At 63.1% G+C, this 56,338-nt stretch carries 50 protein-coding genes and 2 pseudogenes (2 of these 52 cut by a window edge); 24 read left to right on the forward strand and 28 right to left on the reverse strand.

All coding sequences use genetic code 11. The features are described 5' to 3' along the window. The 3 genes from AC07OP_RS12475 to AC07OP_RS12485 form a co-directional block, all read left to right on the forward strand. A protein-coding gene (locus tag AC07OP_RS12475) for a sulfite exporter TauE/SafE family protein (RefSeq protein ID WP_495101753.1) crosses the window boundary here: on the forward strand, positions 1-148 show its 3' end. The gene continues 659 nt to the left of window position 1, outside the view; 148 of the gene's 807 nt are visible here — the last part of the coding sequence; its start codon lies off the left edge, out of view; the stop codon is at positions 146-148. Between the two features lie 140 nt (positions 149-288). After that, positions 289-1,434, forward strand: coding sequence for a nitric oxide-sensing protein NosP (gene nosP, locus AC07OP_RS12480; RefSeq protein ID WP_027606194.1), 1,146 nt, complete (start codon positions 289-291; stop codon positions 1,432-1,434). Further along, positions 1,376-3,319, forward strand: a complete 1,944-nt coding sequence (locus AC07OP_RS12485; RefSeq protein WP_065940189.1) for a PAS domain-containing hybrid sensor histidine kinase/response regulator — start codon at positions 1,376-1,378, stop codon at positions 3,317-3,319. Before nosP ends, AC07OP_RS12485 begins: the two co-directional genes overlap by 59 nt. A 281-nt stretch (positions 3,320-3,600) precedes the next feature. Here AC07OP_RS12485 and AC07OP_RS12490 read toward each other — a convergent pair whose 3' ends face one another. From AC07OP_RS12490 to AC07OP_RS12515, 6 genes are all read right to left on the reverse strand, one after another. Continuing rightward, positions 3,601-4,266: a response regulator transcription factor gene (locus AC07OP_RS12490; protein ID WP_032889994.1), complete on the reverse strand. Its 666-nt coding sequence runs from the start codon at positions 4,264-4,266 to the stop codon at positions 3,601-3,603. Positions 4,267-4,281: 15 nt separating this feature from the next. Further along, entirely contained in the window at positions 4,282-4,830 is a 549-nt protein-coding gene (locus AC07OP_RS12495; protein ID WP_495101752.1) for a PQQ-dependent catabolism-associated CXXCW motif protein, read from the reverse strand. A gap of 107 nt (positions 4,831-4,937) precedes the next feature. Further along, entirely contained in the window at positions 4,938-5,729 is a 792-nt protein-coding gene (locus AC07OP_RS12500; RefSeq protein WP_108574199.1) for an ABC transporter permease, read from the reverse strand. Next, a complete protein-coding gene (locus tag AC07OP_RS12505) occupies positions 5,726-6,466 on the reverse strand; it encodes an ABC transporter ATP-binding protein (RefSeq protein ID WP_495101751.1) in 741 nt (246 codons plus the stop codon). The genes AC07OP_RS12500 and AC07OP_RS12505 overlap by 4 nt, the downstream gene beginning before the upstream one ends. After that, entirely contained in the window at positions 6,463-7,422 is a 960-nt protein-coding gene (locus AC07OP_RS12510; protein WP_027606199.1) for a YVTN family beta-propeller repeat protein, read from the reverse strand. The genes AC07OP_RS12505 and AC07OP_RS12510 overlap by 4 nt, the downstream gene beginning before the upstream one ends. Before the next feature lie 30 nt (positions 7,423-7,452). Beyond that, positions 7,453-8,625, reverse strand: coding sequence for an ABC transporter substrate-binding protein (locus tag AC07OP_RS12515; RefSeq protein WP_065940184.1), 1,173 nt, complete (start codon positions 8,623-8,625; stop codon positions 7,453-7,455). A 168-nt stretch (positions 8,626-8,793) separates the two neighbouring features. Between AC07OP_RS12515 and AC07OP_RS12520 the strand changes: the two genes are divergently transcribed. Then, positions 8,794-10,056, forward strand: coding sequence for a sensor histidine kinase (locus AC07OP_RS12520; RefSeq protein ID WP_098479984.1), 1,263 nt, complete (start codon positions 8,794-8,796; stop codon positions 10,054-10,056). Then, a complete protein-coding gene (locus tag AC07OP_RS12525; RefSeq protein WP_065948415.1) occupies positions 10,053-10,679 on the forward strand; it encodes a response regulator transcription factor in 627 nt (208 codons plus the stop codon). The genes AC07OP_RS12520 and AC07OP_RS12525 overlap by 4 nt, the downstream gene beginning before the upstream one ends. 18 nt (positions 10,680-10,697) lie before the next feature. Here AC07OP_RS12525 and AC07OP_RS12530 read toward each other — a convergent pair whose 3' ends face one another. Together AC07OP_RS12530 and exaA are read right to left on the reverse strand one after the other, a co-directional pair. Then, positions 10,698-11,345 (reverse strand): pentapeptide repeat-containing protein, encoded by a 648-nt coding sequence (locus AC07OP_RS12530; RefSeq protein WP_115487065.1) that lies wholly within the window; start codon positions 11,343-11,345, stop codon positions 10,698-10,700. A gap of 260 nt (positions 11,346-11,605) precedes the next feature. Next, positions 11,606-13,498, reverse strand: a complete 1,893-nt coding sequence (gene exaA / locus AC07OP_RS12535) for a quinoprotein ethanol dehydrogenase (protein ID WP_495101750.1) — start codon at positions 13,496-13,498, stop codon at positions 11,606-11,608. A gap of 255 nt (positions 13,499-13,753) precedes the next feature. Between exaA and pedF the strand changes: the two genes are divergently transcribed. From pedF to AC07OP_RS12585, 10 genes are all read left to right on the forward strand, one after another. Further along, positions 13,754-14,215, forward strand: a complete 462-nt coding sequence (pedF, locus tag AC07OP_RS12540) for a cytochrome c-550 PedF (protein ID WP_027606205.1) — start codon at positions 13,754-13,756, stop codon at positions 14,213-14,215. 3 nt (positions 14,216-14,218) lie between these two features. Further along, positions 14,219-15,094 carry a substrate-binding periplasmic protein gene (locus tag AC07OP_RS12545; RefSeq protein WP_414887538.1) on the forward strand — a complete coding sequence of 292 codons (876 nt, stop codon included), beginning with the start codon at positions 14,219-14,221 and terminating at the stop codon, positions 15,092-15,094. Positions 15,095-15,103: 9 nt separating this feature from the next. Next, a complete protein-coding gene (locus tag AC07OP_RS12550) occupies positions 15,104-15,853 on the forward strand; it encodes a quinoprotein dehydrogenase-associated SoxYZ-like carrier (RefSeq protein WP_098479120.1) in 750 nt (249 codons plus the stop codon). 16 nt (positions 15,854-15,869) lie between these two features. Then, positions 15,870-16,802, forward strand: a complete 933-nt coding sequence (locus AC07OP_RS12555) for a quinoprotein relay system zinc metallohydrolase 1 (RefSeq protein ID WP_141155453.1) — start codon at positions 15,870-15,872, stop codon at positions 16,800-16,802. A 126-nt stretch (positions 16,803-16,928) separates the two neighbouring features. Continuing rightward, the gene (locus AC07OP_RS12560) at positions 16,929-18,704 is read left to right on the forward strand and encodes a PQQ-dependent methanol/ethanol family dehydrogenase (RefSeq protein ID WP_495101749.1); all 1,776 of its coding nucleotides are present in this window, start codon (positions 16,929-16,931) and stop codon (positions 18,702-18,704) included. A gap of 121 nt (positions 18,705-18,825) precedes the next feature. Then, on the forward strand, positions 18,826-20,346 hold the full coding sequence (exaC, locus tag AC07OP_RS12565; RefSeq protein ID WP_495101748.1) for an acetaldehyde dehydrogenase ExaC: 1,521 nt from the start codon (positions 18,826-18,828) through the stop codon (positions 20,344-20,346). A gap of 175 nt (positions 20,347-20,521) precedes the next feature. Continuing rightward, positions 20,522-20,593 carry a pyrroloquinoline quinone precursor peptide PqqA gene (pqqA, locus tag AC07OP_RS12570; RefSeq protein WP_010209364.1) on the forward strand — a complete coding sequence of 24 codons (72 nt, stop codon included), beginning with the start codon at positions 20,522-20,524 and terminating at the stop codon, positions 20,591-20,593. A gap of 127 nt (positions 20,594-20,720) precedes the next feature. Then, positions 20,721-21,884, forward strand: coding sequence for an alcohol dehydrogenase-like regulatory protein ErcA (gene ercA, locus AC07OP_RS12575; RefSeq protein WP_495101747.1), 1,164 nt, complete (start codon positions 20,721-20,723; stop codon positions 21,882-21,884). Then, positions 21,868-23,244, forward strand: coding sequence for an ATP-binding response regulator (locus tag AC07OP_RS12580; RefSeq protein ID WP_495101746.1), 1,377 nt, complete (start codon positions 21,868-21,870; stop codon positions 23,242-23,244). Before ercA ends, AC07OP_RS12580 begins: the two co-directional genes overlap by 17 nt. Before the next feature lie 71 nt (positions 23,245-23,315). Then, positions 23,316-24,794 (forward strand): DASS family sodium-coupled anion symporter, encoded by a 1,479-nt coding sequence (locus AC07OP_RS12585; RefSeq protein WP_495101745.1) that lies wholly within the window; start codon positions 23,316-23,318, stop codon positions 24,792-24,794. 202 nt (positions 24,795-24,996) lie between these two features. On the opposite strand, the gene AC07OP_RS12590 is transcribed toward AC07OP_RS12585, so the two are convergent. Continuing rightward, complete coding sequence (locus tag AC07OP_RS12590; protein WP_027606214.1) at positions 24,997-25,995, reverse strand: NADP-dependent oxidoreductase; 999 nt, start codon at positions 25,993-25,995, stop codon at positions 24,997-24,999. A gap of 29 nt (positions 25,996-26,024) precedes the next feature. Then, positions 26,025-26,813 carry an SDR family NAD(P)-dependent oxidoreductase gene (locus tag AC07OP_RS12595; RefSeq protein WP_495101744.1) on the reverse strand — a complete coding sequence of 263 codons (789 nt, stop codon included), beginning with the start codon at positions 26,811-26,813 and terminating at the stop codon, positions 26,025-26,027. A 178-nt stretch (positions 26,814-26,991) separates the two neighbouring features. Here AC07OP_RS12595 and AC07OP_RS12600 point away from each other — a divergent pair, with 178 nt between their 5' ends. The 4 genes and pseudogenes from AC07OP_RS12600 to AC07OP_RS12615 all read left to right on the forward strand — a co-directional run. Beyond that, complete coding sequence (locus AC07OP_RS12600) at positions 26,992-27,579, forward strand: TetR/AcrR family transcriptional regulator (protein ID WP_495101743.1); 588 nt, start codon at positions 26,992-26,994, stop codon at positions 27,577-27,579. Positions 27,580-27,695: 116 nt separating this feature from the next. Further along, positions 27,696-29,339 (forward strand): MFS transporter, encoded by a 1,644-nt coding sequence (locus AC07OP_RS12605; protein ID WP_141606772.1) that lies wholly within the window; start codon positions 27,696-27,698, stop codon positions 29,337-29,339. Continuing rightward, entirely contained in the window at positions 29,336-30,481 is a 1,146-nt protein-coding gene (locus AC07OP_RS12610; protein ID WP_495101742.1) for an HlyD family secretion protein, read from the forward strand. The genes AC07OP_RS12605 and AC07OP_RS12610 overlap by 4 nt, the downstream gene beginning before the upstream one ends. Before the next feature lie 2 nt (positions 30,482-30,483). Beyond that, a pseudogene (locus AC07OP_RS12615) lies at positions 30,484-30,597 on the forward strand (outer membrane lipoprotein carrier protein LolA); the annotation flags it as partial. On the opposite strand, the gene AC07OP_RS12620 reads toward AC07OP_RS12615, so the two are convergent. The 9 genes and pseudogenes from AC07OP_RS12620 to copC all read right to left on the reverse strand — a co-directional run bounded on the left by AC07OP_RS12620 (position 30,593) and on the right by copC (position 38,954). Continuing rightward, on the reverse strand, positions 30,593-31,450 hold the full coding sequence (locus AC07OP_RS12620) for an aldose 1-epimerase (RefSeq protein ID WP_495101741.1): 858 nt from the start codon (positions 31,448-31,450) through the stop codon (positions 30,593-30,595). The pseudogene AC07OP_RS12615 and the gene AC07OP_RS12620 sit on opposite strands and share 5 nt — an antisense overlap. After that, a complete protein-coding gene (locus AC07OP_RS12625) occupies positions 31,450-32,730 on the reverse strand; it encodes a TRAP transporter large permease (protein ID WP_027606219.1) in 1,281 nt (426 codons plus the stop codon). The genes AC07OP_RS12620 and AC07OP_RS12625 overlap by 1 nt, the downstream gene beginning before the upstream one ends. A 1-nt stretch (position 32,731) precedes the next feature. Further along, entirely contained in the window at positions 32,732-33,259 is a 528-nt protein-coding gene (locus tag AC07OP_RS12630; protein ID WP_115487080.1) for a TRAP transporter small permease, read from the reverse strand. Between the two features lie 66 nt (positions 33,260-33,325). Then, positions 33,326-34,288: a TRAP transporter substrate-binding protein gene (locus AC07OP_RS12635; RefSeq protein WP_053138521.1), complete on the reverse strand. Its 963-nt coding sequence runs from the start codon at positions 34,286-34,288 to the stop codon at positions 33,326-33,328. Between the two features lie 51 nt (positions 34,289-34,339). Continuing rightward, positions 34,340-35,215 (reverse strand): SMP-30/gluconolactonase/LRE family protein, encoded by an 876-nt coding sequence (locus AC07OP_RS12640; RefSeq protein WP_141155442.1) that lies wholly within the window; start codon positions 35,213-35,215, stop codon positions 34,340-34,342. 30 nt (positions 35,216-35,245) lie between these two features. Next, on the reverse strand, positions 35,246-36,064 hold the full coding sequence (locus AC07OP_RS12645; RefSeq protein ID WP_495101740.1) for an NAD-dependent epimerase/dehydratase family protein: 819 nt from the start codon (positions 36,062-36,064) through the stop codon (positions 35,246-35,248). 222 nt (positions 36,065-36,286) lie between these two features. Further along, positions 36,287-37,536, reverse strand: a pseudogene (locus AC07OP_RS12650) (OprD family porin). Positions 37,537-37,727: 191 nt separating this feature from the next. Then, positions 37,728-38,585: a copper homeostasis membrane protein CopD gene (gene copD / locus AC07OP_RS12655; RefSeq protein WP_495101739.1), complete on the reverse strand. Its 858-nt coding sequence runs from the start codon at positions 38,583-38,585 to the stop codon at positions 37,728-37,730. Between the two features lie 3 nt (positions 38,586-38,588). Beyond that, positions 38,589-38,954, reverse strand: coding sequence for a copper homeostasis periplasmic binding protein CopC (gene copC, locus AC07OP_RS12660; RefSeq protein ID WP_065940165.1), 366 nt, complete (start codon positions 38,952-38,954; stop codon positions 38,589-38,591). 115 nt (positions 38,955-39,069) lie between these two features. On the opposite strand from copC, the gene AC07OP_RS12665 reads away from it, so the two are divergent. After that, positions 39,070-39,690 (forward strand): TetR/AcrR family transcriptional regulator, encoded by a 621-nt coding sequence (locus AC07OP_RS12665; protein WP_027606227.1) that lies wholly within the window; start codon positions 39,070-39,072, stop codon positions 39,688-39,690. 59 nt (positions 39,691-39,749) lie between these two features. Here AC07OP_RS12665 and preA read toward each other — a convergent pair whose 3' ends face one another. From preA to hydA, 3 genes are all read right to left on the reverse strand, one after another. Beyond that, positions 39,750-41,024 carry an NAD-dependent dihydropyrimidine dehydrogenase subunit PreA gene (gene preA / locus AC07OP_RS12670; protein WP_065927011.1) on the reverse strand — a complete coding sequence of 425 codons (1,275 nt, stop codon included), beginning with the start codon at positions 41,022-41,024 and terminating at the stop codon, positions 39,750-39,752. Then, entirely contained in the window at positions 41,024-42,391 is a 1,368-nt protein-coding gene (locus tag AC07OP_RS12675) for an NAD(P)-dependent oxidoreductase (protein WP_495101738.1), read from the reverse strand. Before AC07OP_RS12675 ends, preA begins: the two co-directional genes overlap by 1 nt. 156 nt (positions 42,392-42,547) lie before the next feature. After that, complete coding sequence (gene hydA / locus AC07OP_RS12680; RefSeq protein WP_495101737.1) at positions 42,548-43,987, reverse strand: dihydropyrimidinase; 1,440 nt, start codon at positions 43,985-43,987, stop codon at positions 42,548-42,550. A 591-nt stretch (positions 43,988-44,578) separates the two neighbouring features. On the opposite strand from hydA, the gene AC07OP_RS12685 reads away from it, so the two are divergent. Both AC07OP_RS12685 and AC07OP_RS12690 read left to right on the forward strand, forming a co-directional pair. Continuing rightward, positions 44,579-46,060 (forward strand): NCS1 family nucleobase:cation symporter-1, encoded by a 1,482-nt coding sequence (locus AC07OP_RS12685; RefSeq protein WP_065940162.1) that lies wholly within the window; start codon positions 44,579-44,581, stop codon positions 46,058-46,060. Positions 46,061-46,085: 25 nt separating this feature from the next. After that, entirely contained in the window at positions 46,086-47,369 is a 1,284-nt protein-coding gene (locus AC07OP_RS12690; RefSeq protein WP_495101736.1) for a Zn-dependent hydrolase, read from the forward strand. A gap of 233 nt (positions 47,370-47,602) precedes the next feature. On the opposite strand, the gene AC07OP_RS12695 is transcribed toward AC07OP_RS12690, so the two are convergent. Genes AC07OP_RS12695 through AC07OP_RS12705 form a run of 3 tightly spaced genes read right to left on the reverse strand, consistent with a single transcriptional unit; the run spans position 47,603 to position 53,385 of the window. After that, entirely contained in the window at positions 47,603-49,021 is a 1,419-nt protein-coding gene (locus AC07OP_RS12695; protein WP_495101735.1) for an efflux transporter outer membrane subunit, read from the reverse strand. Continuing rightward, positions 49,005-50,174 (reverse strand): efflux RND transporter periplasmic adaptor subunit, encoded by a 1,170-nt coding sequence (locus tag AC07OP_RS12700; RefSeq protein WP_495101734.1) that lies wholly within the window; start codon positions 50,172-50,174, stop codon positions 49,005-49,007. The genes AC07OP_RS12695 and AC07OP_RS12700 overlap by 17 nt, the downstream gene beginning before the upstream one ends. Further along, positions 50,164-53,385, reverse strand: coding sequence for an efflux RND transporter permease subunit (locus AC07OP_RS12705; protein WP_495101733.1), 3,222 nt, complete (start codon positions 53,383-53,385; stop codon positions 50,164-50,166). The genes AC07OP_RS12700 and AC07OP_RS12705 overlap by 11 nt, the downstream gene beginning before the upstream one ends. A 207-nt stretch (positions 53,386-53,592) precedes the next feature. Between AC07OP_RS12705 and AC07OP_RS12710 the strand changes: the two genes are divergently transcribed. Beyond that, entirely contained in the window at positions 53,593-54,003 is a 411-nt protein-coding gene (locus tag AC07OP_RS12710) for a PA0061/PA0062 family lipoprotein (protein WP_065940155.1), read from the forward strand. On the opposite strand, the gene AC07OP_RS12715 is transcribed toward AC07OP_RS12710, so the two are convergent. Continuing rightward, entirely contained in the window at positions 54,000-54,161 is a 162-nt protein-coding gene (locus AC07OP_RS12715) for a hypothetical protein (RefSeq protein ID WP_166655314.1), read from the reverse strand. The genes AC07OP_RS12710 and AC07OP_RS12715 overlap by 4 nt on opposite strands. 211 nt (positions 54,162-54,372) lie before the next feature. Between AC07OP_RS12715 and AC07OP_RS12720 the strand changes: the two genes are divergently transcribed. After that, positions 54,373-55,035: a peptidase C39 family protein gene (locus AC07OP_RS12720; protein ID WP_065940154.1), complete on the forward strand. Its 663-nt coding sequence runs from the start codon at positions 54,373-54,375 to the stop codon at positions 55,033-55,035. Between the two features lie 43 nt (positions 55,036-55,078). On the opposite strand, the gene pbpG is transcribed toward AC07OP_RS12720, so the two are convergent. Next, positions 55,079-56,002: a D-alanyl-D-alanine endopeptidase gene (pbpG, locus tag AC07OP_RS12725; RefSeq protein ID WP_495101732.1), complete on the reverse strand. Its 924-nt coding sequence runs from the start codon at positions 56,000-56,002 to the stop codon at positions 55,079-55,081. 207 nt (positions 56,003-56,209) lie between these two features. Continuing rightward, positions 56,210-56,338, reverse strand: partial view of a bifunctional methylenetetrahydrofolate dehydrogenase/methenyltetrahydrofolate cyclohydrolase FolD gene (gene folD, locus AC07OP_RS12730; RefSeq protein WP_027606241.1) — the 3' portion only. 726 nt of this gene lie beyond the right edge of the window; the window shows 129 of its 855 coding nt (coding positions 727-855); its start codon lies beyond the right edge, outside the window; it ends in the stop codon at positions 56,210-56,212.

Genomic DNA, 56,338 nt, shown 5'->3' on the forward strand with positions numbered 1-56,338 from the left:
GGGCTGGGTGTTTATCGCAGCCAGTATCGTCGGCATGCTGATCGGCCGGCGCCTGTGTTCGGTGATCCCCGCCCGTACCTTGCAGGTGGGGTTTGCCAGCCTGTGTGTAGTGGTTGCAGCTGGAATGCTTGTGAACGCTTTGCTGTGAATTTGAAATGCAGTCCAACATTTGAATCTCCCTTGTTTTTGAGCGATTCATCCCATCGCATCCCCCCACCCAGTACCCAAGTAGCATAGGTCCCGTCCCCCGCCCTTCGTACACTCATGCTTCAGAGGGGGGAGGCAACGATGCACAACAGTGAAGGCGTAGTCAGTGCCATGTCCCAGGCCACCGATGCCGGGCAGGCCGCCGAGGAGTTGGCGCGGCAACTGTTGCATCCGTACCTGGGCTTCGTGCTGTTTTTCTGCTCGGCGTCCTACGACCTGCAGGCTCTGGGCCGCGCCCTGCAGGAGTGTTTCGGCAACGTGCGCGTGGTGGGCTGCACCAGCGCCGGCGAGATCACGCCCCAGGGCTATGGGCGCAATTGCATTACGGCGATGGGCTTCAACCATGCGCACTTTTCCATCGCCACGGAGCTGATCGACCAGGTGGAACACTTCAGCCTGATCGACGCCCAGCAGATGGTCGAACGTCTGGTCGGCGGTTGCCGCAGCAATACCCTGGCACCGATCAAGGGCAACACCTTCGCCCTGACCCTGCTCGATGGCCTGTCCAGCCGCGAAGAAGTGGTGCTCGCCGCCCTCAGCGCGGCGCTCGGCGACATTCCGCATTTCGGCGGTTCGGCCGGCGACGACAACTTCCTCACCCACACCCACGTGTACTTCAACGGCGCCTTCCACAGCGGCGCGGCGGTGGTGGTGCTGGTCAATACCTGGCTGGATTTCGAGGTGTTCACCACCCACCACATCCTGCCGCGCAGCGAAAAACTGGTAGTGACCGGCGCCGACAGCCCGTCGCGCCGGGTCTTCGAGCTTAACGCCGAACCCGCCGCCGAAGAGTACGCGCGGCATATCGGCGTGGCCGTGGCCGACCTCGATCACCGCGTCTTCGCCGCGCACCCGTTGGCGGTGCGCATCCACGACCAGTACTACGTGCGCGCGATCCAGCAAGTGCACGACGACCTCAGCCTGAGTTTCTACTGCGCGGTGGAAAACGGCATCGTCCTCACCGTGATGAAACCCGGACCGATCCTGCCAAACCTGCAAACCCTGTTCGACGGCCTGCAAGCGCGCCTTGGCGACCTGCTGTTGACCATCGGCTGCGACTGCTTCCTGCGCCGCCTGGAGTTGGAAGACAGCGACAATCTGGAACAGATCGGCGGCTTCCTGCGCGACCAGCGGGTGATGGGTTTCAACACCTACGGAGAACAGTTCAATGGCATGCATATCAACCAGACCTTCACCGGGGTCGCCATTGCCCGAGGCCGGCGCTGAACTGCTCGCCCAGGTTGCCCAGCTGCAACAGGACAACCACAAGCTGGCACGGATCAACGCGGCGCTGATCGAGCGCATCGAGTCCGGCATGGCCCAGGGCAATAACCCTTACACCACCTTCCAGCATTCGGTGGTGCTGGCCGAGCAGGTGCGCGAACGCACCGACGCGCTGAACCAGGCGATGGCCGAACTCAAGGCCAGCAACCACTTGCTGATCAACGCCCGGCTGCGGGCTGAAACCCTGCGCGGCGAACAGGCGGCGGCGCAAAAGGCCCAGGAAAGCGAACGCTGGATTCGCCTGATCACCGATAACGTCCCGGCCCTGATCGGCTACCTGAATGCCGACCTGGTCTATGAGTTCACCAACAAAGTCTATGAAGAATGGTATTGCTGGCCGCGCGGCATGATGCTCGGCCAGAGCCTGCGCGAAGTCCACAGCGAACAGCATTGCCAGCGCCTGGACGCCTACGTCGCCCGCGCCCTGGCCGGGGAGAGCGTGACCTTCGAGTTCGCCGAGACCAATATCAATAACCAGGAGCGCTACATGCTGCGCTCCTATGTGCCGAATATGCTGGCCAGCGGCGAAGTGGTGGGGATCTTCGTGCTGATCCGCGACATCACCGAACGCCGCCGCACCGCCGAAGCCCTGCACCAGGCCTATCAGCACCTTGAGCAGCGCGTGGCCCAGCGCACCTCGGAACTCACCGCCCTTAACGACCAGTTATTGCAGGAGATCGACGAGCGCCGGCGCATGGAGGCGCGCCTGCGCGAAGCCAAGCTCGAGGCCGAGCAGGCCAACCTGTCGAAAACCAAATTCCTCGCCGCCGTCAGCCATGACCTGCTGCAACCTTTGAACGCGGCGCGCCTGTTCACCAGCGCACTGTTGGAGCGGCCCAGCGAAACCCTGGTGCGCAACGTGAGCAATTCCCTGGAAGACGTGGAAAACCTGCTGGGCACTCTGGTGGATATTTCCAAGCTGGATGCCGGGGTGATCAAGGCCGACATCGCGCCGTTTGCCCTGAGCGAACTGCTGGATAACCTGGCCGCCGAGTACACCGAATTGGCCCGCAGCGAGGGCCTGGAATTGCATTTTGTCGGTTGTTCGGCGCTGGTGCGCAGCGATATTCAGTTGCTGGCGCGGATCCTGCGCAACCTGCTAAGCAATGCGCTTCGCTACACCTACAAGGGGCGGGTGGTACTGGGCTGTCGCCGCCAGCATCAGCGTTTGTCGATCCAGGTGTGGGACAGCGGCATGGGCATCGCCGAGGAGCGGTTGGAGGAGATTTTCCAGGAATTCAAACGCGGCGATGTGCAGCGGCCCGACCAGGACCGTGGGCTGGGCCTGGGGCTGGCGATCGTGGAAAAGATCGCCGGGATCCTGGGTCATCGCATCAGCGTCAGATCCTGGCCGGGCAAGGGCTCGATGTTCTCGGTGGAGGTGCCGTTGAGCGCCACCGCACCCAAGTCGCTGCCGCAGCTGGCCATGAGCGAGCCGATGCTCGAACGCCTGCAAGGCGCGCGGGTGTGGGTGCTGGATAACGACGCGGCGATCTGCGCGGGCATGCGCACCTTGCTCGAAGGCTGGGGCTGCCAGGTGATCACGGCGTTGTCGGAGCAGGACCTGGCACGGCAGGTGGACAACTACCATGCCGAAGCGGACTTGCTGATCGCCGACTACCACCTCGACGACGACCAGAACGGCGTCGACGCCGTCGCCCGCATCAATGGACGCCGCGGCCGCGCGATACCGGCGCTGATGATCACTGCCAACTACAGCAATGAACTCAAGCTGCAAATTCGCGAGTTGGGGCACACGCTGATGCACAAGCCGGTACGCCCCATGAAACTCAAGACCGCCATGAGCCACCTGCTCGGCCGGCCCTGAAAACGCAGAACCAGTGTGGGAGGGGGCAAGCCCTAATGCCAGTCAGTTAAGGCTTTTTGTAGGAGCGAGCTTGCTCGCGAAAAACTTACAGGCGTCGCGTTCATTCAGGAAGCACGCGTTATCGTTGACGTTTTTCGCGAGCAAGCTCGCTCCTACAGGAGGCGTACGCAGGCAGTAGGGCTTGCCCCGATGGCGGTGGTTCAGCCAAGAAGGTGTTGACTGGTCCACAGCCATCGGGAGCAAGCCCCCTCCCACATTTGATTTGTGTTGTGTCAGACGTGTCAGCGGCGCAGGTACGAGCCGAAATCGATATCCCCGGCACTGAGGATCGCCTGCACCCGGTTATGCACATTCAACTTGCGCAGGATCGCCGACACATGGGCCTTCACCGTGGTCTCGGCAATCTCCAGGGTGTAGGCGATCTGCTTGTTCGACTCACCCTTGGTCATGCGTTCCAGCACCAGCAACTGCTTGCGCGTCAGGGCTTGCAGCAGTTCGGGGGCGAAGCCGGGGTTTTCGTTGAGGCGTCGGTGGGTGCCGGGTTTCTGGGTGCGGATGATGTCCGGCGGCAGGTACACGTTGCCGTTGAGAATCTGTTGAATCGCCTCGGTCATTTGCAGGCGCGGCGAGGATTTGGTGATAAAGCCCACGGCGCCGTAGGTGATGGCTTGCAGCACGATCTGCTTGTCCTGTTCGGCCGAGACGATCACCACCGGAATGGTCGGCGCCTCGTTGCGCAGGTTGATCAGGCCATTGAGGCCATGCATGCCGGGCATGTTCAGGTCGAGCAGGATCAGGTCGAGGTCGTCGTGTTCCTGGGTCAATGCCAGGGCGCTGTCGAGGTCGGCGGTTTCCATCACTTCGCTGCCGGGGAAGCCGTCGCTGATGACGTTATGGATCGCTTCGCGAAACAGTGGGTGATCGTCGGCAATCAGGATTTTGTACATGGCCGTTCACCTTTCTTATTGTGAGGTTTGAAATGGCTCGGGTTGGGCGACCGTCACCGGCAGCTTCGCCGCTTCCCAGGCATCCAGGCCGTCGCGATACCAGTACACAGAGGTATAGCCGAGATTGGCGGCACGTTTTACCGCGTTCCAACTCAGCCAGCAATCGGCGCGGCAGTAGAAGACCAGCGGTCGCTTGAGGTCGCCGCCGCTGTAGGCATACAAGTGGCGCACGAAATAGCTTTGCCACTCCGGCGTCAGGTCGCCGTCGCCGGTGTTGGCCAGCCAGTGGCTGCCGGGCAGGTTGGCGTGGGGCTGGTCTTCGATGAAGCGGCCTTGCAGCCATTGGCGGCGGTACACATCGATCAGCACTGGCGCCGGGGTTTGATCGAGCAGGGTTTGCAGGGCCGCGGTATCGACAATCGTGGCGCCTGGCAGGTGGTCGGGCGTGGGGCTGCGGTACAGGCTGATGCGGTAGCCCTCGGCGGAAAACAGCGGGGTGTCGGCCTGGACGTGGGCGACGAACAGGCACAGCAGCGCCAATAGAGGCAGTCGGGCAGGCAGCATGGCAGGACAATCCTTATCGTTATGCGCGCATTACACGTGAGTCCCGAGCCCTTGGGAATGCGACGATAGACAGGAAAACCAGTACCAAAGTAGTAGTTTTGCCGCCTTCAGCCCTTTTTGCGCAACGCCGCATGCTGGGGATTGAAGGTCAGCACCGCCAACACTGCGAACAGCACGGTCAAACCCAGGCACACCGCCAGGGCCAGGCCGGCGAAGCGTTGGTACAGGGCAAAGCGCACCAGCTCCACGGCGTGGGTAAACGGGTTGACCGCGCACAGCCAGTACAGCCATTCACTGGAGTCGCGCATCTTCCACAACGGGTACAGCGCCGACGACAGGAAAAACAGCGGGAAGATCACGAAGTTCATCACCCCGGCAAAGTTCTCCAGCTGGCGAATCGCATTCGACAGCAGCAAGCCCAGGGCACTCAACATCAAGGCCACCAGCAGCAACGCCGGCAGGGCGACGACCAGCCCCATGGCCGGCGGTTGCACGCCGTACACCCAGGCGATCGCCAGGAACCCATACACCTGCAACAGCGAAATCAGCGCGGTGGCCAACAGCTTGCTGCACAGCAAAAACGTGCGCGGCAACGGGCTGGTCAGCAGCACGCGCATGCTGCCCATCTCGCGGTCGTAGACCATCGACAGCGAGCCCTGCATGCCGTTGAACAGCAGGATCATGCAGGCCAGCCCCGGGACGATGTAGACCTCGTAGGGGATATAGGTGTCGTAGGGTTCGATCACCGAGATGCCCAGCGCCGCACGGAACCCGGCGGCGAACACCAGCAGCCACAGTAACGGGCGCACCAGCGCGCTGAGAAACCGCGTGCGCTGCAACACAAAGCGCAGCCACTCGCGCAGGACGATGCCGCGCAGGCATTGCCAGTAAGCGTTCATGCCGCCGCTCCCGTCGTGGTGGGGCGCGTCAAGCGCGCGAACACGCTGCCCAGGTCGCCGCCTTGTTGCTCGATCAAGGAATCGACTTGCCCACTGGCCACCAGGCGGCCCTGATGCAGGATCATCAAGGCATCGTCGGCCTGTACTTCGTCGAGCAGGTGAGTGGTCCACAGCACGCTGATGCCGTGTTCGCAGCACAGGCTGCGCACGTGCTGGTTCAGGGCCAGGCGGCTGGCGGGGTCGAGGCCGACGCTGGCCTCATCCAACAGCAGCAGGCGCGGCTCATGCAGCAATGCGCGGGCGATTTCCACGCGGCGCCGATGTCCGCCGTTCAGTTCGCGGACTTTTTCCCGGCGCCGTTCGGTGAGGGCCTGGCGTGCCAGTTCGGCGGCGACGCGCAGGTCGGTCTGGCGCCGCGATAAACCATGCAACGCAGCGTGGTAACGCAGGTTCTGTTCCACGCTTAAATCCAGGTCCAGGGTGCTTTGCTGGAACACCACACCCAGTTGTGTAAGGGCCGCACGCGGCGCTTCACGCAGGGAATGACCGCCCACGCGAATGTCGCCGCTTTGCAGGTCATACAGCCGCGTGAGCAGGGCAATCAAGGTGGATTTGCCGGCGCCATTGGGCCCCAGCAACGCCGCAAAGCGCCCCGGCGCCAGGCTGAAACTCACCTCGCACAAGGCCTGCCGCGCGCCATAGGCAAAGCTCAGCTCGCGCACGTCCAAGGCGTTCATGGCGTAACCACCACGCCCCACGGATAACGCCCGACCTTCACCGACTTGATCACCTTGAGGCTGTCCACATCGATCACCGACACATCGCCGCTCACGCCGTTGGTGGCCAGCAACTGTTTCTCGTCCGGGGTAAATGCCATCTGCCACACGCGGCGGCCCACCAACAGGTAGTCGAGGACCTCGAAGGTCTTGGCGTCGATCACCGCCACATGGTTGGCCGGGCCGAGGGCGACAAAGCCGTACTTGCCGTCGGCGCTGAGCTTGATGCCGACCGGCTGGACTTTGTCCGGGTGCACGCCCTTGATCTTGAAGGTCAGGGTCTTGAGGATCGCGCGGCTGGCCACGTCGAGGATGGTCACGGTGCCGCCGATTTCCGCCGAGGCCCACAGCTGCGAGCCATCGTGGTTGAACTCGACGAAGCGCGGGCGCTGGTCCACCAGGGTGCTGTCGGCCAGGGTCTGGGTGCTGGTGTCGATCCAGTGCAGCATGTTGGTGGTTTCGCTGGTGTTCACCGCCCACTTGCCATCCGGGCTCACGGCCATGCCTTCGGGTTCGACGCCGACGTTGATCTGGCCGAGCACCTTGGAGGTCTCGGTGTCGATCACGGTGACCAGCGCGTCGTCTTCGTTGGACACGTACAGCCAGCGGTTATTGGGGTGCAGGGCGAACTGCTCGGGGTCTTTGCCGGAGGGCAGTTCCTTGATGATCCTGCGCGTGGCCACGTCCATCACCTGCACGCGGTCCGAGTCGCTGGCGCAGATGTACAGCAGCTTGTTGTCATGGGACAGCAGCAAGCCTCGCGGGCGCTGGCCGACCTTGAGGGTGTCGGTGACTTGCAGGGTCTGCATGTCGATCAGGCTCAGGCTGTTGTCTTTCTCGTTGGAGACCCAGGCGGTACTGGCCACGGCGTGCCCGGCGGCAAGCAGCAGGGCGCATGGGAGCAGGGTGCGGCGCATGGCGGATTCCTTATTATTGTGGGTAGGCGATCAAGGGAAGCGGCAGGTCACCTCGGGTTTGTCATAGCCCAGGCTGTCCATTTCGTTGGTGGGGTGCAGGAAACCGTCCTGGGGCGAGGTGCTGACCAGCGCGCGGGGCTGCACGATGGGAATCGGCTGGCGCAGTTGGCCGTTCCAGGGGCGGTAGCTGAGCTTGCGGCCCTTGAACCCGTCCAGGGGCAGTTGCTCGCTGATTTCCACTTGGCGGATCGCCATGGGCTCGACCTGGCGCAACTTGCTCACTGCACTGGCGACGCTGCGCACGGCCATCCAGGCGGCGAAGTCACGGTCGTTCATCCAGCGCCCGGCCAGGGCCTCGAAACGTTTCTGCAATTGGGCGGCGCCGTAGGTCTCGACGGTTTTGTGCCAGCCGGTGGGCGTCAGGCCCTGGGTGCCGGCGACGGGGCGCGGGTACCACGTCTGGTAGGGCACGTACTCGCCGAAGTCGCCGCGCTCGTCGGCCACCAGCACCACATCGTATTCGGCGGTCTGGGTGAACAGCGGCATATCCGCCTGGGCGCTGCGGCGTTGGTCGTTATCGAAGCGCCAGGCCTTTTCCGCCACCAGCTGCACGCCGAAGCGCTTGGCGGCACGACGCAGGGCGGCGGCGTAGGCCTGGTCATCCTCGGTGGGGCCGACGATCAGCAGTGCCTTCTGCCATTTGCGCACGACCAGGAACTGCGCCAGCGCATCGGCGAGCATCGCGCGGCTGGGCAGGGTATGCAGCACGTTGCCCAGGCAGTCGCTGCTGCGCAGGCGGTCATCCGGGCTGCCGGCGTTGAACAGCAGGCTGTCGGGCAACGCCGCGCTGAGTTGGCGCAGGCTGGCGGCGGGTGCGTTGATCACGAACAGGCGCAGGCCCTGGGCATGCTGGGCCTGGGCGGCGGCGAGCAGCGCGTCCGGAGTGTCCACCGTAGCGCTGGTCAGGCTGTAGCGCTGGTTGAGAAAGGCGCCGGTGCTGTTGCTATCGATGATCGCCAGTTCAGCACCACGCTGCCCGGCATCGGCAGGCTCGGGAATCACATTCGACAGCAGCGGGCCCGGATCGGGCCGATAACCCAGGTAGCCGATCTGCACCTGCAAGGGCGCTTCGGCGGCCTGGCCGGTGGCGGCCCAGGCGATCGCCAGCAGGCAGATCACGGCGTAGGGGGCGAGCTGGCGCATAGGGCACTCCATGACAGGTAGCGCCAGCATAGGAACCCTGAACGTCGCTGCAAATATGCAGAAAGTAGCGCTGGGGCAGTACCAAGGTAGTAGCCCCGGGTGCGCCGTGGGGTTTTAGCATGGAGCACCACGGGCTCTATCCACAGGAGTGACACCAGCATGCGCGTCTTGTCGGCCTTGTGGCGCATCAACCTATGGGTGTGCGGCTTCTTCATCCTGGTGACCTGCGCCTGCACCGCGCTGTTGCTGCACCAGGCCCTGGCCGATGTGGAGCGCGAGCTGCAATCGGCCGAAGCGGTGGTGCACTACCTGAGCGAAACCGCCGCGCGCGATCCGGCCAGCCTGCAACCCCACCTCACCGCGAGTTTGCGTCATGTGCGTGTGCACTGGCTGGCGAGCGGCGACACCGTGCAAGCGCCGGACGCGGACGGGCTGGACGCCTGGCTTGGGCGCCTGCTGTTTGCCGAGGCGCGGCGCAGTGCCCAGGTGCTGGACTTGCCGGACGGCCGGCGTGTGTCCATCGCTGTCGACCCACGGGATGAAATCGACGAGGTCTGGGACTCCCTGCAACAATTGTTGGGCCTGTGCGCACTGGCTCTGGCCCTGAGCCTGTTGACCATCCGCTGGGCGGTGCGCCGGGGCATGGGCGTGCTGGATGAATTGCTGCGCGCACTGCAACAGGTGTGCGCCGGCCAGCTCAATGTGCGCCTGCGCAGCCAAGGCGCGCCGGAAGCACGCCAACTGGCGCTGCACTTCAACCGCATGACCGACGCCCTGGAGCAGGCGCGCACCGATAACACCCGGCTTACCCAGACCCTGCTGGCGGTGCAGGAGCAGGAGCGCACCCACCTGGCCCAGACCCTGCACGATGACCTCGGCCAATACCTGGCCGGCATTCGCGCCCAGGCCTGCCTGTTGCGCCTGGCCACCGACCAGCCGCACCTGCTGGCGCCCACGGTGGCGCAACTCGAGGATCACTGCGAGCACTTGCAGCAAGGCTTCCGGGCACTGGTCCACGACCTTTATCCGGTGGCCCTGCAACACATGCCGATGGCCGAGGCGTTTGCGCTGCTGGTCACCCAGTGGCAGGCCAGCCATGGCATTCCCTGCCACCTGCAGGTCAGCACCGACCTGCCGCTGTTGCCCGGCGCCAGCAAGACTCATCTGTACCGCCTGCTCCAGGAAGCCCTGACCAACATCCTGCGGCATGCCGACGCCAGCCAGGTGCACGTGCGCCTGCAACATCGCGGTTCGCGCCTGCGCCTGTGGGTGCGTGATAACGGTCGCGGTGCAGACACGCCCCAGCGGCCCGGCGTGGGCCTGTATTCAATGGCCGAACGCGCCCGTTGCCTGGGCGGCGAATTGAAGATCATCAGCCAGCCCGGCGCCGGCTGGGCGTTGGCGTTGAACATGCCGTTGGAGGCCTCATGAATATTCTGTTGGTGGATGACCACGCGGTGGTACGCCAAGGCTATGCCAGCCTGTTGCGTGCGCTGCTGCCGGCCGTTGAAGTGCGCGAGGCGGCCAGTGGCGAAGAGGCGTTGAGCCGGGTCCAGGAAGCGCTGCCGCACCTGGTGATCATGGACTTCGGCCTGCCGGGCATCAGCGGCCTGGAAACCACCCGGCGCCTGCGCCAGCGCCTGCCGCACCTGCGCGTGCTGTTTTTCAGCATGCACGACGAGTTGCCCCTGGTGCGCCAGGCCCTGGAGGCGGGCGCCTCGGGCTACCTGACCAAAACCTCGGCACCCGAGGTGTTGATCGAAGCGGTGCGGCGCATCCTCGACGGTCACGCCTACATCGAACAGGCCCTGGCCACTGAACTGGCCTATACGCCCGGTGATCAACGTTTGCAGGGCATGACCCCGCGCGAGCTGGAAATCTTCCTGATGCTGGCCAGGGGCACGCCGACCCGAGCGATTGCCGACCAGCTGAATATCAGCAGCAAGACCGTGTCCAATCACCTGACCTTGCTCAAGAGCAAATTGCAGGTGAGTTCCCATGCCGAACTGGTGCACCTGGGGATCGACATGGGCGTGGTGCGGGTGGTTGGATAACAGCGTATGCGCGGGGGGCTAGCGATCCCAGGTGGTGGGGCAGTCGATGCAGCCTTCCATATTGGCATCCTGGAAGTTCGCGTAGTGCTGGCGGCTGCCGGTGAGGGTGGCCTGTTCCAGGTTGCTCTCGCCGAACTTGGCTTCCTGCAGGTTGGCATCGCTGAGGTCGGCCCCTTGCAGGTCGGCCTTGCTCAACCAGGTCATTTCCAGGTCGGCCGCACGCAGGTTGGCCTTGTGCATTTTTGCCCCGGACAACCGCGCAAATTGCAGGTAGGCCGCGCTGAGGTTGGCGTTTTCGAACTGCGCACCCTGGGCGAACAGGCCCCAACCCTGGATCGCCATCAGCGTGGCGCCGCTGAAGTCGGCCAGGCGCAGGTTGCTTTGTTGCAGGCTGGCGCGGGTCAGGTTGGCGCCTTGCAGCCGGGCTTTTTCCAGGTTGGCCAGGTCGAGGTTGGCATGGCGCAGATCCGCCTCGCGCAGGTCGGCGCCGGCCAGGTTCATCTTGCTCAAGTCCTGGTTGCGCAGGTTGGCGCCCTTAAGGTTGGCGCCGGGGCATTGGCTGTGTGCGGCGATGGTGCAGCCGTTGATGATCAGCGGCGCATCGTCGCCGTCGTCGGCGTGGGCCACGGGCAGGCAGAGCAGGAGTAACAAGGGCAGGTAGTTCATCGTACGACCTCTGGGGATCCTGTGGTGAGCGGGCTTGTTGTGGTGAGGGCCTTGCTGTGGTGAGTGGGCTTGTTGTGGTGAGCGGGCTTGCTGTGGTGAGCGGGCTTGCCCCGCGCTCGGCTGCGCAGCAGTCGTAAACCCTGAGCGCACGGAGGTGCTGGAGGAATGCCGGGGCCGCTTCGCAGCCCTGCGCGGGGCAAGCCCGCTCACCACAAGGGAAGCCGCTTGCTGCAAAAAGCGGCCCGGCATTCTCGCGGGGGTTATTTTTGCGCGGTCTTCTGATCCCAGCTCGGGATCTTGAACACCCAGAACGACCCGCCTTGTGCCACCGGCTTGGTCAGCTCGGCCATGTCGCCGCCCCACAATGGCACCGCGCCGCCGTAGCCGACGGTGACGCCGACATACTGCTCGCCATCCTGTTCCCAGGTGATCGGCGGCGAGACGATGCCGCTGCCGGTCTGGAACTTCCACAGCTCCTTGCCGGTTTTCGCGTCGAAGGCCTTGAAGAAACCGTCGCCTGTACCGGTAAACACCAGGTTGCCCTTGGTCGCCAATACGCCGGCCCACAGTGGCAAGGCTTCCTTGTGCTCCCACACCACCTTGCCGGTAGTCGGGTTCATTGCCCGCAGGGTGCCGACGTGGTCGTCATACATGCGCTTGATGCGAAAACCCATGCCCAGGTACGCCGAGCCTTTCTTGTAGTTGACCTCTTCGGTCCAGTATTCCTCTTTCCACTGGTTGCCTGGGATGTAGAACAGGCCGGTGTCCTGGCTGTAGGCCATAGGGTTCCAGTTCTTGCCCCCCAGGAACGGCGGCGAGACCTCCACCGGCTTGCCTTTGGTTTCACCCGGCAAGGGCTTGGCCGGACGCTGGCCTTCGTTCTCCACCGGACGCCCGGTCTTCAGGTCGATATGGCTCGCCCAGGTGATGTTGTCGACGAACGGGAAGGCGTTCTGCAGCTTGCCGTTGTTGCGGTCCACCACATAGAAAAAGCCGTTGCGGTCAGCGTGGCCGGTGGCCTTGACCACCTTGCCGTCCTTGTCCTTGTAGTCGAACAGCACCAGCTCGTTGTTGCCGGAGAAGTCCCAGGCGTCGTTGGGGGTGTGCTGGTAGAACCACTTCACTTCGCCGGTGCTCGGGTCGACGCCGACCTGGCCCGAGGTGTAGAGGCTGTCGAAATCGTGGGGGTTGCCGTCCTTGGCGGTGCGCGCCCAGGTGTTCCACGGGCCGGGGTTACCGGCGCCGACGATGATCGTGTTGGTCTCGGCATCGAAGCTCGCGCTCTGCCAAGGGGCGCCACCGCCGTGGCTCCAGGCCTCGACCTTGCCGGTTGCGGTGGTCGGGTCATCCGGCCACGAAGGCGCCTTGACGTCGCCGGTGGTGGTGCTGTCCTTGCTGTTGAGGCGGCCCATATGGCCTTCCACGAACGGGCGCATCCACACTTCTTCACCGGTGTCAGGGTCGCGGGCAAACAGCTGGCCGACCACGCCGAACTCATCGCCGGAGCTGCCGTGGATCAACAGCACCTTGCCGCTGACCTTGTCTTTGATCAGCACCGGGGCGCCGGTCATGGTGTAGCCGGCGGCGTGGTCGCCGAACTTCTTGTTCCACACCACTTTGCCGGTGTGCTTGTCGAGGGCGATCAGGCGCGCGTCGAGGGTGCCGAAGTAGATCTTGTCGCCGAAGATCGCCGCACCGCGGTTGACCACATCGCAGCATGGGCGAATGTTGTCGGGCAGGCGGTGGTTGTAGGTCCACAGGCGCTTGCCGGTCTTGGCGTCGAGGGCGAACACCCGGGAATAGGAGCCGGTGACGTAGACCACGCCGTCGCTGACGATGGCCTGGGATTCCTGGCCGCGTTGCTTCTCATCGCCAAAGGAATAGGACCAGGCTGGGGTGAGCTTGAACACGTTCTTGTCGTTGACCTGGGCCAGCGGGCTCCAGCGCTGGGCGTTGGTACCCATGCCGTATTGCAGCACGTCCTGGGTGGTCAGGTGGTCGTTGGCGATGTCTTCCCAGGTGACATTGTGCGTCGGCTTGGCGGGTTCGGCGGCCGCGAACGTTACGGCACTGAGGGACAGGCTGCCCACCAGCACGAAGGCTTGCACGGCAAGGCTTAAAGGTGAGCGGGCGGGTAGCGATCTTATTGTCATGGTTGCAGTTCCCAGTGGAGGTTTTGGCCTGCACAGGGTGGAACGCCGGGGCGCCGGGCGGATACGGAAAAACTCCCGCTGTGGCCGGGAAGACTTCCCGAGGCGCCGCTGTTTTAGGCGTGCCCCACAAGCCCTACTACCAAGGGAGGAGAGGGCGGCCACCAAAGCAGCATACGGCCCATGCCCCGGGGTTTCTAAGATGGTTGCCATAGCCTCTGCAATGAGGTTTTGCGTGCAATCCTGAGGGCAAAAATAATGACAACAAAACACAATGCCTTGCTCGTCGCCGGGCTGTTGGTCGGTGTGATCGCCGGGGGCTCCGCCTGGGCCCATGGCAACGTGGTCCCGCAAGCGGTGGAAACCAAAGGCCTGACCTCGATCAAGGACGCCGGCGTACCGGTCAACGAAGATGGCTGGGCGGCGGTCAATCCGTACCGCACCTCGCCTGAACACGACCGCGCCGTGGAAATCGGCTCGTCCGCCTACAACCAGAACTGCGCCGCCTGCCACGGCCTGGAAGCCAAGTCCGGCGGCATCGCCCCCGACCTGCGCATGCTCGATGTGGGCGAAGCCGGTGATGAGTGGTTCGTCGAGCGCGTGCGCCATGGCGCGGTGCGTGACGGTCGCGTGTACATGCCGAAAATGGCCGACTACCTGAGCCAGGAAGCCTTGTGGGCCGTGCGCACCTACCTGGACAGCGTGCACGTCGAGGAGTAAGCCATGCGCCTGTTCGCTTATGTGCTTGGCCTGGCCCTGCTGTGTTGCCAGCCGGCACAGGCGCAGGTGCGCAGCTATGACCAGATGATCGCCGCTGGCGAAATCAACGTGGCGGTGTACAAGGACTTTGCCCCTTACAGTTTCGAAGATGGCGCCACCGCGCGCGGGGTCGACGTGGAACTGGCCCAGGCCCTGGCCACGGCGCTGGGGGTACGGCTCACGTTGATCTGGGCGCCGGCCGGCGAGAAGCTCGACGACGACCTGCGCGACTACATCTGGCGCGGCAGCCCGCTGCACAACCAGCAACTGGCCGACCTGATGATGCGCGCGCCCTACGACCGCGATTACGCACAAAAGCGCAACGACCAGGGCGAACTGGAAAACGGCCATGTGGTGATGTTCGGGCCGTACCAGAACGAACAATGGCAGGTGGCCTACGATCGTCGGCGCCTGGACACGGTCGCCAGCGTGGCGGTGTTCGAGCAGCACCCGATTGGCGTCGAAGTCGACAGTGTGCCGTCGTTCTACCTCACCTCGGTGTTCAACGGCATGCTCGCCGCCAGGACCCATCACTACCCTGACGTACCCCAGGCCTTTGCGGCGATGAAAGCCGGTGAGGTCGATGCGGTGATGGCGATGCGCGGCGAAGTCGATTGGCAGGTGCATGAAGCCCACGACCCGCAACTGGCCCTGGCCGAAAACGCCTACCCGAACATGGGCAAGCAACGCTGGGAGATCGGCATGGCAGTGCACGAGAGCAATCGCCAGTTGGCCTACGCGGTGGAAGAGGCGCTGGAAGGCCTGATCCGCGACGGCGCGGTGCAAGCCATCTATGCCCGTTACGGCCTGCAGTACGAAGTGCCCGAGATGTATCAATAGGAGCAGGGGATGAACTGGCGACTGAGCTGCATCCTGGCCTGCTGGCTGCCGCTGGCGGCGCACGCCGTGGAGGTCGACCCGGTGCCGTCGGTGATGTGGGACTTCTATCACAAGCAGTTCCTGGCGCAGGCGCCGTTTGTGTTCGACGACCGAGTCAAGCTGCTCGCGCCGCCGTTCGCCGAAGATGCGCGCCAGGTGCCGCTGGAAATCGATGCTCGAGCCTTCAGCGGCCATGTGGTGAAGATCCTCGCCTGGGCCGAGCTCAACCCGTTGCCGAAAATCGTCGACTTCCAGCCCAAGGCCGGGGTGCTGCCGTGGCTGTCGCTGCGGATTCGTATCGAGCAGGCCACGCCGTTGCGGGCGGCGGTGCTCACCGATGACGGCCTGTGGCATGTGGGTTCGACCCTGATCGACGCGGCCGGTGGCGGCTGCACCGCGCCCAGCGTGGTACGCACCCAGCCGGGCTGGGAAGAGCACATCGGCGAAGTGCTCGGCGGCCGTTATCCGCGTGGCGAGTTCAGCCGCGTACGTGTGCAGGTGGCGCACCCGATGGACAACGGCATGGTCAGCGGCATCCCCGAGTTTTTTATCAACCATGCGCAACTGCGCGGCCAGGACGGCCAGGTGCTGGCTGATCTTGAGCTGTTCCCGGCGGTCAGCGAAAACCCCAACCTGGCCTTTGATATCGCCGCGCCGGGGCCCACCCGCCTGGTGCTGCGCGACAACAGCGGCAATGAGTTCGACGCGGCCATCCCCTGACCAGAAGGAGCGCGGCATGCGCTGGATTCTATTGTTATGCCTGGGCCTGAGCCTGCCCGCCCTGGCGGACCTCGACTACGCCCTCAAGCCCCGGCTGATCGCCGACGACACCTGGCTGCTCGAAGGCAGCACCGACAATTTTGCCAAGGCCAACGGCGGCAATATCGTCAACACCGCCTTTATCGTCACCGAGGCCGGCGTGGTGGTGATCGACACCGGACCGTCGCGGCGCTACGGCGAAGCCATGCGCGAGGCCATCGCCCGTGTCACCCCCAAGCCGGTGATCCAGGTGCTGATTACCCATCATCACCCTGACCATGCGCTGGGCAACCAGGCCTTCAAGGACGTGCCCATCGGCGCCCTGGCCGAGACCACGCGGCTGCTGCACGAGCAGGGCGACGGCATGGCGGAAAACCTCTACCGCATGGTCGGCGACTGGATGCGCGGCACCGAGGTGGTGTTGCCCACCCAGGTGCTGCAGCCCGGTGTGCTGAGCGTCGGCCGCCATGACCTGCGCCTGCTCGCGCTCAGCGGTCACACCGGCGCCGACCTGGCGATCTTCGACCAGAGCACCGGCGTGCTGTTTGCCGGCGACCTGGTGTTTTACCAGCGCGCGCTCACCACCCCCAACAGCCCGGGGCTGGCGGTGTGGCTGGCTGACCTCGGCACCCTGCAAGCCTTGCCCTGGACCCTGATCGTGCCCGGCCATGGCCCGGTGGCCAGCGACGCGCAACCCTTTACGCAGATGCGCGACTACCTGACCTGGCTCGATCAACTTTTGCATGACGGCGCCGCCCAGGGCAGCGACATGGCCGAGATGATCCGCAGCCCCATCCCCGCACGCTTCGCGGCGATCAGCCTGAGCCGCTATGAACTGATCCGCAGCGTCAGCCACCTGTACCCGCGGTACGAGCGCGAACAGATGCAACGCGTGGATTCGCCGCGCTGACCCGCTACTAAGGAACTAGCAAACTCGATACTGCGGTCAATTGTGACAACGGCCCCTGCGCCCAAGAATCTGCACCAGACCGGGAAAATTTCCCGGGTATAACAAAAAACCGCAGAGGTAGCCGTCATGACCCAACCCGCACGTCGCCAACCCTTCGCCTTGAGTGTGTTGCTCGGTGCCATCCTGTTATCCGGCCAGGCCATGGCCTCGGTCAGCGATGAGGACATCCTCCAGGACCCGAAAAACCCCGGGCAGATCGTCACCAACGGCCTGGGCGTGCAGGGCCAGCGCTACAGCCCCCTCGATAGCCTGAACGTCGACAACGTCAAGGACCTGCGCCCGGTCTGGGCGTTTTCCTTTGGCGGCGAGAAGCAGCGTGGGCAACAGGCGCAGCCGATGATCAAGGACGGGGTGATGTACCTCACCGGTTCCTACTCGCGGGTGTTCGCGGTGGATGCGCGCACCGGCAAGAAGCTCTGGCAGTACGATGCGCGTCTGCCCGATGACATCCGCCCGTGCTGTGACGTGATCAACCGTGGCGTGGCGCTGTACGGCGACCTGGTGTTCTTCGGCACCCTCGACGCCAAGCTGGTGGCGCTGAACAAAGACACCGGCAAAGTGGTGTGGAGCAAGCAGGTCGCCGACCACAAGGAAGGCTACTCGATCAGCGCCGCGCCCCTGGTGGTCAACGGCAAGCTGATCACCGGCGTGGCCGGTGGCGAATTCGGCGTGGTCGGCAAGATCCAGGCCTATGACCCGAAAAACGGCGAGCTGCTGTGGAGCCGCCCGACGGTCGAAGGCCATATGGGTTATGTCTACAAGGACGGCAAAGCCGTGGAAAACGGCATCTCCGGCGGCGAGGCGGGCAAGACCTGGCCGGGCGACCTGTGGAAAACCGGCGGCGCCGCACCGTGGCTGGGCGGCTACTACGACCCGGAAACCAACCTGCTGCTGTTCGGCACCGGCAACCCGGCGCCGTGGAACTCGCACCTGCGCCCCGGCGACAACCTCTACTCGTCCTCGCGCCTGGCGCTGAACCCGGACGACGGCACCATCAAGTGGCACTTCCAGAGCACGCCCCACGACGGCTGGGACTATGACGGCGTCAACGAGCTGATCTCCTTCAACTACACCGAAGGCGGCAAGGAAATCAAAGCGGCAGCCACCGCCGACCGCAACGGCTTCTTCTATGTACTCGACCGCACCAACGGCAAGTTCATCCGTGGCTTCCCGTTTGTCGACAAGATCACCTGGGCCAGCGGCCTGGATAAGGACGGTCGACCGATCTACAACGAAGCCAGCCGCCCAGGCGCGCCGGGCAGCGAAACCAAGGGCACCTCGGTGTTTGTCGCGCCGGCGTTCCTCGGTGCGAAGAACTGGATGCCGATGGCCTATAACCGCGACACCGGGCTGTTCTATGTGCCGTCCAACGAGTGGGGCATGGACATCTGGAACGAAGGCATCGCCTACAAGAAGGGCGCGGCGTTCCTTGGCGCCGGCTTCACCATCAAGCCGCTGAACGAAGACTACATCGGCGTACTGCGCGCCATCGACCCGAAGACCGGCAAGGAAGTCTGGCGCCACAAGAACTTCGCGCCGCTGTGGGGCGGGGTGCTGACCACCAAGGGCAACCTGGTGTTCACCGGCACGCCGGAAGGCTTCCTGCAGGCGTTCAACGCCAAGACCGGCGAGAAGGTCTGGGAATTCCAGACCGGCTCCGGCGTGCTCGGCTCGCCTGTGACCTGGGAAATGGACGGCGAACAGTACGTCTCGGTGCTCTCCGGCTGGGGCGGCGCCGTGCCGTTGTGGGGCGGTGAAGTGGCCAAGCGCATCAAGGACTTCAACCAGGGCGGCATGCTCTGGACCTTCAAGCTGCCCAAAGAGCTGGTCGCCAAGCACTGAAACTACGACCAAATGACAAGTGCCCCCCTGCCAACGGCGCATTCGCCCGCCAGCGGGGGCTCTTTACTATCGGGTCATCGCCTGTTGACCGACAGGCCCGGACCCAGACAGAGGCTTTAACATGATCTACGCACAACCTGGCACCCCTGGCGCCATCGTCAGCTTCAAGCAGCGCTACGGCAATTACATCGGCGGCGAGTTCGTCGCCCCGCTCAGTGGTGAGTACTTCACCAACACCTCGCCGGTGACCGGTGAAGTGATCGCCGAATTCCCGCGCTCCAACGCCGCCGATATCGACAAGGCCCTTGACGCTGCCCATGCCGCCGCCGACGCCTGGGGCAAGACTTCGCCCCAGGATCGCTCCCTGGTGCTGCTGAAAATCGCCGACCGTATCGAGCAGCACCTCGACGTGCTGGCCGTGACCGAAAGCTGGGACAACGGCAAGGCCGTGCGCGAAACCCTCAACGCCGACGTGCCCCTGGCCGCCGACCACTTCCGCTACTTCGCCGGCTGCATCCGCGCCCAGGAAGGCGGCGCCGCCGAGATCAACGAACACACCGCGGCCTATCACTTCCATGAGCCATTGGGCGTGGTCGGGCAGATCATTCCGTGGAACTTCCCGCTGCTGATGGCCGCCTGGAAACTCGCCCCGGCCCTGGCCGCCGGTAACTGCATCGTGCTCAAGCCGGCCGAGCAGACGCCGCTGTCGATCATGGTGTTTGCCGAGTTGATCAATGACCTGCTGCCACCGGGCGTGCTGAATATCGTCCAGGGCTTTGGCCGCGAAGCCGGGGAGGCGCTGGCCACCAGCAAGCGCATTGCCAAGATTGCCTTTACCGGCTCGACCCCCATCGGCGCGCACATCATGCATGCGGCCGCCGAGAACCTCATTCCCTCCACCGTGGAACTGGGCGGCAAGTCGCCGAACATCTTCTTCGAAGACATCATGCAGGCTGAGCCTGCGTTCATCGAAAAAGCCGCCGAAGGCCTGGTGCTGGCGTTCTTCAACCAGGGCGAAGTGTGCACCTGCCCGTCGCGGGCGCTGGTGCAGGAGTCGATCTACGACGACTTCATGAAAGTGGTGATGAAGAAGATCGTCAAGATCAAGCGCGGCAACCCGCTGGACACCGAGACCATGGTCGGCGCCCAGGCGTCCGAGCAGCAATACGACAAGATCCTCTCCTACCTCAAGATCGCCCAGGAAGAGGGCGCCGAGCTGCTCACCGGCGGCGCGGCCGAGCGCCTGGAGGGCGACCTGTCAAGCGGTTACTACATCCAGCCGACCCTGCTCAAGGGCCACAACAAGATGCGCGTGTTCCAGGAAGAAATCTTCGGCCCGGTGGTGGGGATCACCACCTTCAAGGACGAAGCCGAAGCCCTGGCGATTGCCAACGACAGCGAATTCGGTCTCGGCGCCGGGCTGTGGACCCGCGACATCAACCGCGCCTACCGCATGGGCCGGGCGATCAAGGCCGGCCGCGTATGGACCAACTGTTATCACCTGTACCCGGCGCATGCGGCGTTTGGCGGCTACAAGAAGTCGGGCGTGGGGCGTGAGAACCACAAGATGATGCTCGATCACTACCAGCAGACCAAGAATTTGCTGGTGAGCTACGACATCAATCCGTTGGGTTTCTTCTGATTCCAACTTGAAATGCAATCAAGTGTGGGAGCAAGCCCCCTCCCACATTTTGCTCCCTGTACATTCGCGACTAATGCAGTGCGGCATTTACTTCGAAAGTAGCATTCGCACCCCCATCCCCCCATGCATTAATGCCTTCACCGGAATCTTCCGGCACAACAAGAGGACTCTCCCCATGTGGACCAAACCCGCCTTCACCGACCTGCGTATCGGCTTCGAAGTGACCATGTACTTCGCCAGCCGCTGATCCATCTCCGGCCAGCCTCGCGCTGGCCGGTGTCCTATTGGGAATGACCCTTTGGTCTGATTGCAAACGCCTGGGAATGGGTTAGTGTGGAGCGCATCTCCCCAAAATAATAACAACAGGCTTTCCAATGAGCCCCAATCTGAGCCTCCTGCGTAAATTCGTCTCGCCTGAAATCATCTTCGGTGCCGGCTGTCGGCACAACGTCGGTAACTACGCCAAGACCTTTGGTGCGCGCAAGGTGCTGGTGGTCAGCGACCCCGGTGTGATCGCCGCCGGATGGGTCGCCGATGTGGAAGCCAGCCTGCAGGCCATCGGCATCGGCTACTGCCTGTACAGCGCCGTGTCGCCCAACCCGCGCGTCGAGGAAGTGATGCTCGGTGCCGAGGTGTACCGGGAAAACCATTGCGACGTGATCGTGGCCATCGGCGGCGGCAGCCCCATGGACTGCGGCAAGGCCATCGGCATTGTGGTCGCCCATGGGCGCTGCATCCTCGAGTTCGAAGGCGTGGACACCATCCGCGTGCCGAGCCCGCCGCTGATCCTGATCCCCACCACCGCCGGCACCTCGGCGGATGTCTCGCAGTTCGTGATCATTTCCAACCAGCAGGAACGCATGAAGTTCTCCATCGTCAGCAAGGCGGTGGTGCCGGATGTGTCGCTGATCGACCCGGAAACCACGGCGAGCATGGACCCGTTCCTGTCCGCCTGTACCGGCATCGACGCGCTGGTGCATGCGATCGAGGCATTCGTGTCCACCGGCCACGGCCCGCTGACCGACCCCCATGCGCTGGAAGCCATGCGCCTGATCAACGGCAACCTGGTGCAGATGATCGCCAACCCCGGCGATATTGCCCTGCGCGAGAAGATCATGCTCGGCAGCATGCAGGCGGGGTTGGCGTTCTCCAATGCGATCCTCGGCGCGGTGCATGCCATGTCCCACAGCCTCGGCGGGTTTCTCGACCTGCCCCACGGCTTGTGCAACGCGGTGCTGGTGGAACACGTGGTGGCGTTCAACTACAACTCGGCGCCGGAGCGCTTCAAGGTGATTGCCGAGACCTTTGGCATTGACTGCCGGGGGCTCAACCATCGGCAGATTCGCGGGCGGCTGGTGGAGCATCTGATTGCGCTGAAGCACGCCATCGGCTTCCATGAAACCCTCGGCCTGCATGGCGTGCGCGTGGCGGACATTCCGTTCCTGTCCCAGCATGCGATGCACGACCCGTGCATCCTCACCAACCCGCGCGAGTCCAGCCAGCGTGATGTCGAGGTGGTGTATGGCGAAGCGCTCTGACGACCAGCAACAGGCCCTCGCCGGTCTGTTGGGCCTGGGTAATCACTCGGCGCGCAAGAGCCACTACCCGGAACTCACCGCGCGTCTCGACGAGCTGGAGGCCGAGCGCAACCGCTATATCCGTCTCAACGATGAGCTGGAGCAGCGCGTGGCGGCGCGCACCGATGAACTGCTGGAAGCCAACCGCAACCTGCAACAGCAGATCGCCCAGCGCGAGCAGGTCGAGCAGGAACTGCGCGATGCCCGCGATGCCGCCGAGGCCGCCAACCGCAGCAAGGACAAATACCTCGCCGCCGCCAGCCATGACCTGTTGCAGCCACTCAACGCCGCGCGACTGCTGGTCTCCACCCTGCGCGAGCGCAACCTGCCCAGCGTCGAACAGGTGCTGGTGGAACGTACGCACCAGGCCCTGGAAGGCGCCGAGGATTTGCTCACCGACCTGCTGGATATTTCGCGGCTCGACCAGGCGGCGGTCAAGCCCGATGTGGCGCTGTATCGCCTGGATGAGCTGTTTGCGCCGCTGGTCTCGGAGTTCCAGTCGGTGGCGCTGGCGGCCGGGCTGAACCTGCGCGCGCGTACCGGACATTACGCGATTCGCACCGACCTGCGCCTGGTGACGCGGATCCTGCGCAACTTCCTCAGCAACGCCTGTCGCTACACCGACGAGGGCTGCATCCTGCTCGGCGCGCGCCGCCGTGGCGATCGCCTGCGCCTGGAAGTGTGGGACACCGGGCGCGGCATCGCGGCCGACCGCCTCGACGCGATCTTCCTTGAATTCAACCAGCTCGACGTCGGCCGTGCCTCGGACCGCAAAGGCGTAGGGCTGGGCCTGGCGATTGTCGAGCGCATCGCCGAGATCCTCGGCTACCCGGTGGCAGTCCGTTCGTGGCCGGGGCGCGGCTCGATGTTCAGTATCGAGGTGCCTATCAGCGAAGAGATGCCCCTGGCGATCAGCCAACTGCCGTCGCAACCGAGCACGGGCAACCCGCTGCCGGGAAGGCGCCTGCTGGTGATCGACAACGAGGTGAGCATCCTCGACAGCATGCGTGCGCTGCTGGCGCAGTGGGGCTGCGAGGTGATTACCGCCACCGACCAGGCCGGGGCGTTGCTGGCGTTGCAGGGCAGGGCGCCGGAGCTGATCCTGGCCGACTACCACCTCGACCATGGGGTGGTGGGCTGTGCGGTGGTCAAGCACCTGCGCGAGCATTTCGCGCAGAACATCCCCGCCGTGATCATCACCGCCGACCGTACCGACCAGTGCCGCCGCGCGCTGCGCCGCCTGGACGCGCCGTTGCTGAACAAACCGCTCAAGCCCGGCAAGTTGCGGGCGGTGTTGAGCCAGTTATTGACCTCGGGTTGATACCCGTCAACACCTGTTGCGGCGCTTTGCCCCATGCTGCCTCCCTGATTCAGAGCCCGACGGAGCCCGCCATGAACGCCCCCGCAACAACCGCAGCCTCTTTCAAGTTGCCCCTGGGCCTGGTGATCGGCGTACTGGTGATGGTCGGCGTGCTGCTGTTGCCGCTGCCCGCCGACCTGCCGGTGGCCGGGCAGCGCATGCTGGCGATCCTCGCGTTTGCCGTGGTGGTGTGGATCACCGAGGCGGTGTCCTATGAAGCCAGCGCGATCATGATCACCTCGCTCATGGCGTTTTTGCTCGGCACCGCGCCGTCGCTGCAAGACCCCACGCACCTGATCGGCTCCAGCCCGGCCATCAGCATGGCGCTTACCGGCTTTTCCAACCCGGCACTGGCCCTGGTGGCGGGCGCGTTGTTCATTGCGGCGGCCATGACCCACACCGGCCTGGACCGGCGTATCGCCCTGGTGACCCTGACCCGCGTCGGCACCAGCACCCGCGGCATTCTGCTCGGGGCGATTGCGGTCACAATCCTGCTCAGCCTCGTCGTCCCCAGCGCCACTGCACGCAGCGCCTGTGTGGTGCCGATCATGATGGGCGTGGTCGCCGCATTTGGCGTGGACAAGCGCTCCAACATCGCCGCCGGCCTGATGATCGTGGTGGCCCAGGGCACCAGCATCTGGAACGTCGGCATCCAGACCGCCGCCGCGCAAAACCTGCTGACCGTGGGCTTCATGGACAAGATGCTCGGCCAGCGCGTGTCGTGGATCGACTGGCTGATCGCCGGCGCGCCGTGGGCGGTGATCATGTCGGCGGTGTTGCTGTTCCTGGTGATCAAGCTGCTGCCGCCGGAAACCGACAGCATCCCCGGTGGCAAGGAGGCCGTGACCCAGTCCCTGGTGGACATCGGCCCGATGACCGGCCCGCAGAAACGCTTGCTGACGGTGTCGGTGCTGCTGCTGTTGGCGTGGGCCACGGAAGGGCGCCTGCACCCGTTTGACACCACCTCGACCACCTACGCCGGGTTGGTGTTCCTGCTGCTGCCGGGCATCGGGGTGATGACCTGGAAAGATGTGCAATCGCGCATTCCGTGGGGCACGGTGATCGTGTTTGGCGTGGGCATCAGCCTCGGTACCGCATTGCTGACCACCCAGGCCGGGCAATGGCTGGGGTCCCAGGTGGTGGCGCACACCGGCCTGGATCAGGTCGGGCCGCTGGGGGTATTTGCGATCCTGGGGGCGTTTCTGATTGTGATCCACCTGGGCTTTGCCAGCGCCACGGCACTGACTTCGGCGTTGTTGCCGATATTGATTGCGGTGCTGCAGACCTTGCCGGGGGAGTTCAACCGCTTGGGCATGACCATGCTGTTGGGGTTTGTGATGAGCTACGGGTTTATCCTGCCGATCAATGCGCCGCAGAACATGGTGTGCCTGGGGACCGGGACGTTTACGGCGCGGCAGTTTGCCAAGGTGGGGATCCTGGTGACGTTGATCGGGTATGGGTTGATGTTGGTGTTTGCGGCGACCTACTGGAGCTGGCTCGGTTGGATCTGATGTGAAATGCGCTTGTGGATGCCCATGAGATCCACTGTGGATGTGGTGAGCGGGCTTGTCCCGCGCTGGGCTGCTCGGCAGCCCCAAAACCAGCCACTGCGCAATATCGGGTACACCCCATTCGTCCTTCATTGGGGGCGCTTCGCACCCCAACGCGGGACAAGTCTGCATCGCCATCAGCTTGAGCGTTGGGTGGGCTTAGTCATAGGACCTTGATCACCACCTTGCCCTTGGCTCTGCCCCGTTCGACGTAGCTCAAGGCCTCAGCCGTTGCCTCGAGAGGGAAGGTTCGGTCGATCACCGGTGTGATGGTGCCGGACTCGACGAGCGCGGTGATTTTCTGCAATTGCGCACCGCTCGCGCGCATGAACACGAACCCATAGTCGACGCCCTGCCTGCGGGCTTTTCTGCGTATGCCGCTGCTTAACAGGCGCATGATCCAACCGAGTCCCCAGGACAGCTTTTGCTCGCGTGCGAACTCGGCGGTCGGTGGTCCCGAGATGGAGATGAGTTGCCCACCCGGCTTGAGAATGCGCAGGGATTTTTCCAGTTCGGCGGGGCCGAGGCTGTTCAAGACGACGTCGTAGTCACGCAACAGGTTTTCGACGTTTTGCTGCGTGTAGTCGATGACCACGTCTGCTCCCAACGCCTTGACCCACTCCACGTTGGCGGTGCTGGTCGTGGTGGCAACGAAAGCCCCCAGGTGTTTTGCCAGCTGGATGGCAATGCTGCCGACACCACCGGAGCCCGCCTGGATAAAGACTTTTTGCCCCTTCTTCACGCGGGCTGTTTCAACCAGCACCTGCCAGGCGGTCAGTGCCACCAGGGGCAGGGCGGCGGCTTGTTCCATGCTGGTGTTGTTGGGCTTCAGTGCGAGGGCACTTTCCTCAATCGCGATCAGCTCGGCAAAGCCACCGATGCGCGCGTCGGGCGGGCGCGCGTAGACCTCGTCACCGGGCTTGAAGGTGCGCACGCCTGACCCTACGCGAACGACGACGCCGGCCAGGTCGTTGCCCATGATCAGCGGGAATGTGTAGGGCAGGATCAGTTTGAATTCACCCTTGCTGATCTTCGAATCCAGCTGGTTGACGCTGCTGGCATGTACCTTGACCAGTACGTCGTGGATGCCCGGTTCCGGGTCCGGGACCTCGGCAAGGCGTCCTTGATGCTTGCCGTAACGGTCGATCAGGAAGGCTTTCATCGTTCAGTTCCCATGGCTATACGTGACAATCACGCCTTGGCTTGATAGCGCTCGGCGACGACCGACTGGCGAATCTCTGACAGCAAACCCTGGCGGGCGGCTTGCAGGGCATCCCAGCGGGCGGCGTCTTGCAAGGGCGGAATGGTCACCGGCTCGCGACGATCAAAACCGACCAGCGCAGCATCGACCAACTCGTCCACGCTCATGATTTCGCTCAGGGTATTGATGTCGATGCCTGCGCGATCCCAGATTTCCGTGCGGGTGGCGGCTGGAAGAACGGCTTGCACGTAGACGCCTTTGGGCGAGAGTTCGAGGCTCAGCCCTTGGGATAGAAACAGCACGAACGCCTTGGTTGCACCGTAGACGCTCATGCCGAATTCCGGTGCCAGCCCCACCACCGAGCCAATGTTGATAATCGCGCCGTTACCGGCATGTACCAGGCGTGGCGCGATGGCGCTGGCGAGTCGTACCAGGGCGGTGGTGTTGAGCGCGACCAGGTTGGTAACGCTGTCGATGGATTGCTCGATGAAGCTGCCGGAGAGGGCGGCGCCCGCGTTGTTCACCAGGATGCCGATACTGGCGTCATCACGCAGGCGTGCTTCGACGCGGGCCAGGTCACCGGTCTGAGTCAGGTCGGCCTGGATCACGTCAATGGACACCGCGTGTTTCTCATGCAGCTGCGAGGCCAGTGCGTCCAGTCGGCCTTTATCGCGGGCAACCAGCACCAGGTTGTGCCCACGTTGGGCAAAACGCTCGGCGTAGGTCGCGCCAATGCCTGTGGAGGCGCCAGTGATCAGTACGGTTTCGGGAGTGCTCATAAATGGATGCTCTTGAGTGTTCAGGATGATCAGGTACGGCGATCGGCGCCACACAGCCGCAGGGATAGGTGCGGGTGGTTTTATGATGTCGATCATAATCAAAGCTGTCAATGGTTTTGATTATGACCGACATCAGAGTATGATCAGGTCATTGTTCAGGAGTCGTAAGGGCCGCGAAATGAAGATCACCAAGACGCAATCACTCGCCAACCGAGCTCATATTGTGGAGACGGCGTCAGAGCTGTTTCGTGAGCGTGGCTATGACGGTGTGGGTGTGGCAGAGCTTATGGCTACCGCGGGTTTTACCCAGGGAGGCTTCTACAAACACTTTGGCTCCAAGGCCGATCTGATGGCCGAAGCGGCCGAAAACAGCCTGGCCAAATCCCTGTCGAGTACCTGCGATCTCGACGTGCCGGGATTTGTCGACCTGTACGTGTCCAGGGATCACCGCGACGGCAGGGCAGCGGGGTGTACCCTGGCAGCCCTGTGCGGTGACGCCGCCCGCCAGCCCGGTGATCTGAAGGCGACCTTTGCCAGTGGCGTTGAAAATACGCTTGCAGCCCTTGGGGACAAGTACGCGCAGGCGGTGGATGTCACCAGGCAAGAGGCACGCGCGAAGATGATCGACCTGCTGGCCCATGCAATCGGTGCGGTCATGCTGTCGCGGGCGTGTCCGGATGACTCGCCGCTCGCGGATGAAATACTGGAAACCTGCCGCGCCGAGATCATCGCAGCATTGCCCTCGACTAAAGAAAGCGCCGTATGACTGATTGAATAGGCGCTGACCGACGCGCCCAAGATGGCAAGATGAACCCCGCTCAGGTTTACTACTCTGAGTAGTGGTTTTACCGACGTCACCCGTCGGCTCATCTAGGTCATCGAATGGACAAATACACCCCCCGCCCCTGGGAACCCCACGAGCGCCCGAGCCTGCCGGGCTCGCCGTCGACGCCGTTGCATCCGACGCACAAGCGCTGGCTGTTCGCGATGGTCGGCGTGCTGGTGGCAATCACCGGTGGCCTGGGCAACGCTCTGGTCATCGCCAACCTGCAATACCTGCAAGGCGCCCTCGGTGCGACCACCGCGGAAATGGCCTGGCTGCCCGCCGCTTATGTGATGACCAACGTGTGCATGAACCTGCTGCTGGTGAAGTTTCGCCAGCAATTCGGCCTGCGCGCGTTTACCGAGGTGTTCCTGGTGCTGTACGCGCTGGTGACCTTCGGCCACTTGTTCGTCAACGACCTCAACTCGGCCATCGCCGTACGGGCGGCCCATGGCATGGTGGGTGCGGCGCTGAGTTCGTTGGGCTTGTACTACATGATCCAGGCGTTCCCGGCCAAGTGGCGGTTGAAATCCCTGGTGCTGGGGCTGGGTACGGCGCAGTTGGCGTTGCCCCTGGCGCGGCTGTTCTCCGAGGACCTGCTGCAGATCGCCGAATGGCGCGGGCTTTACCTGTTCGAACTGGGCCTGGCGCTGATCTGCCTGGGTTGTGTATTCCTGCTCAAACTGCCCCCCGGCGACCGCTTCAAGACCTTTGAAAAACTCGACTTCGTCACCTTCGCCATTCTCGCCAGCGGTGTCGCGCTGCTGTGTGCGGTGCTGTCCCTGGGGCGTATCGACTGGTGGCTGGAAGCGCCGTGGATCGGCGTGGCCTCGGCCTGTTCCCTGGTGCTGATCATGGCCGGCCTGGCCATCGAGCATAACCGCGCCAACCCGATGCTGATGACCCGCTGGCTGGGCAGCGGCACCATGATCCGCCTGGCGTTGGCGGTGATCCTGATTCGCATGGTGCTGTCGGAGCAGTCCACCGGTGCGGTGGGGTTCATGCAGATGCTGAACATGAGCTACCAGCAGATGCATACGCTGTACGTGGTGATGCTGGCCGGCGCGATCAGCGGGCTGGCGGTCAGTGCGCTGACGATCAACCCGGCGCACCTGCTGATGCCGCTGGTGATTTCCCTGGCGCTGATGGCCACCGGCTCGGTGATGGACAGTTTCTCCAGCAACCTCACGCGTCCGCAGAACCTGTACATCAGTCAGTTCCTGCTAGGCTTCGGTGGCACCTTCTTCCTGGGGCCGACCATGGTGCTGGGGACCAAAAACGTGCTGGCCAACCCGCGTAACCTGGTGAGCTTTTCGGTGATGTTCGGGATCTGCCAGAACCTCGGCGGCCTGATCGGCGCGGCTTTGCTCGGGACCTTCCAGATCGTGCGCGAGAAGTATCATTCCAGCATGATTGTCGAGCATCTGACCTTGCTTGACCCGCGTGTGGCCGCGCGGGTGCAGAGCGGCGGCTCGGCCTATGGCGGTATCGTCGCCGACCCGGAACTGCGGAACCTCATGGGCATCCGCAGCCTGGCCACGGCGGCGACCCGCGAGGCCAATGTCATGGCCTACAACGATGTGTTCATGCTGATCGCGATTGTCGCGATCCTGACCATGATCTGGATCTTTATCCGCAGTCTGTGGCTGATGAGCACCACTAAAACAGCCACTCCCGTTCAACCCAGCGGCGCTACTTCATGACCGAACCGACCACCACGACCACCAACGCCATCGCCGCCACCCCGGAAGGCACCACGCCGCCCGGCGCCACGGTCACCGAGCCGCGCTCATTGCGCGTGCGCATTCTCTCGTCCCTGGGCTTTGCCGCGATTGCCATCGTCGGCGTGCTGATCGTGCTGTATGCCTGGCAATTGCCGCCGTTCAGCAGCGCGGTGGAAACCACCGAGAACGCCCTGGTGCGCGGCCAGGTGACCATCATCGGCCCGCAGCTCAGCGGCTATGTGTTCGAGGTGCCGGTGCAGGACTTCCAGTACGTCAAGGCCGGCGACCTGCTGGTGCGCCTGGATGACCGCATCTACAAGCAGCGCCTCGACCAGGCCCTGGCGCAACTGGCGGTGCAGAAGGCCGCGCTGGCCAATGTGGTGCAGCAACGCAACAGTGCCGAAGCCACCATCAAGCTGCGCCAGGCCGCCCTGGTGGACAGCCAGGCCCAGGCGCGCAAAAGCACCGCCGACCTGCGCCGCAACGAAGCGCTGATCAGCGACGGTTCGGTGTCCCGGCGCGAGCTGGACGTGACCCGCGCCGCCAATGCCCAGACCATCGCCGCCGTGGCCCAGGCCCAGGCCAGCCTGGAAATCGCGCGGCAGGATTTGCAGACGGTGATCGTCAATCGCGGCTCCCTGGAAGCGGCGGTGGCCAGTGCCGAGGCGGCGGTGGAGCTGGCGCGGATCGACCTGTCCAACACCCGCATTACCGCGCCCCGTGACGGGCAGCTGGGGCAGATTGGTGTGCGCCTGGGGGCCTACGTCAACTCCGGCGCGCAGTTGATGGCGCTGGTGCCGAAGCAGCTGTGGGTGATCGCCAACATGAAGGAAACCCAGATGGACAATGTGCAGGTCGGCCAGCCGGTGACCTTCACCGTGGATGCGCTGAACCACCGCAGGTTTCACGGCACGGTGCAGCATATCTCCCCGGCCACGGGTTCGGAGTTCAGCCTGCTGCAGGCGGACAACGCGACGGGCAACTTTGTGAAGATTGCCCAGCGCGTGCCGGTCAGGATTACCGTGGACCCGGATCAGGCTGAGAGCGAGCGGTTGCGGCCGGGGTTGTCGGTGGTGGTGAGTATCGATACCGCCGGCCGCCTCAAAAACTCCCCACCTTGAGCATGGCGCTGATCCCCGTAGGAGCGAGCTTGCTCGCGAAGATCGTCAACGATAACGCGGGGCGCCTGATGCCCCGCGTTGCCCTGAGGTTCTTCGCGAGCAAGCTCGCTCCTACAGGGGGGTGTATTTCAGGTTGAAATTGAGTTGGACCGACTGATTCTGTTCCAGCAGTTTCAGCCCCGGCCGTCCCGCCAGGTGATGAGCATTCACCGGATGGCTCACCGGCTCGATGCAAAAGAACCCCAGCCCCGGCGGGCAGTACAGCAGGAAGTAATCGGCCCCGCTGGCCTGGCATTCCAGCGCATAGCCCAGGTCCGGCTGTTCGATCCGGCAATAGCCGTCCCACTGGCAAAAACCGTTGTCCACCAAGCCTTCGGGCAGGAGCTTCAATGCCTGGAAGTCCCACTCGCCCGGCACCGGCGCCAACCCCGTCGGCAGCTTGGATGCGTCACTCATCCACACCTGTGCGGCCCTGGCCTGCAACCGGGTACCCGGCCGGCGCGGAAAGTACGGATGCAAGCCCAGGCCATGCCATGCGGCTGTTTCGGCCAGATGGGTCACCCGCAGTTCAATACTCAACGCTCCTTCGCTCAAGCGAATCCGCTGCTCGGCGCGATAGGCAAACGGCGTCTCGCACAGCACCTCCAGCACCACTTCATCCGCCGTGTGGCTGACCACCTGCCACGCCTGTTGCCAGGCCGAGCCATGGATCGGCAGCGGATCGGTGAGGCTGTTGGGCGTGAGCGCGAGCCAGCCGTCGGGGTTGTCGAAACCGCCGTGGGCAATACGGTTGGACCAGGGCACCAATGGATAGCACCCCAGCTTGCCCGGCAAACCGGTATGGATCGCCTGCTCATCGTTATGGCGCAACAACGGCTGGCCGGTGGCGCGCACCGTCCAGTTGACGAGGCTGCCGCCCACGGCCGGATTCACGGTGAGGTGGGTCAGGTTATCTTCGAGTTCAATCATCACAGCACCACGCTCGGCAGCCACAACGACAGCGCCGGAATGTACGTCACCGCCATCAGCACCAGGAACAGCACGGCATAAAACGGCAGCAGCGCCTTCACGGTCTTCTCGATACTCACCTTGCCCACCGCCGCCCCCACGAACAGCACCGCACCCACCGGCGGGGTGATCAGGCCGATGCCGAGGTTGACCAGCATGATCATGCCGAAGTGCACCGGGTCGACGCCGATACCCAGCACCACCGGCAGCAGGATCGGCGTGAGAATCAGGATCAGCGGTGCCATGTCCATCACCGTGCCGAGCAACAGCAGCATGGCGTTGATGCACATCAGGATCACGTAGCGGTTGTCCGACAGGGTCAGGAACAGCGTGGTGATCTTCGCCGGGATCTGCATCAGGGTCATGATGTAGCCGAAGCTGGCCGCGAAGGCGATCAGGATCATCACGATGGAAATGGTGCGCACCGTGCGGTGCATCAGCTTGGGCAGCTCGCTCCATTTGTAGTCGCGGTAGATGAACATGGTCACGAAGAACGCCCACAGCACGGCAATCGCGGCGGACTCGGTGGCGGTGAAGATGCCCGACAGGATGCCGCCGAGGATGATCACCATGGCCATCAGGCCCCAGAGCGCGTCGGCGCAGATTTTCAGCGCCTGCTTGAGCGGGATCACTTCGCCCTTGGGGTAGTTGCGTTTTTTCGCGAAGATCAGGCACAGCACCATCAGGCACGCGCTCATCAGCAAGCCGGGTACCACGCCGGCCATGAACAGCGAGGCGATGGACACCGTGCCGCCTGCCGCCAGGGAGTAGAGCACCGAGTTATGGCTGGGCGGGGTCAGCAGCGCCTGCACCGAACCGCTGACGGTGACGGCGGTGGCAAATTCCCGTGGGTAGCCACGGCGCTCCATTTCCGGGATCAGCACCGAGCCCACCGAGGCGGTGTCGGCCACCGACGAGCCGGAGATGGCGCCAAAAAACGTCGAGGCCATGATGTTCACCAGCGACAGGCCACCGCGCACAAACCCCACCAGCACTCCGGCAAACGCCACCAGCCGGCGCGACATGCCGCCCTCGGCCATGATCGCCCCCGCCAGCACGAAGAACGGAATCGCCATCAGCGAAAACTTGTTCACCCCGCCTGCCACCTGAATCATCAGGGCCTGGAACGGGATGTCGATCCACCATGCGCCAATCAGCGCCGACAGCCCCAGGGCGTAGGCCACCGGCATGCCGATCAGGATCAAGGCGATAAAGCTGCCCAGCAGAATCAATGCGTCCATATCAGGCAGCCCCTTCGCTTTCTTCCACCAGGTCGAAGCGCACCACGCGTCGGTTGCTCTGGTCTCCGAGCAGGAGTTTTTCCACCACGAAGATCAGGGTCAGCAGCCCGCCAATCGGGATCGGCATATAGGTGATGCCCACGCGCAGGGTCGGGATGGCGCTCATGAACTGGTTCCAGGTGGACAGGCACAGCTTGGTGCCCCAGATCGCCATGAACAGGCAGATGGTGCCCATCAACAGTTGCGAAAGGATGCCGACGAGGCGGCGCTGGGCGGGCGGCAGGCGGTCCGTGACCATGGCCACCGACATATGCGCACCGGCGCGGTAGCTGGCGGCGGCACCGATAAAGGTAAACACCAGCATCAGCAGGATGGCGGTGGGCTCCGGCCAGCTGGAGCCGGTGCCGAGGACGTAGCGGGCGAAGATGCCCCAGGGAATGATCAGCGCGACGCCGAGAACCGAAAGGCCGGCGACCCAGATGCAGGTCATGTAGATGCGGTCGTTGATGCGCAGCAGTAGATTCTTCATGGCGTTCACCGTAACCGGGCGCGTCGGTGCAGACCGCGCCGGGCCTTTTGCGAGAGGCAGGGGAGGTTATTGAACGGCGTCGATGCGCGCGATGATGTCGGCGTAAGGCGCGCCGTACTTGGCGCGAACCGCTGCGGTGGCGTCATAGAAGGGCTTTTTGTCGACGGTGATGAACTCGACGCCGGCCTTTTTGAGTTTTTCCTCACTGCTGGCGGACTTGGCATCCCACAGCGCGCGCTCATCAGCCTGGGCGGCCTTGGCGGCGTTTTTGACCATGACCTGTTGCGCTGGGGTGAGCTTGTTCCAGGTGATTTTCGACATCACGATGGGCTCGGGCAGGATCAGGTGCTCGGTGAGGGTGTAGTACTTGGCGTTCTGGAAATGATTGTGTTCCAGCAGGGTCGGCGGGTTGTTCTCCGCGCCGTCGATCACCCCCGTCTGCAAGGCGCTGAAGATCTCGCCGGTGTCCATGGCAATGCCGTTGGCGCCCATCGCGTTGAATGCATCGATGAACAGCGGGTTGCCTTGCACGCGGATCTTCATGCCCTTGAGGTCTTCGATCTTGCGCACCGGCTTCTTGGTGTAGAGGTTGCGTGTGCCGCCGTCCATCCAGGCCAGGGCCACCAGGCCGAACTCGGAGTCGGTGATCTTGGCGAGGATTTCATCGCCGATCTCGCCATCGATGACCTTGCGCATGTGTGCCTGGTCGCGGAACACGAACGGCAGGTTGAACACGTTCACGTCCGGCACCACCGGCCCGACGATGCCGAGGCTGACGCGGGTCATTTGCACGGCGCCGACCTGGGCCTGTTCGACCACTTCCTTCTCGGAGCCCAGCACGCCGCCGGGGAAATACTTGAAGGTCAGTTCGCCGTTGCTTTCCTTGGTCAGGGCCTTGCCCATGTTTTCTTCGGCGACGACGGTAGGGTAGCCGGCGGGGTGGATGTCGGCGAATTTGATTTCCAGCGCATGGGCGGCGCTGCTGAGGGTAAAGACTGCGGCGGCGAGCAAGGTGCGTTTGAAGTCCATGGGAGGTCACTCCTGTGTTGTTATTGTTGTATTCAAGGCACAGCGATGCAGCTAGAGGATGAAACGGGGCTCCGGCAATCCGGTGACGCCGGGGTTGAGGGCGAACACGCCACCGGACACTGACTGGGCACTCTGGTCGTCACGGATCGAGGTGACGAACAGGGTGTCCAGGCGGCTGCCGCCGAAGGCGCACATAGTGGGTTTTTTCACCGGCACGCTCAGGGAGCGGTCCAGGCGTCCGTCGGGGGTGAAGCGGTGGATCAGGCCGGCGTCGTTGGCGCAGATCCAGTAGCAGCCATCGGCGTCCACGGCGGCGCCGTCGGGGCGGCCGAGGAAGTTGTGCATGTCGACGAACACGCGACGGTTGGACGGCGTGCCGGTGTCGATGTCGTAGTCGAAGGCCCAGATCTGCTGGACCAGCGGGTGCGAATCCGAGGCATACATCGTGCGACCATCGGGGCTGAAGGCCAGGCCGTTGAGGGTGATAAAACCGTCCAGCTGGGCGTGGGGGGCCGAACCCGATGCATAGCGATAGAGGATGCCTTCGGCCGCATTCGCGCCCATGTTCAGCACCATGCTGCCGGCCCAGAAACGCCCCTGGCGATCGCAACGGCCGTCGTTCAGGCGCATGTCCGGACGTGGGTGCTCGACGCCGGCCAACGGCGCGGTATCGAGGCTGCCGTCGTTGTGCGGCGTGAGTTGGAAGAAGCCGGTTTCCATCCCGGCGACCCAGTTGCCCGCCGTGGTGCGGGCAATGCAGGCGAGCATCTGCGGGGCTTTCCAGGCGGCAACGTGGCCGCTGGCGGCGCTCCATTTTTGCAGGCCGCCGTTGGGGATATCCACCCAGTACAGGGCGTTTTCCTCGGGCACCCACACCGGGCATTCGCCCACGGCATTGCGGGCGTCGACAATCAATTCAGCAGTCATGGCCACTCATTCCCTTGGGTTGGTGTGAACTCAGTCACCGAACGGCCCGGCGGCGCAGAACGCCCCACCCTGATAGACCTTGGCCGGGTCATCGGCGGCCACCGGTGGCTGGGCTTCGACCTGGGCACGGAAGACTTCGGAGCTGTCTTTCGGGGCGTAGCCCAGGTGCGCGGCGTAGCGGTTGTCCCACCAGGTGTCGAGGTTATCCGACATGCCGTAGACCACGGTGTGACCGACATTCGGCGTATACAGCGCGCGTTCGAGCAGTTGGGTCAGGTCGTCGAAGCTCAGCCAGGTGTGCATCATCCGGCGGTTCTGCGGCTCGGGGAACGAGGAGCCGATACGGATGCTCACGGTCTCGATGCCGTAGCGGTCGAAGTAGAAACTCGCCATGTCTTCACCGTAGGACTTGGACAGGCCGTAGTAGCTGTCGGGACGGCGTGGGGAGCGGGCGTCGAGTTGTTCGCCCTGCTTGTGGAAGCCGATCACATGGTTGGAGCTGGCGAAGACCACGCGCTTGACCCCATGGCGGCGCGCGGCTTCGTAGATATGGAAGGTACCGCTGATATTGGCGCCGAGGATTTCTTCAAACGGACGCTCCACCGATACACCGCCGAAGTGCAGGATGGCGTCGACGCCTTCCACCAGGTGGTGCACCGCTTGTTTGTCGGCGAGGTCGCAGGGCTGGACTTCTTCCAAGGCATCCACCGGCGGGGCCATGCTGGCGATGTCCGACAGGCGCAGCACCTGGGTGTAGGGACGCAGGCGTTCGCGCAGGACTTTGCCGAGGCCACCGGCGGCACCGGTGAGCAGCAGGCGGTTGAAGGGAGCGGGGGTGGTCGTGGTCATGGGGATTCCAAATTTTTGTTGTAGGTTGTCGTATGACTATGCCGAAGTATTGTTAGGGATCCCCCAGGTTGTCAACGTTCTTGCGGACAGAGTGCGGAGCAAAATGTGGGAGAGGGCTTGCCCTCGATGAGGGCATGCCAGTGAATGCATCTGTTACTGACCCACCGCCATCGGGAGCAAGCCCCTCCCACAGGGGATTTTCTGGGGCTGGGAGACTAGGTTCTACAGCAGGGAGAGTGGATAGCTGATAAAGATCCGGTTTTCGTCGAACTCGTTGTTGCTGAAATCCCGACGCATGGTGGAATTCCGCCACTTAACGTTGAGGTTCTTCAACGCACCGCTCTGCACGGTGTAGGCCAGTTCCGATTCGCGCCCCCATTCCTTGCCATCGGTGATCGCCCCGGTATGTACGTTACTGCCGCTGATATAGCGGTTCATCAGGGTCAGCCCCGGCACGCCGAGTACCACGAAGTTGAAGTCATGCCGCACCTGCCAGGATTTTTCCTTGGCGTTGTCGTAGCTGGCGTTGTAGCTGTCGTTGGCCAGGGTGCCGCCACTGGTGCCGTTGACACGCATCCACACGCTGTCGCCGGTGAGTTTTTGCAGGCCCACGTAGAAGGTGTTGCCGCCGTATTTGGCCGAGAGCAGGGCGAACGTGGTTTTGTTGTCGAGGTCGCCGGCCAGGGCGCTGCCGTCTTCCTTGCCGTTGAAGAAACCGAGGTTTGCCCCCAGGGTCCAGTCGCCTACGGGCTGGCTGTGGGTCAGGTTGAAGTACTGCTGCTGGTAGATATCGGTCAACTCGGCGTACCACACACCGACCTGGGTGCGCTTGTCGTTGAAGGTGTATTCGCCGCCGCCGAAGTTGAAGCGATCGGAGGTGAACGCCGCTTTGCCGTTCATGAACATGTCTTCCATGCTCGCGTCGTTGCGCGGGCTGTTGCCGCGAAACTGGCCGCCGTAGAGGGTCAGGCCGGCGATTTCGCTGGACGTCACCTGGCCGCCGCGAAAGGTCTGGGGCAGCGAGCGGCCATCGTCGGAGCGCAGGATCGGCAGCACCGGCATCCATTCGCCGACCTTCAATTCGGTCTTCGACAGCCTGGTTTTCAGCGCCACGCCCAGGCGCCCGAAGTTGTCGGCGGGGCGTCCGTCATCGTGGATCGGCAACAGTTGGGTACCGCCGGTGCCTTTGCCGCCATCGAGCTTCTGGGAATACAGCCCCAGCACATCGATGCCGAACCCCACGGTGCCCTGGGTGAAGCCGGACTTGGCGTCGAAAATAAAACTCTGCGTCCACTCTTCGGCCTTGCCCTGGGGATTGCTCGGGTTGGTGAAGTTGCGGTTGAAGTAGGCGTTGCGCAGGTTGAGCGTGGCCTTGGCGTCGTCGACGAAACCGTCGGCGTGGGCGAGAGGGGCAGGGTAAACAGGCCGATAACACTGAGACGCGCGGACGAATTGCGGGCGAATGGACTCACAGTGACGCTCCCTTTCATTTGTTGTTTTTATTATTTGTTATACGTCGTCGTACAACATTGGAGCGGATATTTGCGGGGTTTTCGTGGGGTGTCAAGCAGAAGTTATACGATGACTAGGTGAGGGTTGATCCAGAGCGCACAGGGTCAATGTGGGAGGGGCGGTGCAACGATTCGACTTGCCCCTTCCACATTCAGCCCGCCAGGACCATCGGCGGCAAAGTGCCAAGGAGTGAAACGGCCGCGACTGCACAAACACCGAGCAGCCATTCCAGCATCACGCTGGCCTTCAAGCTGCCCAACCGCTGTTCGCCGCTATCCAGGCGCAACCGGTTCAACAATGCCAGGGCCAACATGCCCAGCACCAGCATCACCTTGATCAACAGAATCAGGGCAAAACCACTGAACAACGGCGTGGGCCACAGCTGCCCGGTAAGTACGCGCACATTGATCAGGCCGGTCACCAGCAGGCCGCTGACCAGGCCATAACCCACGCCGCTGAAACGACGCAGGACAGGCGCCAGCTCAACACGGTGTGACTGCCTGAGGATCAATACCAGCAGCAGTAACCCACCCAGCCATGCGCCGACGCATATCAGGTGCACCACCTGGTTGAGGATCAACAACTGCCCGCTCAGCCCATCGAGCATGGCGCCATGGCCGACCGGGGCGAGGGTCATCAGCAGCAGTGTGAGCAATGGTAGGCGCGGGGTTTTCCACGGGGTTATCAGGGCGATGACCAGCAAGCCATTGACGATCAGGTGCCAGGTCCACACCTGGCCAAAAAAGGTCTTGCCCAACACCAACTGCACGGTCGACAGTTCCAGTGCCGCCGGCCATGAACCGGCCATGCTGGCGGTAATCAACCCCAGCCAGATCAGCCCCGACGCGAGGGCCGTCCATGCCAGCCCACGGGTGATGCGCAGCAATTGCCGGTCCAGCACCGGCTGCGGTTCAGCGCCGAGGAGCCAGGGCCTGAATACACTGGCCCCGAACATCAACAGCACGACGATGAAATGCACGAACCGGCACAGCACCAGCAGCGTTGCCATGGGTTATTGGCCGACCTTGAAGCTGTATTCACCGTTGCTCTTGTGGGTGTCCACCGACACCGCATTCCACACCACCTTGTAGGTGCCCGCCGCAAGTGGGGCGGCCGGTGTCACCACCAGGGTTTTCTTGTCGGCGTCCGGGGTTTCCAGGCCTTTGATAGCGATTTCGGTGCCGTCCTTGCTCAAGGAGACTTTGGTGAAGGTGGCTTCGACGCCTTCGCTGAAGGTCAGGCGCAGGTCTTTGGGCGCGGTGACGCTGCTGTCTGCCGCAGGCGTGGCGCTTTTGAGATGAGCATGGGCAAATGCTGCGGAGGCACCCAGCAGGGAGGCGAGCAGGGCGACAGTGGTCAGGGTTTTCTTGATCAACATGGTGCAATACCCATCAATGGTTAGGAGCGGGCAGTGTACGAAGTTTCGACTGCGCCTGTCGCCCCGATCTAGAGCGGTGGTAGTCTTTGGGGCATGTCTTTGTCAGGGAGCCCTTATGGGCAATCACAAGAGCGGAATTCGTCGGGTCAACGTCGAGAAAATCCTGCTGGCGGCGGAGAAAATCTTCGCCGAAAAGGGCTACGGCAGCACCGCCATGGCCGATATCGCCGAAGAAGTGCAACTGCCGCGCTCCAACCTGCATTACTACTTCACCACCAAGAGCGAGCTGTACAGCGCGGTGCTGTTCGACCTGCTGGAAGTGTGGAAGCAGGACGCCCTCAGCTTCGAGACCTTCGATGACCCCCGGGTGGTGCTCAGCAGTTACATCCGCGCCAAGATGCAACGCTCGCGCACGCGGCCCTATGGTTCCAAGGTCTGGGCCAACGAGATCATCCACGGCGCGCCGACACTCGGTGAGGCCCTGGATGAGAGCCTGTACGACTGGGCCAAGATGAAGGAAGCGAAAATTCGCCAGTGGGTGGAAGACAAGCGCATCCTGCCGGTGGAGCCGTCGAGCCTGCTGTACATGATCTGGGCGTCGACCCAGCACTATGCCGATTTTGATCACCAGGTGAAGATTTTGAATGATCACCAGCCGTTGTCGGATATGCAGTTCGAGAAGGCGATCCAGACGGTGACCAGTGTGATTTTGCGCGGGATTGGGTTGGAGCCTTGAGTGTTGTGGTGGGCTGAGGGCCGCTATCGGGGGCAAACCCCCGATAGCGGCCTGCAGGCCTACACCGCTTCCCGGTACGGATTCCTCGGATCCTGCGTCCAATTCAAAAACGGCTTGCCCGTGTCGATCGGCACCATCTCGATGCAATCCGCCACCGGGCAGGTGATCTGGCACAGGTTGCAGCCCACGCACTCGTCATCGATCACTTCGTATTTATGCGTGCCGTCCGCCTGTTTCAGACTGGCGATGGCCTGGTGCGAGGTGTCCTCACAGGCAATATGGCAACGCCCGCAGCCAATGCACGCCGCCTGGTCGATCCTGGCGATCACCTGGTAGTTGATGTCCAGGTACTTCCAGTCCGTGGTGTTGCCCACCGCACGCCCGGAAAATTCTTGCAGGCTGGTGTAGCCCTGGCTGTCCATCCACCGCGACAGCCCATCCTTCATCTCTTCCACGATGCGAAAACCATGCAGCATCGCCGCCGTGCACACCTGCACCGCGCCGCAACCGAGGGCGACGAATTCCGCGGCGTCGCGCCAGTTGCCGATGCCGCCGATCCCGCAGATCGGCAAGCCCTGGGTCTGCGGGTCGCGGGCGATTTCGGCAACCATGTTCAGGGCAATCGGCTTGACCGCCGAACCGCAGTATCCGCCGTGGGTGCTCTGGGTGCCGACCATCGGCAGGGCGACCATGCGTTCCAGGTCCACGCTGGTGATGGAGTTGATGGTGTTGATCAGCGACACCGCGTCCGCACCGCCGCGATACGCCGCCCGCGCCGCCACGCGGATGTCGGTGATATTCGGCGTGAGCTTGACGATCACCGGCAGCGAGCAATAGGTCTTGCACCAGCGCGTCACCTGTTCCACGTACTCCGGAACCTGGCCCACCGCCGCGCCCATGCCGCGTTCGGGCATGCCGTGGGGGCAGCCGAAGTTCAGCTCGATACCGTCGCAGCCGGTGGCTTCCACCAGGGGCAGGATGTTTTTCCAGGACTCCTCCACGCAGGGCACCATCAGCGACACGATCAGCGCGCGGTCGGGCCAATCCTTTTTGACCTGGGTGATTTCCCGCAGGTTGATCTCCAGGGAACGGTCGGTGATCAATTCGATATTGTTGATGCCCAGCACTTCACGGTTGGCGCCGTAGTGCGCCGAGTAGCGCGATGACACATTTACCGCTGCCGGGTCTTCACCCAGGGTCTTCCATACCACGCCGCCCCAGCCCGCTTCAAACGCACGCACCACGTTGTAGGCCTTGTCGGTGGGCGGCGCGGAGGCCAGCCAGAACGGGTTGGGGGCCTTGATACCGGCAAACACAATCGAGAGATCGGCCATTACGCAGCCTCCACATTCAGCATGAGTTGGGCGTGCATGGCTTCGGCGGCCAGCTTGCCGTGTTGCACCGCCTGCACGGTGAGGTCCTGGCCGAGGCTGACGCAGTCACCACCGGCGTAGACCCCAGGGACGCTGGTGCGCAGCTGTTCGTCGACGAAGATACGCTCGCCGACGCGATGCAGCTGTTGCGCCAGGGGATCGTGCAAGGCGTCGTTGTCGAAGCCCTGGCCGATGGCCTTGAAGATGGCATCGGCGGCCAGTTCGAAGGTTTCTCCGGTGGATTGCAGGCGGCCGTTTTCCAGGCGGGTGCGGGCGAAGCGCATGCCGCGTACGTGGCCCTGGTCGTCGAGCAGGACTGCTTCGGGTTGGGCCCAGGTCAGCAGGCGCACCTGATTGGCCTTGGCGATGTCCTGCTCATGCTGGGTGGCGCCCATGTCGGCCAGGCCACGGCGGTAGACGAGGTTCACATCACGGGCACCGAGCCGGGCCATTTGCACAGCCATGTCGATGGCGGTATTGCCGGCGCCGAGCACGATGCAGCGGTCGGCCAGGGGCAGTTGGCTCAGGTCATCGGCCTGGCGCAGTTCGCGGATATAGTCGGTGGCGGCGAGCAGGCCGGGTGCGTCCTCATGGGGTAAGCCGAGTTGCTTGCTGGCCGCCAGGCCCAGGCCGAGGAACACCGAATCGAATTGCTGGTGCAGTTCGCTCAGGGTGAGGTTGTCGCCCAGGCGCTGGCCATGGCGGATTTCGATGCCGCCGATCTGCAGGAGGAAATCCAGTTCCTTCTGGGCGAAGTCGTCGACCAGCTTGTACTTGGCGATCCCGTATTCATTCAGGCCACCGGCCTTTTCCCGCGCTTCGAAGATCACCACGTCGTGCCCGTGCAGTGCGGCACGATGGGCGCAGGCCAGCCCTGCGGGACCTGCGCCGACCACGGCGATGCGTTTGCCGGTGGGGGCGGCACGCTGGAACGGGTGTTCGCTGAAGTGGGCGTTATCGATGGCGTAGCGTTGCAACAGACCGATCAGCACCGGCGCGCATTCTTCGGCGTTGTTACGCACGCAGGCTTGCTGGCAGAGGATCTCCGTCGGGCAGACCCGCGCGCAGCTGCCGCCAAGGATGTTGGCCGAGAGGATTTTCTGCGCGGCGCCCTGGACGTTGTCGGTGTGGATATTGCGGATGAACGACGGGATGTCGATTTCGCTGGGGCATGCGTTCACGCAAGGGGCGTCGTAGCAATACAGGCAGCGCGAGGCTTCCAGTTGGGCCTGGCGCGCGTTGAGCGGCGGCGCCAGGTCGGTGAAATGGCTGGCGAGGGTGGCGCCGTCTTCATGGGGATGGGGGAGGTGGGTCAGGGTCTGGATCACGGTGTGGGCCTCACGGTTTTTTTGGATTGCCTCTAAGTGGGCATTTTTGTTGCCTGTACTGGCCTCATCGGGGGCAAGCCCCCTCCCACATTCGACCGAGTTGTATCTGAATGAATGCGGTCAAGTGTGGGAGGGGGCTTGCCCCCGATAGCGGTCTCAGCGCTTCACAGCAACCGGCCTGGAATGCTCCGCCCGCTTGCTCAACTGCTCGAACACCGACGGATACGCCGGCCGTTCCACATAGCGCCCGGCGCCACGTTCGGCGCGCAGGTCGCCATCGGCCCAGACCAGCTTGCCCTGGCTGATGGTGTGGCTCGGCACGCCGCGCACGGTCTTGCCTTCGAAGATGTTGAAGTCCACCTTCTGATGGTGAGTCTTGGCGGAAATGGTCCGCGTGCCTTCGGGATCCCACAGCACCAGGTCGGCATCCGCACCCACGCGGATCGCGCCTTTGCGCGGGTAGAGGTTGAAGATCTTCGCGGTGTTGGTGGAGGTCAGCGCGACGAATTCCTGCATCGACAGGCGTCCGCTGTTGACCCCTTCGTGCCACAGCAGCGCCATGCGGTCTTCGATACCGGCGGTGCCGTTGGGGATCTTGCTGAAGTCGTCACGCCCGACGGCTTTTTGCTCGGCGCAGAAGCAGCAGTGGTCGGTGGCGGTGGTGTGCAGGTTGCCGGATTGCAGGCCATGCCACAGCGCTTCCTGATTCCCGCGCGGGCGGAACGGCGGGCTCATCACATAGCCGGCGGCGGTTTGCCAGTCGGGGTGCTGGTAGACGCTGTCGTCCAGCAGCAGGTGGCCGGCGAGCACTTCGCCGTAGACCGCCTGGCCCTTGCCCCGGGCGTAGGTGATTTCATCCAGCGCTTCCCGGGTGGACACGTGCACCAGGTACAGCGGCGTGCCGATGGTCTCGGCGATACGGATAGCGCGGCTGGCCGCTTCGCCTTCCACCTGGGACGGGCGCGACAGCGGGTGCGCTTCCGGCCCGGTGATGCCCTGGGCCATCAGCTTGCGTTGCAGGTGGTACACCAGCTCGCCGTTTTCCGCATGCACGGTGGGTACGGCGCCGAGTTCCAGGCAGCGTTCGAAGCTGGCCACCAGGGTGTCGTCGGCCGCCATGATCGCGTTCTTGTAGGCCATGAAATGCTTGAAGCTGTTGATGCCGTGGTGGCTGACCAGCTCGGCCATTTCCTCGCGCACCTGCTCGCTCCACCAGGTGATCGCCACGTGGAAGCCGTAGTCGGCCGCGGATTTTTCCGCCCAGCCCCGCCACTGATGGAACGCTTCCATCAACGATTGCTGCGGGTTGGGAATCACGAAGTCGATAATCGACGTGGTGCCTCCGGCCAGACCCGCCGCCGTGCCGCTGAAAAAATCTTCACTGGCCACCGTGCCCATGAAGGGCAGTTGCATATGGGTATGGGGGTCGATGCCGCCGGGCATCAAATATTGGCCGCTGCCGTCGAGTTGTTCAGTGCCGGCGGGGATATCCAGGTCCGTGCCAATGGCGCGAATCAGACCGCCTGCGCATAAAACATCGGCGCGGTAACTTTCATCATGGGTAATAACGGTGGCGCCACGGATCAACAGCGACATGTCGAGTTCCTCACAGGCTTGACCGGCTTGTGCCAGTTCTAAGTGTTGTATGGCTACGCGCCGATGGTCGGTTAATTCCTGTCATCGGTGACAGGAATAGAAACTAGCCCGAGTTTTTCGATTGGGCAAGAAGATTTTTTATAAACTTATGTTGAATTTAAATTGTTGATTTATAAGGTAAAAAATACAAAATCACCAAAATGCAGCGGCCTCTCACCATTTTGACGCACTTGACAGGTTCCCAATATGAGCAACATTTCTTATTGCAAATCAGACGCTTGAGAGATGCCTCTTGACGGGGTCGGTAAATAAAAATAATTGTGGTGCACCAGATTGAGTCCTGACAGTTCGGATAACTTGCGCGTTATTTAGCCTGAGTCACGCGGCAAGTACCGTAGGCACAATCGGAAAGCTGATTAACATCAGCCAGTTATATAAGCGGTGCGGGTTCAAGGGCAGTTGTCGGCACGGTTATTGAGTGCAGTGATGGCTGGCCGGGCCCGTGATGTCATGTTGTTTACGAGGTACTCCGGCCACCCTGCATTCAGCGCGGGGTGAGCAACAATAATTCGAAAAAACCGTGGAGCGGCCATGCAACAGAACAGATCGCAAGTCATTGAGCGCAACGGCCTGTACGAACTCGACGCCGGTCCGGACGTCCTCGACAGCCCCCGCTACAACCACGACATGGCACCGACCAAGGTGCACGAACGCACCTGGAACAAGTGGCACATCACCGCGCTGTGGGTCGGCATGTCGATCTGCGTGCCCACCTACACCCTGGGCGGTGTGCTCACCGCGTATTTCGGCCTGTCGGTGGGTGAGGCACTGATGGCGATCTTGCTGGCCAATATCGTGGTGCTGATCCCGCTGACCCTCAACGCCTTCCCCGGCACCAAGTACGGCATTCCGTTTCCGGTGTTGCTGCGTTCGTCCTTCGGCATCCTCGGTTCCAACGTGCCGTGTTTGATTCGGGCATTGGTGGCCTGCGGCTGGTTCGGGATCCAGACCATGTTCGGCGGGCTGGCGATCCATCTGTTCCTGGGCTCGATTTTCGAGGGATGGAAGTCCCTTGGCGGCACCGGTGAGGTGATCGGCTTCATGATTTTCTGGTGCCTGAATCTGTGGGTGGTGCTGCGTGGCGCCGAGTCGATCAAGCGCCTGGAAACACTGTCGGCGCCGTTGCTGGTGGCGGTGGGCATCGGCCTGCTGGTATGGGCGATGCCCAACGTGTCGATCAGCGAGTTGATGGCAATCCCGCCCAAGCGTCCCGAAGGCGCGAGCCTGACCGGTTACTTCATGGCCGGCCTTACCGCGATGGTGGGGTTCTGGGCCACCTTGTCGCTGAATATTCCCGACTTCAGCCGCTACGCCAAAAGCCAGAAGGACCAGATCCTCGGGCAGATTTTCGGTCTGCCGCTGACCATGTTCCTGTTCGCCGCCCTCGGCGTGATCATGACCGCCGCCTCGGTGAAACTGGTGGGCGTCAGCGTATCCGACCCGGTGACCCTGATCGGCCATATCCAGAGCCCAGTGTGGGTGGCCGTGGCCATGGCGCTGATCATCGTCGCCACGTTGTCCACCAACACCGCCGCGAACATCGTCTCGCCCACCAACGACTTCCAGAACATCGCGCCCAAGCTGATCAACCGCACCACGGCGGTGATCCTCACCGGGTTGGTGGGCTTGGCGTTGATGGGCCACGAACTGCTGAAAAAACTCGGCTTGATCGTCTCGGATGTGAGCCTGGAAACCGTGTACTCCAACTGGTTGCTGGGCTATTCGAGCCTGTTGGGGCCGATTGCCGGGATCATGGTGGTGGACTACTTCATCACCCGCAAACAACAACTGGACCTGGCCGGCCTGTACCGCGACGACGTGTACCCGGCGTGGAACTGGAGCGGTTTTATCGCCTTCGGTGTGCCGGTGGTGCTGACCTTGCTGTCCCTGGGCAGTGATGCGTTCAGCTGGTTCTACAGCTACGGCTGGTTTACCGGTTCGGCGTTGGGCGGGTTGTTGTATTACGGCCTGAATGCCAGGCGTGGAGCCAGCCCGGTGGTTGTCAATTCATAAGAAATACACGCCTGAGGAGATCCCCATGAACGCTGCCCTTGACGTTCTGCAATCGACCCACCAGCACATCAACCGCGACCGCTTGTGGCAGTCGCTGATGGACCTGGCCAAACTCGGCGCCACCCCCAAGGGCGGCGTGTGCCGCCTGGCGCTCACCGACCTCGACCGCAAGGCCCGCGACCTGTTTGTGCAGTGGTGCGAAGACGCCGGTTGCACCGTGACCGTCGACGGCATCGGCAATATCTTCGCGCGCCGCCCTGGGCGTAATCCCGACCTGCCGCCGGTGATGACCGGCAGCCATATCGACACCCAGCCCACAGGTGGCAAGTTCGATGGCTGCTTTGGCGTGCTGGCGGGAGTGGAGGTGCTGCGTACGCTCAATGACCTCAAGATCGAAACCGAGGCGCCCTTGGAAGTGGTGGTGTGGACCAACGAGGAAGGCTCGCGCTTCCCGCCGTGCATGATGGGCTCGGGTGTGTTTGCCAGGAAATTCACCCTGGCGGATACCCTGGCCAAGGTCGATGCGGACGGGGTCAGCGTGGGGGAAGCGCTGAATGCGATTGGCTACGCGGGAACCCGTCCTGAGAGTGGGCACAAGGTCGGTGCGTATTTCGAGGCGCATATCGAACAAGGGCCGATTCTGGAGGATGAGAAAAAGACCATCGGCGTGGTACTCGGCGCCCTCGGGCAGAAGTGGTTCGACCTGAAACTGCGCGGTGTCGAGGCCCACGCGGGGCCGACGCCGATGCACCTGCGCAAGGACGCCCTGGTAGGCGCAGCGGCGGTGGTGGCGGCGGTCAATGCGGCGGCCTTGGGGCACCAGCCCCATGCGTGTGGGACCGTCGGTTGCCTGCAGGCGTATCCCGGTTCACGCAACGTGATTCCGGGCGAAGTGCGCATGACCCTGGACTTCCGGCACTTGGAACCGGCACGGTTGGGTTCGATGATTGCCCAGGTGCGCCAGGTGATTGACGAGACCTGTGCCAGGCATGGGCTGAGTTTTGAAATGGAACCCACGGCTGACTTCCCGCCGCTGTACTTCGACAAAGGCTGTGTGGACGCCGTGCGCGATGCGGCCAATGGGCTGGGCTTGTCGAACATGGACATCGTCAGCGGGGCAGGGCACGACGCGATTTTCGTCGCCGAGTTGGGGCCGGCGGGGATGATCTTTGTGCCGTGTGAAGGGGGCATCAGCCACAACGAAATCGAGAACGCTGCCCCGGATGACCTGGCGGCGGGGTGTGCGGTGTTGTTGCGGGCCATGGTGGCTGCATCGGTAGCCATCGCCAGCGGCAAACTCGCCGCCTGAAATGCGGAAAAAATGTAGGAGGGGGCTTGCTCCCGATAGCGGTGTATCAGTTACAGATAAGCTGACTGACCTACCGCAATCGGGGGCAAGCCCCCTCCCACATTGGCTCAGCGGCGCTTATACATTATGTGTCTGACGCAGGATCAGTGTGGGAGGGGGCTTGCCCCCGATTGCGGTGGCTCAGCTACGGATAAACTGGCTGTTCCACCGCTATCACTGTGCCTGGGATGATGTCAGGCGCCAGGTTGCCAGCCGCCGCCGAGTGCGGTCACGAGTCCTACACTGGCCTGCAACTGCCGCGTCTGCACCGCCTGCAATGTCCGCTGCGCCTGCAACGCCGCCGTCTGCGCGGTCACCACATCCAGGTAACTGACCGCCCCCGCCTGATAGCTGTTCATCGCCAATGATTGCGTATGCTGCGCCGCATCCGCTGCCGCCTGTTCATCCTGCGCCTCCTGTTGCAAATCCCGTAGTTGCGCCAAGTTATCTTCCACCTCACGCACGGCCTTCAGCACCTGGCTGCGGTACTGCGCCGACGCCTCTTCAAACTCGGCCTTGGCCTGGCGTTCATTGGCGCTCAAGCGGCCACCGTCGAAGATCGGCAGGTTCACCAACGGGCCCAGTGCCCAATACCGATTGCCCGCCGACAGCAGATTGCCGACGCCCTGTGTCTGCCCGCCAATCAACCCGGTCAAGCTGAAGTCCGGATACCACGCCGCCTTGGCTACGCCGATATTCGCGTTGGCTGCAAACACACGGCGCTCTGCCGCCGCAATATCCGGGCGACGTTGCAGCAGGTGGCTTGGCAGCTGCGACGGAACCCCCGGCAGGGCGATCAGTTGCTGGCCGGGGGGCAAGGTAAAGTCGCTGGCTGCCACGCCCACCAACTCACCGATGGCGTGCTCGGTGAGGTTGCGTTGGCCGCGCACTTCATCCAATTGCGCCCTGGCCTGCGCCAGTTGATTTTGCGCACGGGTCAGGTCCAGCTCCGAGGCTATCTGGCCCTCGTAGCGGCTGCGGGTCAATTGCAATGCCTGGCTGAAATCATCCAGCGAGCGAGTGAGAATCCGGCTCTGTGCATCCAGCCCATTGAGCTGCACGTACAAGGTCGCCAACTGACGCTGCAAACTCAGGCGTGCCACCGCCAGGTCATCCCCGGACGCTTGCGCCTGGGCATCGCCGGCCGCGACCTGGTTGCGGATTTTGCCCCACAGGTCCAGGTCATAGCTCAAGGAAAACCCCGCGATGTTGCTGTTGTACACCGACGGTTGCGTATCCCCCCGCAACGGTCGCGAATCCGATTGCCGCTGGCGCAGCGGTTGCGCGCTGGCGCTGATCTGCGGGAACAGGCCTGCGTGCAGTTGGCTGGCATACGCCTGGGAAGCATCGAAGTGCGCCAGCGCCGCCGCCAGGTCCGGGTTGGCCTTGAGCAGCTGCTGTTGCAGGTCATTCAGGCGCGAATCGTTGTAGAGCTTCCACCATTCGGGCGCCAGTTGGTCGGACGGCTGCGCGCTGTGCCAGGGCCCATCGCTGGTCTGTTCGCGGTAGTGGGCCGGCAGGTCGATCGCTGGCACCTTGTAGGTCGGCGCCATCGAGCAACCCTGCAAGACCAGCAGCGTCAATGCAGCGAGCGGTTTAAGCCTTATGCGCATGTGCACCTCCGGAGGCATCGGCGAGTTGCACGGGATCACCTTCGCGCAGGGCATCGGGCGGGTTGTCGACGATGCGGTCGGCGGGTTTCAAGCCCTGGTCGATCACCAGGCGTTCGCCCAGGTCGAGGCCGATATGGATGGGCTGCAGGTGCACATGGTTCTGCCTGTCCAACACCGCCACCTGGGTGCCCTGGGCGCGGAAGATCAGGGCGCTGGCCGGGATGCTCACGCCATGGGTATCGGCCGGAATCGGCAGGGTGGCCTCGGCATAATCACCGGGCAGCAGTTCGCCGTCGGGGTTGTCGGCGACGAACTGGGCGAGCAGGGTGCCGGAGCGGCGGTCGATGGCGGTGGAGTCACCGATCAGGCGCGCCTTGAAATGCTTGCCGGGGTGCTCGGGCACGGTCAGCTCGGCTTCAAGGCCCGGATGGATGACCGCTGCGTAGTTCTGCGGCACCGGTACGTAGAGGCGCAATTGATGGGTGTCGGCAATGTTGAACAGTTCCGGATCGCTGTCGGTGTCGGCCTTGATCAGCTGGCCGATATCGGTGTTGCGCGCGGTGATGGTGCCGGCGAACGGGGCGCGAAGGGTCTTGTAGTTTTCCAGCGCCGACAGCCGGGCGTAGTCGGCAGCGGCGGCCTCGGCGTTGGCCTTGGCGGCAGCGGCATTGGAGGTTTTTTCATCGGCCTCCTGGCGCGAGACCGAATGGCTGGCCAGCAGGTTTTGCCAGCGCGTGGCGGTGGTTTCGGCCAGGCGTGCGTTGGCCTGTTCCTGCACCAGGCGTGCATGGGTCTGCGCCAGCTGTTGATCCAGGTCGGGGCTGTCGATTTCCGCGAGGACTTGCCCGGCCTTGACCCGGCTGCCGATATCGACTTTCCAATCCTTCAGGTAACCGCTGACCCGGGCGTGGATCGGCGCCTTGCTCCAGGCTTCCAGGTGCGCCGGCAGGCGCAAGGTATCGCCGGCCACATTCTGCCGGGGCTGGAACACCATCACGTGCGGGATGGCGGCGGTCTCGGTCCAGGCCGTGACCGATTGTTCGTGCAGCGTGCGGGCATGCAGGCCGTTGGCGACCAACAGGGCGGCCAGGGTCAGGCCGCCGACACCCATGAGCATCAGACGCTTGCGCGAGGGTTTGTGATCAGACGACATGTGGGGTTTCTCCTGCAACTGCGCGAGTAGGGTGACGACCGTGGACCAGGCTGAAGACCACGGGAACAAACAACAATGTGGCGAGGGTCGCGAAGATCAAACCGCCGATGACGGCGCGCCCGAGCGGGGCGTTCTGCTCCTCGGAAATTGCCAGGGGCAACATGCCGATGATCATCGCCAGGGCGGTCATGCACACCGGGCGGAAGCGCGTGTAACCGGCCTCCATGGCGGCTTTCAACGCATCACCATGTTCGGCCAGGCGCTCACGGCAGAAGCTCACCACCAGGATCGAGTTGGCCGTGGCCACGCCCATGCACAGGATGGCGCCGGTGAGCGCCGGCACCGACAAGGAGGTGCCGCTGAGGAACAGCATCCACACGATGCCTGCGAGCGCCGCCGGCAACGCGGTGATGATGACGAACGGGTCGGCCCACGACTGGAAGTTGATCACGATCAGCAGGTAGATCAGCACCACCGCACCCAGCAGGCCAAGGCTCAAGCCGCTGAAGGCTTCATGCAGCGCATCGATCTGCCCGTGCAGGCTGATCGTCGCGCCTTTGGGGCGCAGATGCGCGGTGTCATCCAGCACCTTTTGCACGTCGCGGGCTACGCCGCCGAGATCGCGGCCCTGCACGTTGGCGTACAGGTCCAGGGTCGGTTCGATGTTGTAGTGGGTCACCACCGCCGGGCTTTGCACGCGGGAGATGGTGGCCACGCCGCCGAGGATCTGTGACTGCCCATCGGCGCCGGTGACGGGCAGCGCTTCCAGTGACGGCAGGCTGTCGAGGCGGTATTGCGGGGTGGCGGCGACAATGGAATAGGACACGCCGTTGGCCGGGTTGAGCCAGAAGGTCGGCGCGGTCTGCGAACTGCCGGCCAGCGACGCCACCATGCTGTTGGTCACGTCCCGCTCGGTGATGCCCAGGCCGTTGGCGCGCATGCGGTCGACATTCACCTGCAGCGACGGGTAGCCGGTGGACTGCTGGATGCGCAGGTCGGCGATACCGGGCACGTGTTGCAGGCGACGTTCCAACTCGACGGCATAGGCGCGGTTTTCTGCATCGCTGCGCCCGGAGATTTTCACGTCCAGCGGCGCCGGCGCGCCGAAGTTGAGGATCTGGCTGCTGATGTCCGCCGGCAGGAACGCGAAGTGGCTGCCTGGGAAACTCTGCGGCAGCGCTTCACGCAGTTTCTTCACGTAGTCGGCGGTGGGCGCATGGCCCTTTTTCAGGCTGACCTGGATGTCGCCATCCTGCGGGCCGATGGTGCCGCTGCTGCTGTAGGCCATGTCGATGCCGCTGAGCGGAATGCCGATGTTATCGACGATGGTGTCCAGTTCTTCGGCGGGGATCACTTCACGGATCCGCGCTTCGATGCGGTCGAAGGCGGCGGCGCTTTCTTCGATACGCGTGCCCAGCGGCAGGCGCACATGCAGGGCCAGCGCGCCGGCATCCGTCGCCGGGAAAAAGTCCTGGCCCAGGCTGGGCAACAGCAGGAATGAGGCGAGCACACAGGCCAGGAAGCCGACGATAAAACCCTTGCGATTGCCCAGGGCCAAGGTCAGCAGGCCGTGGTAGGTGTCGCGGATATTCGAGAAGTGACGCTCGAAACCTTGCTGGAAATTCAGCACGGCTTGCAGCGCGGCATTGCGCGGTTTCTTGTGCTGCTCGCCCTCATGGTGGTTGATGAATTCGTCTTCAGGGTGATGTCCGGCACCTGGCTCCGGCATATGTGGCTTGAGCAGGAACATCGCCAGCGTCGGCACCAGGGTGCGCGAAAGAATGAATGAGCTGGCCATGGCAAAGATCACCGCCAGCGCCATCGGCCGGAACAGATAACCGGCGATGCCTTGCAGCAGGAACATCGGCACGAACACGATGCAGATGCACAGCAGCGAGACGAACGCCGGGCCGACAATTTGCGCGGCGCCGTCGAGGATCGCGGTCTTCACCGGCTTGCCTTGCTCCAGGTGCCAGTTGATGTTTTCGATGGTCACCGTGGCGTCGTCCACCAGGATCCCTACGGCCAACGCCAGCCCGCCGAGGGTCATGACGTTGAGGGTCTGCCCGCTGACCGCCAGCAGCGCAATGGCCGACAGCACCGCCAGGGGAATCGACGCCGCAATAATGATCGTGGAGCGCCAGCTGCCGAGGAACAGCAGGATCATCGCACTGGTCAGCAGCGCGGCGATGATGCCTTCCTGGGCCACGCTGCCCACCGATTGCTTGACGAACACCGAGGCGTCGCCCAGCAACGAGGTCTTCAGTGACGGCGGCAGGGTTTCGTTGATGCGCGGCAGCATCTGGCGGATACCGTCGATGATCGACAAGGTGGAAATGCTGCCGTTTTTCAACGCCGGCATCAGCACCGCGCGATGGCCGTCGACGCGCACGATGTTGGTCTGCGGCGGCGAACCGTCGCGCACGTGGGCAACCTGGCCGATGGTGATCAGCGCGCCGTCGACGGTCTTGATCGGCAGGTCGTTGAGCTCATCGATGGCCTTGGGGCTGTTGTTGAGCAGGATCGTGTATTCATTGGGGCCGAGTTTGGCGGTGCCCACCGGGATGATCTGGTTCTGCAGTGCCAGGGCATTGCCCACATCCTGGGCTGACAAGCCTTTGGCCGCCAGCGCCTGAGGGTCGAGGTCGAGGGTGATCTGCCGCTGCTTGCCACCCATCGGCGTGGGCATGGCCAGGCCGGGCAGGGCGCTGAGGGGTAGACGGATATTGTTCTGCACCAGGTCGCGAATTTTGGCTTCCGACAGCGTCGGGCTGGAGAACGCCATTTGCAGGATCGGCACCGTGGAGGCGCTGTAGTTGAGGATCAGCGGTGGCGTGATGCCCGGTGGCATCTGCTTGAGCACGGTTTGTGATACGGCGGTCACTTGGGCGTTGGCGGTGCGGATGTCGACGCCGGGCTGGAAGAAAATCTTCACGATGCCCATGCCGGGCAGGGATTGCGATTCGATATGTTCGATGTCGTTGACGGTGGTACTCAGGGAGCGTTCGTAGGTGTAGATCACCCGGCCGGCCATGGCGTCCGGCGACAGGCCGTTGTACTGCCAGACCACGGCGACCACAGGGATACCGATATCGGGAAACACGTCGGTGGGGGTTCGCAGGGCCGCCATCGGCCCGATGATGCAGATGAATATGGCCAACACGATAAACGTGTACGGCTTTTGCAGTGCGGTCTTTACCAGCCCGAGCATGCGTGAACCTCCGAGGGAGCAGGATTGCAAACCCCGGCAGTCTTGCCCGACCCACCTAACACGCGCCTTTCAGCCAGGTGAAGGAACATTTAGGTAAGGGCTGAAGATCGTTTCATATGGATTCATTTGTTCTACAGGGCGTGGCTGCCCAAGCTTGCATCCCATCGGACGACTTGTCTTTTTACTGATGTTCTTTGGAGCCCTGCCATGTCACTCAAGCCTTTATTGTTGATCCCCGCCCTGGGGGCTGTTTTGTTGTTGTCGGCCTGTGCCGGCCCGATTCCCAAGGCGGACCCCAGCGAAGCCTGGATCGGCTTGAAAGAAGAAGCGCCGAACGACCTGATGGCCGAACGTGTGGACGGCAAGCGTGTCGACGACGGGCGCTTTTTCGAAGTGCCCCCCGGGGATCATCGCCTGGACGTGACGTTGTTCGAGGAAGAAGCCGGCGACGACAACCAGCAGGACTGCGAGGGTCGGGTCGAGTACAAGGATTTCAAGGCGGGTGAGCATTACACCCTGGTGGAGTCGAGCCTGGGCACCACCGTGCGCGCATCCCTGATGGACGGGCACGGTAAGGAAGTCGCGGCGACTCAGGATTTCAATTGCATGCCTGGCTAGGCGTGGTGCACCGCCGCTCTATGGGGCTTGGCGGGTGCCTCAGGTTTGACGTGGGGGTGATGGTGCCGGCGAGTAATGCGCAACACCCCCCACAACATGGCGCCGGCTACCGCCAGCCAACCGCAGATCAACAGGAAAATCGTTGTTGCAAGGCTCATTTTGGCCTCCTTTCGCCCCGCGGGGGGCACACACAGTCTTCTCAATGGACAGTCTAGCTACCCGGCGGTTGCCTGCTATTAACCAATGGTCGTGTTCGTCCAACTCGTTTGCTCTAACCGCGACGCTTTACTGAGCCTATGGGCTATACCCGCGTGGCAGAGCGTCCTATGATCAGAGCCCCCACCGGCAGTTGATCAAGAGAGTAAAAAATTGCGGTTACGGTCGAACCTTAAAACATCCTTGTTGCTGGCCTGTGCCCTGGGGCTCGCGGCCTGTTCCGGGCAGCCGTCGAAACTTCCGGGCCTGCCGGAACGTGTCGAACTCAATGGTGTGCCGACCTTTCGCAGCGAGGCTTATCAGAGCGGTCCTACAGCGTTAGCCAGCATGCTGTCGCAACAAGGCATTGTGATGACACCGGGCTTGTTGGATAAACCGTTGCATTTGCCGGGCGGTGAAGCGGACCTGGAGCGCAACATGCAGGTGCTGGCCCGTGAGTACGGGCTTATGGTGTACCCCCTGGATGCCAAGTTGACCGCGGTACTGGCGCAGGTGGCGGCGGGTTATCCGGTGATGGCGCGGATTGGCGGCGGCCTGTTGTCTGACGCGCGCTACGTGGTGGTGGTGGGTTTCAACCAGCAGAAAAGCACGGTGCTGTTGCGTTCAGGCATGGACCGACGCCTGCTGATGAGCTTCAGCGACTTTGAGTCGAAGTGGAGCAGTGCCGGGCACTGGGCAATCGTCACCCAGCGCCCGAGCCAATTGCCGGCCAATGTGGATGCGCAGCGCTGGCGGGACTCGGCGAACGCAACGGCCCAGGCCGGGCAGGAGCGGGCGGCGGCGCAGGCGCTCAAGGTGTTGGCGGAACACAAATAAAATGGGAGGGGCGAGCCCCTCCTAAATGCGTTCTCGGTGTTCCTTAACGGCGGACTTCGGCGGCATTCGCGCGGTTTTTCAGGTTCTTGTCAGCCTTGTAGCGCAGCGCGACGTCCGGCACCGAGCCGCCCTTGCCGGTCTCGACCCAGCTACGGATCCGGCTGGCATCGGCAAAGTGGGTGAATTTGCCGAAAGCATCCAGGATCACCAGCGACACCGGACGATTACCCATGCGGGTGACCAGCACCAGGCAATGACCGGCCTGGTTGGTGAAACCGGTCTTGGTCAGCTTGATATCCCAGTTGGCGCGGTTGATCAGGTGGTCGGTGTTGGAGAAACCCAGGGTGTAGTTGGGCTTGCGGAACGTTACGGTCTTTTCCTTGGTGGTGCTCAACTGGCTCAGCATCGGAAATTTTTGCGCATAGGCCAGCAGCTTGCTCAAGTCGCGGGCGGTGGACACGTTGTGGATCGACAGGCCGGTGGGCTCGACATAATGGGTGCTGGTCATGCCCAGGGCCTTGGCCTTGGCGTTCATCGCGGCAATAAAGGCCGCGTAGCCGCCCGGATAGTGGTGCGCCAGGCTCGCGGCGGCGCGGTTTTCCGAGGACATCAGGGCAATCAGCAACATCTCCTTGCGCGGCATCTGGCTGCCGATCTTCACGCGGGAGAACACGCCTTTCATCTCCGGCGTGTCGGTGATGTTGATGTCGATGTACTCGTCCATGTTCTGCTTGGCTTCAAGGACGATCAGGCCCGTCATCAGCTTGCTCACCGAAGCGATAGGCACCACCACGTCGGGATTGCTGGCGTAGATGACCTTGTTGGTCTGCAGGTCCACCAGCATGGCGCTGCCGGAAGCGATCTGCAGTTTGGACGGATCCCGCGGCGCCAGGGTGGATTCGGCGGCGTGCGCAAAGGTGCCGGTGAACGCAAAAAACAGGCTGACAATGGAAAGACGAATTTTCACGCGGATGAACTCGCTAAAAAGTAAGAAATACCGTTGGGAAACGGGTTTTGTGACAAATGGCGTTACATTTTAGGAGTATGGACGAGAGACTGTCGAATGTTCTTCTAAAACCAGACGAAAGTGCTTAAAAACTAAGAAAAAACAGGTTTTCTTCCGGGCAATAAAAAGCCCTGCGATAAGGCAGGGCTTTTTCAGTACGACTGGTTATTAACCGTGCAGGGTTTCTGCGGCGTACAGGGTGTTTTCCAGCAGGCAGGCACGGGTCATCGGGCCAACGCCACCCGGCACCGGGGTGATCCAGCCGGCGCGGGGCAGGGCGGTTTCATACACCACGTC

The sequence above is a fragment of the Pseudomonas sp. GW821-FHT09D08 genome (genome assembly GCF_059416305.1).

What these genes read in the sequence shown, in the direction of transcription:
- AC07OP_RS12705 (WP_495101733.1), bottom strand. Translation starts at nt 53,385, where the DNA reads ATGCTCGGGCTGGTAAAGACCGCACTGCAAAAGCCGTACACGTTTATC.
- AC07OP_RS12635 (WP_053138521.1), bottom strand. Translation starts at nt 34,288, where the DNA reads ATGGACTTCAAACGCACCTTGCTCGCCGCCGCAGTCTTTACCCTCAGC.
- copC (WP_065940165.1), bottom strand. Translation starts at nt 38,954, where the DNA reads ATGTTGATCAAGAAAACCCTGACCACTGTCGCCCTGCTCGCCTCCCTG.
- AC07OP_RS12605 (WP_141606772.1), top strand. Translation starts at nt 27,696, where the DNA reads ATGGACAAATACACCCCCCGCCCCTGGGAACCCCACGAGCGCCCGAGC.
- AC07OP_RS12710 (WP_065940155.1), top strand. Translation starts at nt 53,593, where the DNA reads ATGTCACTCAAGCCTTTATTGTTGATCCCCGCCCTGGGGGCTGTTTTG.
- AC07OP_RS12625 (WP_027606219.1), bottom strand. Translation starts at nt 32,730, where the DNA reads ATGGACGCATTGATTCTGCTGGGCAGCTTTATCGCCTTGATCCTGATC.
- pedF (WP_027606205.1), top strand. Translation starts at nt 13,754, where the DNA reads ATGACAACAAAACACAATGCCTTGCTCGTCGCCGGGCTGTTGGTCGGT.
- hydA (WP_495101737.1), bottom strand. Translation starts at nt 43,987, where the DNA reads ATGTCGCTGTTGATCCGTGGCGCCACCGTTATTACCCATGATGAAAGT.
- AC07OP_RS12545 (WP_414887538.1), top strand. Translation starts at nt 14,219, where the DNA reads ATGCGCCTGTTCGCTTATGTGCTTGGCCTGGCCCTGCTGTGTTGCCAG.
- AC07OP_RS12560 (WP_495101749.1), top strand. Translation starts at nt 16,929, where the DNA reads ATGACCCAACCCGCACGTCGCCAACCCTTCGCCTTGAGTGTGTTGCTC.
- AC07OP_RS12685 (WP_065940162.1), top strand. Translation starts at nt 44,579, where the DNA reads ATGCAACAGAACAGATCGCAAGTCATTGAGCGCAACGGCCTGTACGAA.
- AC07OP_RS12525 (WP_065948415.1), top strand. Translation starts at nt 10,053, where the DNA reads ATGAATATTCTGTTGGTGGATGACCACGCGGTGGTACGCCAAGGCTAT.
- AC07OP_RS12530 (WP_115487065.1), bottom strand. Translation starts at nt 11,345, where the DNA reads ATGAACTACCTGCCCTTGTTACTCCTGCTCTGCCTGCCCGTGGCCCAC.
- AC07OP_RS12595 (WP_495101744.1), bottom strand. Translation starts at nt 26,813, where the DNA reads ATGAGCACTCCCGAAACCGTACTGATCACTGGCGCCTCCACAGGCATT.
- nosP (WP_027606194.1), top strand. Translation starts at nt 289, where the DNA reads ATGCACAACAGTGAAGGCGTAGTCAGTGCCATGTCCCAGGCCACCGAT.
- exaA (WP_495101750.1), bottom strand. Translation starts at nt 13,498, where the DNA reads ATGACAATAAGATCGCTACCCGCCCGCTCACCTTTAAGCCTTGCCGTG.
- exaC (WP_495101748.1), top strand. Translation starts at nt 18,826, where the DNA reads ATGATCTACGCACAACCTGGCACCCCTGGCGCCATCGTCAGCTTCAAG.
- ercA (WP_495101747.1), top strand. Translation starts at nt 20,721, where the DNA reads ATGAGCCCCAATCTGAGCCTCCTGCGTAAATTCGTCTCGCCTGAAATC.
- AC07OP_RS12700 (WP_495101734.1), bottom strand. Translation starts at nt 50,174, where the DNA reads ATGTCGTCTGATCACAAACCCTCGCGCAAGCGTCTGATGCTCATGGGT.
- AC07OP_RS12485 (WP_065940189.1), top strand. Translation starts at nt 1,376, where the DNA reads ATGGCATGCATATCAACCAGACCTTCACCGGGGTCGCCATTGCCCGAG.
- preA (WP_065927011.1), bottom strand. Translation starts at nt 41,024, where the DNA reads ATGGCCGATCTCTCGATTGTGTTTGCCGGTATCAAGGCCCCCAACCCG.
- AC07OP_RS12515 (WP_065940184.1), bottom strand. Translation starts at nt 8,625, where the DNA reads ATGCGCCAGCTCGCCCCCTACGCCGTGATCTGCCTGCTGGCGATCGCC.
- AC07OP_RS12715 (WP_166655314.1), bottom strand. Translation starts at nt 54,161, where the DNA reads ATGAGCCTTGCAACAACGATTTTCCTGTTGATCTGCGGTTGGCTGGCG.
- AC07OP_RS12495 (WP_495101752.1), bottom strand. Translation starts at nt 4,830, where the DNA reads ATGCTGCCTGCCCGACTGCCTCTATTGGCGCTGCTGTGCCTGTTCGTC.
- AC07OP_RS12510 (WP_027606199.1), bottom strand. Translation starts at nt 7,422, where the DNA reads ATGCGCCGCACCCTGCTCCCATGCGCCCTGCTGCTTGCCGCCGGGCAC.
- AC07OP_RS12640 (WP_141155442.1), bottom strand. Translation starts at nt 35,215, where the DNA reads ATGACTGCTGAATTGATTGTCGACGCCCGCAATGCCGTGGGCGAATGC.
- AC07OP_RS12505 (WP_495101751.1), bottom strand. Translation starts at nt 6,466, where the DNA reads ATGAACGCCTTGGACGTGCGCGAGCTGAGCTTTGCCTATGGCGCGCGG.
- AC07OP_RS12645 (WP_495101740.1), bottom strand. Translation starts at nt 36,064, where the DNA reads ATGACCACGACCACCCCCGCTCCCTTCAACCGCCTGCTGCTCACCGGT.
- copD (WP_495101739.1), bottom strand. Translation starts at nt 38,585, where the DNA reads ATGGCAACGCTGCTGGTGCTGTGCCGGTTCGTGCATTTCATCGTCGTG.
- AC07OP_RS12695 (WP_495101735.1), bottom strand. Translation starts at nt 49,021, where the DNA reads ATGCGCATAAGGCTTAAACCGCTCGCTGCATTGACGCTGCTGGTCTTG.
- AC07OP_RS12580 (WP_495101746.1), top strand. Translation starts at nt 21,868, where the DNA reads ATGGCGAAGCGCTCTGACGACCAGCAACAGGCCCTCGCCGGTCTGTTG.
- AC07OP_RS12630 (WP_115487080.1), bottom strand. Translation starts at nt 33,259, where the DNA reads ATGAAGAATCTACTGCTGCGCATCAACGACCGCATCTACATGACCTGC.
- AC07OP_RS12690 (WP_495101736.1), top strand. Translation starts at nt 46,086, where the DNA reads ATGAACGCTGCCCTTGACGTTCTGCAATCGACCCACCAGCACATCAAC.
- AC07OP_RS12585 (WP_495101745.1), top strand. Translation starts at nt 23,316, where the DNA reads ATGAACGCCCCCGCAACAACCGCAGCCTCTTTCAAGTTGCCCCTGGGC.
- AC07OP_RS12590 (WP_027606214.1), bottom strand. Translation starts at nt 25,995, where the DNA reads ATGAAAGCCTTCCTGATCGACCGTTACGGCAAGCATCAAGGACGCCTT.
- AC07OP_RS12620 (WP_495101741.1), bottom strand. Translation starts at nt 31,450, where the DNA reads ATGATTGAACTCGAAGATAACCTGACCCACCTCACCGTGAATCCGGCC.
- AC07OP_RS12600 (WP_495101743.1), top strand. Translation starts at nt 26,992, where the DNA reads ATGAAGATCACCAAGACGCAATCACTCGCCAACCGAGCTCATATTGTG.
- AC07OP_RS12550 (WP_098479120.1), top strand. Translation starts at nt 15,104, where the DNA reads ATGAACTGGCGACTGAGCTGCATCCTGGCCTGCTGGCTGCCGCTGGCG.
- AC07OP_RS12665 (WP_027606227.1), top strand. Translation starts at nt 39,070, where the DNA reads ATGGGCAATCACAAGAGCGGAATTCGTCGGGTCAACGTCGAGAAAATC.
- AC07OP_RS12555 (WP_141155453.1), top strand. Translation starts at nt 15,870, where the DNA reads ATGCGCTGGATTCTATTGTTATGCCTGGGCCTGAGCCTGCCCGCCCTG.
- AC07OP_RS12500 (WP_108574199.1), bottom strand. Translation starts at nt 5,729, where the DNA reads ATGAACGCTTACTGGCAATGCCTGCGCGGCATCGTCCTGCGCGAGTGG.
- AC07OP_RS12610 (WP_495101742.1), top strand. Translation starts at nt 29,336, where the DNA reads ATGACCGAACCGACCACCACGACCACCAACGCCATCGCCGCCACCCCG.
- AC07OP_RS12490 (WP_032889994.1), bottom strand. Translation starts at nt 4,266, where the DNA reads ATGTACAAAATCCTGATTGCCGACGATCACCCACTGTTTCGCGAAGCG.